Source organism: Pseudomonas frederiksbergensis, assembly GCF_000802155.2.
GTDB classification, from domain to species: Bacteria; Pseudomonadota; Gammaproteobacteria; order Pseudomonadales; family Pseudomonadaceae; genus Aquipseudomonas; species Aquipseudomonas frederiksbergensis_A.
The window spans coordinates 230,687-288,357 of the sequence record NZ_JQGJ02000006.1 but is presented as its reverse complement, the minus strand read 5'-3'; the positions used below and the strand labels follow the sequence as shown (position 1 = coordinate 288,357).

44 protein-coding genes and 2 pseudogenes (2 of these 46 running past the window's edge) are annotated in these 57,671 nt (G+C 60.6%); 23 read left to right on the top strand and 23 right to left on the bottom strand.

Going from position 1 to position 57,671, the window contains the following annotated elements; all coding sequences use genetic code 11:
* The 5 genes from JZ00_RS14600 to JZ00_RS14580 all read left to right on the top strand — a co-directional run.
* A protein-coding gene (locus tag JZ00_RS14600) for a sensor histidine kinase (RefSeq protein ID WP_039591422.1) crosses the window boundary here: on the top strand, positions 1-1,341 show its 3' portion. It extends 426 nt beyond the left edge of the window; the window shows 1,341 of its 1,767 coding nt (coding positions 427-1,767); its start codon lies off the left edge, out of view; it ends in the stop codon at positions 1,339-1,341.
* Positions 1,334-2,659 (top strand): sigma-54-dependent transcriptional regulator, encoded by a 1,326-nt coding sequence (locus JZ00_RS14595; protein ID WP_039591423.1) that lies wholly within the window; start codon positions 1,334-1,336, stop codon positions 2,657-2,659. The genes JZ00_RS14600 and JZ00_RS14595 overlap by 8 nt, the downstream gene beginning before the upstream one ends.
* 205 nt (positions 2,660-2,864) lie before the next feature.
* On the top strand, positions 2,865-4,184 hold the full coding sequence (locus JZ00_RS14590; RefSeq protein WP_039591424.1) for an MFS transporter: 1,320 nt from the start codon (positions 2,865-2,867) through the stop codon (positions 4,182-4,184).
* 301 nt (positions 4,185-4,485) lie between these two features.
* Positions 4,486-4,935: a hypothetical protein gene (locus tag JZ00_RS14585; protein WP_039591425.1), complete on the top strand. Its 450-nt coding sequence runs from the start codon at positions 4,486-4,488 to the stop codon at positions 4,933-4,935.
* A gap of 208 nt (positions 4,936-5,143) precedes the next feature.
* Complete coding sequence (locus JZ00_RS14580) at positions 5,144-5,764, top strand: flavin reductase family protein (protein ID WP_039591426.1); 621 nt, start codon at positions 5,144-5,146, stop codon at positions 5,762-5,764.
* Between the two features lie 130 nt (positions 5,765-5,894).
* On the opposite strand, the gene JZ00_RS14575 is transcribed toward JZ00_RS14580, so the two are convergent.
* Positions 5,895-6,128 carry a hypothetical protein gene (locus JZ00_RS14575; RefSeq protein ID WP_039591427.1) on the bottom strand — a complete coding sequence of 78 codons (234 nt, stop codon included), beginning with the start codon at positions 6,126-6,128 and terminating at the stop codon, positions 5,895-5,897.
* A gap of 40 nt (positions 6,129-6,168) precedes the next feature.
* Entirely contained in the window at positions 6,169-6,522 is a 354-nt protein-coding gene (locus JZ00_RS14570; RefSeq protein ID WP_039591428.1) for a putative quinol monooxygenase, read from the bottom strand.
* A 327-nt stretch (positions 6,523-6,849) separates the two neighbouring features.
* On the opposite strand from JZ00_RS14570, the gene JZ00_RS14565 reads away from it, so the two are divergent.
* On the top strand, positions 6,850-7,779 hold the full coding sequence (locus tag JZ00_RS14565; protein WP_039591429.1) for an AraC family transcriptional regulator: 930 nt from the start codon (positions 6,850-6,852) through the stop codon (positions 7,777-7,779).
* Between the two features lie 87 nt (positions 7,780-7,866).
* Here JZ00_RS14565 and JZ00_RS14560 read toward each other — a convergent pair.
* Positions 7,867-9,315: pseudogene (locus JZ00_RS14560) on the bottom strand (aldehyde dehydrogenase family protein).
* A complete protein-coding gene (locus JZ00_RS14555; protein ID WP_039591651.1) occupies positions 9,312-10,949 on the bottom strand; it encodes a 5-guanidino-2-oxopentanoate decarboxylase in 1,638 nt (545 codons plus the stop codon). The pseudogene JZ00_RS14560 and the gene JZ00_RS14555 overlap by 4 nt, the downstream one beginning before the upstream one ends.
* A gap of 160 nt (positions 10,950-11,109) precedes the next feature.
* Between JZ00_RS14555 and JZ00_RS14550 the strand changes: the two genes are divergently transcribed.
* Positions 11,110-11,991, top strand: a complete 882-nt coding sequence (locus tag JZ00_RS14550) for a LysR substrate-binding domain-containing protein (protein ID WP_039591430.1) — start codon at positions 11,110-11,112, stop codon at positions 11,989-11,991.
* 86 nt (positions 11,992-12,077) lie between these two features.
* Here JZ00_RS14550 and JZ00_RS14545 read toward each other — a convergent pair whose 3' ends face one another.
* The gene (locus JZ00_RS14545) at positions 12,078-13,097 is read right to left on the bottom strand and encodes an alpha/beta fold hydrolase (RefSeq protein WP_039591431.1); all 1,020 of its coding nucleotides are present in this window, start codon (positions 13,095-13,097) and stop codon (positions 12,078-12,080) included.
* 379 nt (positions 13,098-13,476) lie between these two features.
* Here JZ00_RS14545 and JZ00_RS14540 point away from each other — a divergent pair, with 379 nt between their 5' ends.
* Together JZ00_RS14540 and JZ00_RS14535 are read left to right on the top strand one after the other, a co-directional pair.
* The gene (locus JZ00_RS14540) at positions 13,477-14,256 is read left to right on the top strand and encodes a hypothetical protein (RefSeq protein ID WP_039591432.1); all 780 of its coding nucleotides are present in this window, start codon (positions 13,477-13,479) and stop codon (positions 14,254-14,256) included.
* Positions 14,253-17,459, top strand: coding sequence for a hypothetical protein (locus JZ00_RS14535; protein ID WP_039591433.1), 3,207 nt, complete (start codon positions 14,253-14,255; stop codon positions 17,457-17,459). The genes JZ00_RS14540 and JZ00_RS14535 overlap by 4 nt, the downstream gene beginning before the upstream one ends.
* Before the next feature lie 81 nt (positions 17,460-17,540).
* Here JZ00_RS14535 and metE read toward each other — a convergent pair whose 3' ends face one another.
* On the bottom strand, positions 17,541-19,853 hold the full coding sequence (gene metE, locus JZ00_RS14530) for a 5-methyltetrahydropteroyltriglutamate--homocysteine S-methyltransferase (RefSeq protein WP_039591434.1): 2,313 nt from the start codon (positions 19,851-19,853) through the stop codon (positions 17,541-17,543).
* Positions 19,854-19,962: 109 nt separating this feature from the next.
* Here metE and metR point away from each other — a divergent pair, with 109 nt between their 5' ends.
* Together metR and JZ00_RS14520 are read left to right on the top strand one after the other, a co-directional pair.
* Positions 19,963-20,880: a transcriptional regulator MetR gene (gene metR / locus JZ00_RS14525; protein ID WP_030138430.1), complete on the top strand. Its 918-nt coding sequence runs from the start codon at positions 19,963-19,965 to the stop codon at positions 20,878-20,880.
* A 149-nt stretch (positions 20,881-21,029) separates the two neighbouring features.
* A complete protein-coding gene (locus tag JZ00_RS14520; protein ID WP_039591435.1) occupies positions 21,030-22,286 on the top strand; it encodes a hypothetical protein in 1,257 nt (418 codons plus the stop codon).
* Between the two features lie 24 nt (positions 22,287-22,310).
* On the opposite strand, the gene JZ00_RS14515 is transcribed toward JZ00_RS14520, so the two are convergent.
* The 4 genes from JZ00_RS14515 to JZ00_RS14500 form a co-directional block, all read right to left on the bottom strand.
* On the bottom strand, positions 22,311-22,838 hold the full coding sequence (locus JZ00_RS14515; protein ID WP_039591436.1) for a GNAT family N-acetyltransferase: 528 nt from the start codon (positions 22,836-22,838) through the stop codon (positions 22,311-22,313).
* Positions 22,839-22,840: 2 nt separating this feature from the next.
* A complete protein-coding gene (locus tag JZ00_RS14510; protein ID WP_039591437.1) occupies positions 22,841-23,479 on the bottom strand; it encodes a LysE family translocator in 639 nt (212 codons plus the stop codon).
* 26 nt (positions 23,480-23,505) lie between these two features.
* A complete protein-coding gene (locus JZ00_RS14505) occupies positions 23,506-23,922 on the bottom strand; it encodes an NUDIX hydrolase (RefSeq protein ID WP_039591438.1) in 417 nt (138 codons plus the stop codon).
* Between the two features lie 238 nt (positions 23,923-24,160).
* The gene (locus JZ00_RS14500; RefSeq protein ID WP_039591439.1) at positions 24,161-25,528 is read right to left on the bottom strand and encodes an HD domain-containing phosphohydrolase; all 1,368 of its coding nucleotides are present in this window, start codon (positions 25,526-25,528) and stop codon (positions 24,161-24,163) included.
* 227 nt (positions 25,529-25,755) lie between these two features.
* On the opposite strand from JZ00_RS14500, the gene JZ00_RS14495 reads away from it, so the two are divergent.
* The 7 genes and pseudogenes from JZ00_RS14495 (at position 25,756) to JZ00_RS14470 (ending at position 35,968) form a co-directional block, all read left to right on the top strand.
* A complete protein-coding gene (locus JZ00_RS14495) occupies positions 25,756-28,047 on the top strand; it encodes a GGDEF/EAL domain-containing response regulator (RefSeq protein ID WP_039591440.1) in 2,292 nt (763 codons plus the stop codon).
* Positions 28,044-29,918 carry an EAL domain-containing protein gene (locus tag JZ00_RS14490; RefSeq protein ID WP_039591441.1) on the top strand — a complete coding sequence of 625 codons (1,875 nt, stop codon included), beginning with the start codon at positions 28,044-28,046 and terminating at the stop codon, positions 29,916-29,918. Before JZ00_RS14495 ends, JZ00_RS14490 begins: the two co-directional genes overlap by 4 nt.
* Positions 29,919-29,975: 57 nt before the next feature.
* Entirely contained in the window at positions 29,976-30,935 is a 960-nt protein-coding gene (locus tag JZ00_RS14485) for a cytochrome-c peroxidase (RefSeq protein ID WP_039591442.1), read from the top strand.
* Complete coding sequence (locus JZ00_RS14480) at positions 30,932-32,731, top strand: DAHL domain-containing protein (protein WP_039591443.1); 1,800 nt, start codon at positions 30,932-30,934, stop codon at positions 32,729-32,731. Before JZ00_RS14485 ends, JZ00_RS14480 begins: the two co-directional genes overlap by 4 nt.
* A gap of 590 nt (positions 32,732-33,321) precedes the next feature.
* Positions 33,322-33,408 (top strand): annotated as a pseudogene (locus JZ00_RS31970) (hypothetical protein); the annotation flags it as partial.
* A gap of 57 nt (positions 33,409-33,465) precedes the next feature.
* Positions 33,466-34,134 carry an ATP-binding protein gene (locus JZ00_RS31965; protein WP_412177674.1) on the top strand — a complete coding sequence of 223 codons (669 nt, stop codon included), beginning with the start codon at positions 33,466-33,468 and terminating at the stop codon, positions 34,132-34,134.
* Between the two features lie 214 nt (positions 34,135-34,348).
* Entirely contained in the window at positions 34,349-35,968 is a 1,620-nt protein-coding gene (locus JZ00_RS14470) for an FMN-binding glutamate synthase family protein (RefSeq protein WP_039591445.1), read from the top strand.
* A 116-nt stretch (positions 35,969-36,084) separates the two neighbouring features.
* Here the strand turns inward: JZ00_RS14470 and JZ00_RS14465 are convergent, their stop codons facing one another.
* From JZ00_RS14465 to JZ00_RS14445, 5 genes are all read right to left on the bottom strand, one after another.
* Positions 36,085-37,629, bottom strand: a complete 1,545-nt coding sequence (locus JZ00_RS14465) for a glycosyltransferase family 39 protein (RefSeq protein ID WP_039591446.1) — start codon at positions 37,627-37,629, stop codon at positions 36,085-36,087.
* Complete coding sequence (locus tag JZ00_RS14460; RefSeq protein WP_039591447.1) at positions 37,626-38,606, bottom strand: glycosyltransferase family 2 protein; 981 nt, start codon at positions 38,604-38,606, stop codon at positions 37,626-37,628. Before JZ00_RS14460 ends, JZ00_RS14465 begins: the two co-directional genes overlap by 4 nt.
* The gene (locus JZ00_RS14455) at positions 38,603-38,977 is read right to left on the bottom strand and encodes a GtrA family protein (RefSeq protein WP_039591448.1); all 375 of its coding nucleotides are present in this window, start codon (positions 38,975-38,977) and stop codon (positions 38,603-38,605) included. Before JZ00_RS14455 ends, JZ00_RS14460 begins: the two co-directional genes overlap by 4 nt.
* An 82-nt stretch (positions 38,978-39,059) precedes the next feature.
* Positions 39,060-39,389, bottom strand: coding sequence for a polysaccharide synthesis protein GtrA (locus JZ00_RS14450; RefSeq protein ID WP_235433087.1), 330 nt, complete (start codon positions 39,387-39,389; stop codon positions 39,060-39,062).
* A 194-nt stretch (positions 39,390-39,583) separates the two neighbouring features.
* Positions 39,584-41,005, bottom strand: coding sequence for an amino acid permease (locus JZ00_RS14445; RefSeq protein ID WP_039591450.1), 1,422 nt, complete (start codon positions 41,003-41,005; stop codon positions 39,584-39,586).
* Positions 41,006-41,518: 513 nt separating this feature from the next.
* On the opposite strand from JZ00_RS14445, the gene JZ00_RS14440 reads away from it, so the two are divergent.
* A complete protein-coding gene (locus JZ00_RS14440) occupies positions 41,519-44,632 on the top strand; it encodes a transglycosylase domain-containing protein (protein WP_039591451.1) in 3,114 nt (1,037 codons plus the stop codon).
* 49 nt (positions 44,633-44,681) lie between these two features.
* Here the strand turns inward: JZ00_RS14440 and JZ00_RS14435 are convergent, their stop codons facing one another.
* From JZ00_RS14435 to JZ00_RS14405, 7 genes are all read right to left on the bottom strand, one after another.
* A complete protein-coding gene (locus tag JZ00_RS14435; protein ID WP_039591452.1) occupies positions 44,682-45,185 on the bottom strand; it encodes a hypothetical protein in 504 nt (167 codons plus the stop codon).
* 38 nt (positions 45,186-45,223) lie between these two features.
* Positions 45,224-45,709 (bottom strand): CS1 type fimbrial major subunit, encoded by a 486-nt coding sequence (locus JZ00_RS14430; protein ID WP_039591453.1) that lies wholly within the window; start codon positions 45,707-45,709, stop codon positions 45,224-45,226.
* 43 nt (positions 45,710-45,752) lie between these two features.
* Positions 45,753-46,496, bottom strand: coding sequence for a pilus assembly protein (locus tag JZ00_RS14425; protein WP_039591454.1), 744 nt, complete (start codon positions 46,494-46,496; stop codon positions 45,753-45,755).
* 61 nt (positions 46,497-46,557) lie between these two features.
* The gene (locus JZ00_RS14420) at positions 46,558-47,802 is read right to left on the bottom strand and encodes a hypothetical protein (protein WP_039591455.1); all 1,245 of its coding nucleotides are present in this window, start codon (positions 47,800-47,802) and stop codon (positions 46,558-46,560) included.
* 46 nt (positions 47,803-47,848) lie between these two features.
* On the bottom strand, positions 47,849-49,117 hold the full coding sequence (locus JZ00_RS14415) for a hypothetical protein (protein WP_039591456.1): 1,269 nt from the start codon (positions 49,115-49,117) through the stop codon (positions 47,849-47,851).
* Between the two features lie 80 nt (positions 49,118-49,197).
* Entirely contained in the window at positions 49,198-51,732 is a 2,535-nt protein-coding gene (locus tag JZ00_RS14410; protein WP_039591457.1) for a TcfC E-set like domain-containing protein, read from the bottom strand.
* A gap of 121 nt (positions 51,733-51,853) precedes the next feature.
* Positions 51,854-52,345, bottom strand: coding sequence for a CS1 type fimbrial major subunit (locus JZ00_RS14405; RefSeq protein ID WP_039591458.1), 492 nt, complete (start codon positions 52,343-52,345; stop codon positions 51,854-51,856).
* 435 nt (positions 52,346-52,780) lie between these two features.
* Here JZ00_RS14405 and JZ00_RS14400 point away from each other — a divergent pair, with 435 nt between their 5' ends.
* The 4 genes from JZ00_RS14400 (at position 52,781) to purT (ending at position 56,003) form a co-directional block, all read left to right on the top strand.
* Positions 52,781-53,347, top strand: coding sequence for a PadR family transcriptional regulator (locus tag JZ00_RS14400; protein ID WP_039591459.1), 567 nt, complete (start codon positions 52,781-52,783; stop codon positions 53,345-53,347).
* Positions 53,344-54,129 carry a siderophore-interacting protein gene (locus JZ00_RS14395; protein ID WP_039591460.1) on the top strand — a complete coding sequence of 262 codons (786 nt, stop codon included), beginning with the start codon at positions 53,344-53,346 and terminating at the stop codon, positions 54,127-54,129. Before JZ00_RS14400 ends, JZ00_RS14395 begins: the two co-directional genes overlap by 4 nt.
* 135 nt (positions 54,130-54,264) lie before the next feature.
* Positions 54,265-54,732, top strand: a complete 468-nt coding sequence (locus JZ00_RS14390) for a VUT family protein (protein WP_039591461.1) — start codon at positions 54,265-54,267, stop codon at positions 54,730-54,732.
* Between the two features lie 89 nt (positions 54,733-54,821).
* A complete protein-coding gene (purT, locus tag JZ00_RS14385; RefSeq protein WP_039591462.1) occupies positions 54,822-56,003 on the top strand; it encodes a formate-dependent phosphoribosylglycinamide formyltransferase in 1,182 nt (393 codons plus the stop codon).
* Between the two features lie 129 nt (positions 56,004-56,132).
* On the opposite strand, the gene JZ00_RS14380 is transcribed toward purT, so the two are convergent.
* Positions 56,133-57,671, bottom strand: the 3' portion of a protein-coding gene (locus tag JZ00_RS14380; RefSeq protein ID WP_039591463.1) for a glucose/quinate/shikimate family membrane-bound PQQ-dependent dehydrogenase. 876 nt of this gene lie beyond the right edge of the window; only the last 1,539 of its 2,415 coding nucleotides appear in the window; its start codon lies beyond the right edge, outside the window — the gene reads right to left on this strand; the stop codon is at positions 56,133-56,135.

Below are 57,671 nucleotides of genomic sequence, written 5' to 3'. Positions count from 1 at the left end.
CGCACCCAGGGCACCGGGCGGTTTTATGCGGTGGGCGTAACCAGCGGCATCCCCGGCTATTTTTTGTCCAGTGCGGTGACCGACGACAATGGCCAGTTCCTTGGCGCCATGGTAGTTAAGCTGGAGTTCCCGGAGCTGGAGCGCGAATGGCGCCAGGGCAGCGACACGCTGTTGGTCAGCGATGCGCGGGGGATCATTTTCATCGCCAATCGGCCCGGCTGGCGCTACCGCCATCTACAGCCCTTGACCGACAACGATCGCGCCGAACTCCAGGCCACGCGCCAATACGACAAGCAACCGTTACAACCCTTGGCCTTCGATCCGCTGCGGCGCTTTGACGAAAACAGTCATCTGACCCGGGTCGAGGCACCCGATGGCCCGCAGGAATATCTCTGGGAGTCCCTGCCGTTGACGAGCGAAGGCTGGACGCTCCACTTGCTGCGCCGTCCACAGATCGCCTTCGAAGACCTGCGCAACGCCGGGCTCGCCGCCGCCGGGTTGTGGCTGGCCCTGGTGTTCCTGCTGTTGTTTCTCAACCAGCGCTGGCGCCTGGCAAAACTGCGCCAGCGCAGCCGCCAGGAACTCGAACGCTTGGTGGACGAACGCACCCGTGAACTGCGCACCGCCCAAGACGGCCTGGTGCAATCGGCCAAGCTGGCGGCGTTGGGGCAGATGTCGGCGGCGCTGGCCCATGAGATCAACCAGCCCTTGACCGCCCAGCGCATGCAACTGGCGACCCTGCGCCTGCTGCTCGATCACGGCCGGATCGACGATGCGTACAAAGCCCTCAAGCCGGTGGACGATATGCTGACGCGCATGGCCGCCCTCACCGGCCACCTGAAGACCTTCGCGCGCAAAAGCCCCAGCGGTCTGCGCGAACGCCTCGACCTCGCGGCGGTGGTGGACCAGGCGCTGCAACTGCTGGAGACGCGCCTGCGGGACGAAAACGTCAGCACCGTCTTGCACCTGACCCGTCCGGCATGGGTCCGCGGCGACGCCATCCGCCTCGAACAGGTGTTGATCAACCTCCTGCGCAACGCCCTCGACGCCATGCTCGAACAGCCGCTCAAGCGCCTTGAAGTGCGCCTGCAAGCCGATGAACAATTGTGGCGCCTGACCGTCAGCGACAGCGGCACCGGAATCGCCGAAGAACATCTGGCGCAAGTGTTCGACCCCTTCTTCACCACCAAGGCGGTGGGCGATGGCCTCGGCCTCGGCCTGGCGGTTTCCTTTGCAATCATCCATGAATCCGGCGGACGGCTGACGGCGGACAACCATGAAAACGGTGCGGTATTGTGCGTGACCTTGCCCATCGATCAGGAGGCGCAACTGCATGCTTGATTCGGTCATAGTCGTCGATGACGAGAACAGCATCCGCACGGCGGTCGAGCAATGGCTGAGCCTGTCCGGGTTCCGGGTGCAATTGTTCAGTCGCGCCGAGGATTGCCTGGCGAAGCTGCCGGAAAATTTTCCTGGCGTGATCCTCAGCGACGTGCGCATGCCTGGGCTGGGCGGCCTGGAGTTGCTGGCCGAAGTACGCAGGCGTGATCCGGACCTGCCGGTGATCTTGCTGACCGGTCACGGCGACGTGCCGATGGCCGTGGAGGCCATGCGCGACGGGGCCTATGATTTCCTCGAAAAGCCGTTCAGCCCTGAAGCGTTGCTGGGCGGCTTGCGCCGGGCACTGGACAAGCGTTTCCTGGTCCTGGAAAACCGCCGGCTGCACGAACAGGCCGATGCCCGGGCGAAGCTCGACGCCACCCTGCTCGGCGTCTCCCGTGCATTGCAGAACCTGCGACGTCAGGTGCTGGACCTGGCGACGCTGCCGGTCAACGTGTTGATCCGCGGTGAAACCGGCAGCGGCAAGGAATTGGTTGCCCGTTGCCTGCACGACTTCGGCCCGAGGACGAGCAAGCCCTTCGTGGCACTGAACTGCGCGGCCATCCCCGAACCGCTGTTCGAAGCCGAACTGTTCGGCCATGAAAGCGGCGCCTTCACCGGAGCCCAGGGCAAGCGCATCGGCAAGCTCGAATACGCCGACGGCGGCACGCTGTTCCTCGACGAAATCGAAAGCATGCCCTTGGCCCAGCAGGCCAAGCTGCTGCGCGTGCTGCAGGAAAAGAAACTCGAACGCCTGGGTTCCAACCAGAGCATCAACGTGGACCTGCGCATTATCGCCGCGACCAAGCCCGACTTGCTGGACGAAGCCCGGGCCGGGCGTTTTCGCGAAGACTTGGCCTATCGCCTGAACATCGCCGAGCTGCGCCTGCCACCCTTGCGCGAGCGCCGCGAGGATATTCCGCTGCTGTTCGAGCACTTCACCCACAGCGCCGCCGAACGCCTGGGCCGCCCCGCCGCGCCCTTGAACGGCCCGCAACTGAGCCATCTGCTCAGCCACGACTGGCCGGGCAACGTGCGTGAATTGGCCAACGTCGCCGAGCGCCAGGTGTTGGGCCTGGATCAACTGCCCGTCCTGGAGACGGAGCCGGGCCAGTCCCTCGCAGCCCAGCAGGAAGCCTTCGAAGCCCAATGCCTGCGCGCCGCCCTGACTCGGCACAAAGGCGATGTGAAAGCCGTGCTCGAGGAACTGCAACTGCCACGCCGCACCTTCAATGAAAAGATGCAGCGGCATGGGTTGAGTCGAGAGATGTTTTTGTAAGCATCGTTCCCAAGCTCCGCGTGGGAACGATCGACATGAGCGGATGCCCGCCCACACCGCCACCCGCAATAAGCGGATTTCCGCTCACCAAACGCGACAACCCCCTCTAGACCGGCCTTCCGCCACCTGGCACAGCTCCTGCTATAGCCCTGGCAGGCTGCGTCCACACGCGCTCCACAAAAACAATTAAACGAAGGATCCTTCAATGGATAACTCCAACGCCCTGCCCATCGGGTCGGCTGCCGTGCCCGCCCGTGAAAGAACCACCGCCAGCCGGATCAAATCGATCTTCAGCGGCTCGGTCGGCAACATGGTCGAGTGGTACGACTGGTACGTCTACGCCGCTTTCTCGTTGTACTTCGCCAAAGTCTTTTTCCCCAAGGGCGACACCACCGCCCAATTGCTCAATACCGCCGCGATCTTCGCCGTCGGCTTCCTGATGCGCCCGATCGGCGGCTGGTTGATGGGCCTGTACGCTGACCGCGCCGGTCGTAAACGTGCGTTGATGGCCTCGGTGTACCTGATGTGCTTCGGCTCGCTGATCATCGCCTTGAGCCCGAGCTACGAAACCATCGGCGTCGGCGCGCCGATCCTGCTGGTGTTCGCCCGCTTGCTCCAGGGCCTGTCGGTGGGTGGCGAGTACGGCACTTCGGCAACCTACCTGAGTGAAATGGCGACCAAGGAACGTCGTGGTTTCTTCTCCAGCTTCCAGTACGTGACGCTGATTTCCGGCCAGCTCATCGCCCTTGGCGTGCTGATCGTGTTGCAACAGTTCCTGACCACTGAACAACTGTATGCCTGGGGCTGGCGCATCCCGTTCGCCATCGGCGCGCTGTGTGCGGTCGTGGCGCTGTACCTGCGTCGCGGCATGGAAGAAACCGAGTCGTTTACCAAGAAGGAAAAAGCCAAGGAAAGCGCCATGCGCACCTTGATGCGCCATCCCAAGGAATTGTTGACCGTGGTCGGCCTGACCATGGGCGGCACGCTGGCGTTCTACACCTACACCACCTACATGCAGAAATACCTGGTGAACACAGTCGGCATGAGCATCTCCGACTCCACCACTATTTCCGCCGCCACGCTGTTCCTGTTCATGTGCCTGCAACCGGTCATCGGTGGGCTCTCGGACAAGATCGGTCGCAGGCCGATCCTGATTGCCTTCGGTATCCTGGGCACGCTGTTCACCGTGCCGATCCTCACCACGCTGCACACCATCGAGACCTGGTGGGGTGCGTTCTTCCTCATCATGGCCGCGCTGATCATCGTCAGCGGCTACACCTCGATCAACGCCGTGGTGAAGGCCGAATTGTTCCCCACCGAAATCCGCGCCCTGGGCGTCGGCCTGCCTTACGCACTGACGGTGTCGATCTTCGGCGGCACCGCTGAATACATCGCGCTGTGGTTCAAGAGCATCGGCATGGAAACCGGCTACTACTGGTACGTGACAGCCTGTATCGCCGTGTCGTTGTTGGTGTACATCACCATGAAAGACACCCGCAAGCATTCGCGGATCGTGACCGACTGATTTCCCAGTCGCACAAACATAAAGGGGCGAACCTGACAGGTTCGCCCCTTTTTTCGTTCTGCATGTCCAAGGATTTATCCGAGATTAATCTCTGGTTAATGCCTGGCCTGCATCCTCATCCTCAACAGAACGCACCTTCGATACGCCGGTGATGGCCTCATTGACCGTTCAGTGACAGCCGCCAATAAATCTATTTTATCGATTGTTTTTAGCGTTTTTTTGCGCTTTTTAATCAGTTTAACGAGCGTAATATGAATTCCACACCCAAGGCACTTAACGCCAAACATTCTGGAGCACGACCATGAAAACCAAACTGATCATCGCCCTGACCCTCTCCGTACTGGCCGCCAACACCTTCGCCGCCGACGGTTTCGACCGCACCAGCTCGGCCATCGCCGCCGATGGTTATGAGCGCACCGGCGCTGCCACCCTCGCCGCTGATGGTTTCGATCGCACTAACGGCGCTACCGTCGCTGAAGATGGCTTCGACCGCACCAACGGCAACACCGTCGCTGAAGATGGCTTCGACCGCACCAACGGCAACACCGTCGCTGAAGATGGCTTCGATCGTACCAACGGCAACACCGTCGCTGAAGATGGCTTCGACCGCACCAACGGCAACACCGTCGCTGAAGATGGCTTCGATCGCACCAACGGCAACACCGTCGCTGAAGATGGCTTCGATCGCACCAACGGCAACACCGTCGCTGAAGATGGCTTCGATCGTACCAACGGCGCCGCCATCAGCTAACAACCACGAAGGCACTCTCACAGCCCGGCTTCGGCCGGGCTTAGTTATTTATGGCGCATGTGAAACCAGCACAGCGATAACAGCGGAGCACGATTTGCCTGACTACTAAATCCACTGTGGGAGCGGGCTCCAGGGTGCTGACAAAAACGGCGGGGCCCTGCACTATCCTCGATTCCCTTGAAACCCCACCGCAGGACGTTCTCCAGCCATGCCCGACGACATCCATTTCTACGAACCCGCCAACGGCCACGGCCTGCCCCACGACCCGTTCAACGCCATCGTCGGCCCACGGCCAATAGGTTGGATTTCGTCCCAGGATGCCGAAGGCCGCCTGAACCTGGCGCCCTACAGTTTCTTCAACGCCTTCAACTACGTTCCGCCGATCATCGGTTTCTCCAGCGTCGGGCGCAAAGACAGCCTGAACAACATCGAACAGACCGGCGAGTTCGCCTGGAACCTGGCCACGCGCCCCTTGGCCGAGCAAATGAACCAGAGCTGCGCGATGGTCGCGCCAGAGGTCAATGAGTTCGAGTTGGCGGGTTTGACGACGGCGGCTTCGCGAGTGATCCAGGTACCACGCGTGGCCGAGAGCCCGGTGTCCTTCGAGTGCAAGGTCACCCAGATCATTCAGTTGCAGCGGGCGGACAAAGGGCTGGTGCCGAGCTGGCTGATCCTCGGCGAAGTGGTCGCCGTGCATATCGCCCAATGGCTGTTGAAAGACGGGGTCTACGATACCGCCGCCGCCGAACCGATCTTGCGCGGCGGCGGGCCGGCGGATTATTTCCAGTTGGGGCCGGAGGCGTTGTTCAGGATGCACCGCCCAAAGTAAGGATCAGCGCGATTCCTGTGGCGAGGGAGCTTGCTCCCGCCTGGGTGCGCAGCGCCCACCAAAAAGGGGGCGCTGCGCAGCCCAGCGGGGATAAATCCCCTCGCCACAAAAGCAATCCACGAAATGCTGATTACCAGACCAACCCGCCGTCCTCTTCGACGCCCTGCAGGTGAGTCAACTGAACGGCAGCCGCTTCATCGGCCTTGGCGGCGGTTTCGAATGTCTGCTCTTCGAGCACTTTATTGAAACGCGGCTTCTCGGCACTGCCAATGGCCTTGGTGGCGATGGCGGCGTAATAGCCGCCGCCTTCCTTGGGAACAACAGCGGAAACAGCTTCAAATGTTTCAAAGGCTTTGCGTGCCATAATGCACATCCTGGCGATGGGAATAAGGGGCATTAAACCTTCAACCGGCCAGTTTGTGTACCTTCGCCATGCACCCTTCGGTCGCCTGGAGGGCAGACACTTCTCTAAAGGTGTGAAAATCCAGGCTACTCACCACCAGGTCCTGTACAAGCTCGGCAAAGATCGCCATGGCCGGTGAGTTGAAATAAGCGTCCATCGCCTGCTGGTTGGCCCACAGCCCGGACACCAGCCACAGATCGGCGTCGCACTGCGATTGCTGCAAGGCAAAGTGCAGGCAACCGGGCGCCTGGCGCGAGGGCACTATCAGGGTGCTGAGGCGTGCCCCCAATGGCTTGGAGCAACCGGCGCGGGCCCGGACAAAAGCCATGTGGCTGACGGGGATCTGTGTAGTCATGTTCAACCTCCCAGGTAATCCGTTGTGCAGCCGGGGACAGGCTGCGACAGGATCAAAGGTTAAGCGTCCCGACGCCAGCTTCGTTAGTCGATTCCTGCCGACTCATTGCACAATTCTGCGCCCGGACATTTTCCGGTCTCCTCTTTATGGGTTGGATTCGCCGGTAGTTGAAACAAAAGGTTTCAAGCAAGTTTCGCCAGGGCAGCCCAGTCCGCTCTCCGACAGTTGTGCAGGATCAGGCAAGCTTTCAACAGAATGTGACTACCGCCATGCCTTGCACAAACATAAGCTTTGTCCTATCGCTTCCTTCTCCCTGAGGTCCCTGGCATGTCGCCACTCGATCACGCCCACGTCCCGCTGGACACGTACCTGGAACAACAGCGCGCCGAACTGGCGTCGATCATCGACCGCAACACCTGCGAGGACGGCAGCTACGCCACGGCCATCGGCTCGCTGCACCTGTCGCGCCACAGCCAGCCGCACAAATTCGCCCCAGTGCTGGCGCAACCCGCCCTGTGCATCATGGCCCAGGGCAGCAAGCAGGTGCGCCTGGCGGACGAATTGTTCAACTACGACCCGCTGCATTACCTGGTGGTCTCGGTCTCGATGCCATTGAGCGGTTGCATCGCCGACGTCTCGCCCGAGCAGCCGATCCTGGCGCTGCGCCTGGACATCGACCCGGCGGAAATCACCGCGCTGATCGCCGATGCCGGTCCCTTGGGCGTGCCGACCCGCCCCGCTGGGCGCGGGCTGTATGTCGAACGCCTGGACACACCCATGCTCGACGCTGTGCTGCGCCTGACGCGCCTGCTCGATGCGCCGAAAGACATCGCCATGCTCGCCCCCCTTGTGCGCCGGGAGATCCTTTACCGCCTGTTGCGCAGCCCGCAGGGCTACCGGCTATATGAAATCGCCATTGCCAACAGTCAGAGCCACCGCATCAGCCAGGCAATCAAATGGCTCAATGGCCATTTCGAACAGCCACTGCGCATCGATGACCTGGCCAGGGAAGTGAACCTCAGCGTCTCGACCTTGCACCATCGGTTCAAGGCCATGACCGCCATGAGCCCATTGCAATACCAGAAGCAACTGCGCCTGCAGGAAGCCCGCCGGCTGATGCTGGCCGAAGGGCTGGAAGCGTCGGCGGCGGGTTATCGGGTGGGTTATGAAAGCCCTTCGCAGTTCAGCCGCGAGTACAGCCGGTTGTTTGGTGCGCCGCCGCTGCGGGATCTGGCACGGTTGCGGATGACTGTTTGACCCGAGGGTTGCGTCGGGCCGGCCTCATCGCGAGCAGTGCGCGGCACATGCCTTTTATCCAGGCATGCGCGACCTGATCACGTGCCGTCAGACGGCCCGGACTACATGCTTGATTTCCTGGAATGCCGCCAGTCCCCAAGGTCCTAATTCACGGCCAAGACTGCTCTGCTTGTAGCCGCCCCAAGCGGTCTAAGGAAAAATCACCTGCGCAGCGTTGATCCACACCAGCCCGGCCTGCAAAGCATCGGCGACCTTCCCAGCCGCCTCGACATCGCGGCCGACCACGCTGGCCACCAACCCGAAACGGCTGTCGTTGGCCAAGGCAATCGCCTGCGCCTGGGAACTGAAACTGCGTACGCACAGCACCGGCCCGAAGATCTCTTCGCACCACAACGCGCTGTCCAGGGGCACGTGGGTGAAGATGGTCGGCTGTAAAAAAAAGCCCCGAGTCAGATGCGCGGGGCGCTGACCACCGCATACCAGCGTTGCCCCGGCGCTCAAGCCGCGGTCGATGTGCCCCAGCACCCGCTGGTATTGCGCCTGGTTGACCAGCGCGCCCATCTCCACGTCCGGGTCGAACGGATCGGCGACGCGGATCGCCTCGGCGCGCGCCTTGAGCCGTTGCAGGAATTCATCGGCCAGTTCATCGGCGACGAGCACGCGGCTGGTGGCTGAACACATCTGCCCGGCATTGAAGAAACCGCCGCCGCAGGCCAGCTCCACCGCCAGGTCCAGGTCGGCGTCGGCCAGCACCAGCAAGGACGATTTCCCACCCAGCTCCAGGCTCACGCCCTTCACCGTTTCCGCCGCCCGTTGCATCACTTGCACCCCAACCGCGTTGCTGCCGGTGAAAGAAATCTTCGCCACGCGCGGGTCTGATGCCAGCGGCGCGCCGACCGCCAGGCCCGTGCCGCAGACCAGATTGAACACGCCGTCGGGCAAGCCGCACCCGGCGATGATCGAGGCCAGTTCCAGCTCCGGCAACGGCGTGACTTCCGAAGGCTTGAGCACCACGCAGCAGCCGGCCGCCAGCGCCGGGGCAAGTTTCCAGGCGGTGGTGACCATTGGGAAATTCCACGGCACGATCAAGCCGACCACACCGCAGGGTTCGCGGCGAATGCGAGCGCTGAAATCGTCGCTGGGCAACGCCAATGGACTGTCCTGCCGAGCGTCCAGACCTTCGGCCAACTCGGCGTAATACTCGAAGGTCGCGGCCACATCGTCGACATCGATGGCCGCTTCGAACAGCGGTTTACCGTTGTTGCTCGATTGCAGGTGCATGAGCCGTCCACGAGCATCTCGCACGGCAACAGCGATACGGCGCAGCAACGCGCCGCGCTCGGCACCCGAGGTGCTTGACCATCGGCCGAACGCCTGGGTCGCGGCCTCCAAGGCTTGATCGACGGCCTGTTCATCGCCCCCATAAACAGTGGTGAGCAGCGCCTCGGTCGCCGGGTTGATCACCCGCAACGGTTGATCGCCCGCCCACCATTCGCCGTTGATGTACAGCCCGTCTTGCGTCGTCGGGAAATTCATTTCTCCACCTGCGACATCCAGGTTGCCTGGTCGATTTCGATCAGCGTCGGGCCCTGCCGGTCGCAAGCGGCGAGTAACGCGGCGTGCAATTGCGTCACGCCGTCGATGGCTTCGGCGGCGCAGCCCAAGGCCTTGGCGACACCGATGAAATCCGGGGTATAGATGTCCACGCCCACCGGTTCGATGGCGCGGTTAACCATGTATTTCTTGATCTCTTCATAGCCCTGGTTATTCCACAGCAGCACGATCACCGGCGTACGGGCTTCCACCGCGCTGGCCAGTTCCGGCAGGGTGAACTGCAACCCGCCATCGCCGATCAGGCACACCACGGGCGGGCGGCCAAGACCGTTGTCGTCGCCGCCAAGCCAGGCACCAATGGCCGCCGGCAACGCATAACCGAGGGTGCCGTAGCCGGTGGACGAATTGAACCAGCGCCGCGGGTGCTCCAGGTTGAAAGTCAGGTTGCCGGTGTACACCGGCTGCGTGGAATCGCCGACGAACACTGCATCCGGCAACACTTGCAACACGGTGTCGAGAAACAAGGTCTGGGCGCGGGTCACGGCGTCCCATTGCCGATCGAGTTCAGCCCGCAGCCGTCCGGCACGAACCGCGCCCCAGTTGTCGTCGCGCGCGCCGGGCACGCGACGGCTCAATGCATCGAGCAATGCCTGGGCGGCACTCTGGGCGTCGGCCACCAGCGCCAACTTCGGCGGGTAGTTGCGCACGGTCTGGTCGGGGTCGATGTCGATGCGCAACAACGCACCGGGAATCTCGAAGCCACCGGCGAAAGTGACGTCGTAATCGGTCTCGGCCAGCTCGGTGCCGATCGCCAATACCACATCGGCTTCGGCCACCAGGGCGCGGGTGGCGACCAGGCTCTGGGTGGAGCCGATCAACAACGGATGGCACGACGGCAGCAGGCCCTTGGCGTTGATGGTCAACGCCACGGGGGCGCCGAGGCGTTCGGCCAGTTCGGTCAATTCGGCCCCGGCGCCCAGCGCCCCGCCTCCGGCAAGAATCAACGGGCGCCGGGCCGTCGCCAGCAGGGCTGCCATTTGCTCCACGGCATTGGGCGCGGCCCCGGCGCGATTGATGTTCACTGGCGTGCTGGCGAGCAAGTCGTCGGCGTCCTCGACGAGCACATCCAACGGAATCTCGATGTGCACCGGCCGCGGCCGCCCGGCCTGGAACAACGCAAAGGCCCGGGCCAGCAAGCCAGGCAATTCGGCAGCTGACATCAGCGTGTGGGAAAACGCCGCCACGCCGCCCACCAGCGCGCTCTGGTTCGGCAGCTCGTGGAGCTTGCCGCGCCCGCCGCCCAACTGGCTGCGCGACTGCACGCTGGAAATCACCAGCATCGGGATCGAATCGGCATAGGCCTGGCCCATGGCGGTGGTGATGTTGGTCATGCCCGGGCCCGTAATGATGAAGCACACGCCCGGCTTGCCGCTGACACGGGCGTACCCGTCGGCCATGAAACCGGCGCCCTGCTCATGACGTGGCGTCACATGGCGGATGCTGGAGCGGGCCAGCCCGCGATACAGCTCGACGGTGTGCACACCGGGGATGCCGAACACCTGCTCGACGCCATAGCCTTCAAGTAACTTGACCAACACTTCGCCGCACGTCGCCATTGCCATTGCCTTTTTCTTGTCTGTAAAAGAGCCCCCGCACGTCACCTGGCGGGCCCCTTTGCTCTGAGGGAATGGCGTTATTGGAACGGTCAGGCCGTAGCGGCAACAATGGATAAAAAGTCATACTAGCCATGTCCTCACGTCATGGCTCGGAACCCAAATGAAACGACCTCCACCGCTGCCCACGCTACACACGTTTCTGATCACGGCCCAATGCTGCAACTTCACTCGGGCTGCCGAGCAACTGCACATCACCCAAGGCGCGGTGAGCCGGCAAATCGCCGGGCTTGAAGATCATTTGGGTTATGCACTGTTCCAACGCCAGGCACGCGGCTTGACCCTGACCGCCGAGGGCCAGGCCTGGTTGCCCCGGGTGCAGCAGGTATTCAGCCTGATCGGCGAAGCGGTCGAGCAGATCGGGGAGAAGCACCATACCCTTCAACTCAAGGCCCCGACCTGTGTGATGCGCTGGTTGCTGCCGCGCCTGTTGCAATGGCAGAGGGAGCGACCGGACGTGCCGGTTGAACTGACCACCACGGTCCGGCACGGCGTGGATTTCCAGCGTGAGGCGTTCGACGCGGCGGTGATCTACGGCCCGCCGCCCGATGCGTCATTGGCTTGCCTGCACCTGTTCGATGAACAGCTGACCCCCGTGTGCTCGCGCCCCTTGCTGGAAGGTCCGGTCCCGTTGGTTTCACCCATCGATCTGCAACAGCACCTGCTATTGCATCCGACCGCCGACGAGCGCGACTGGAAAGCCTGGCTGGCGGCGGCCGATGTTCACTTGAGCAATGTCAGCAGGGGCCAGCATTTCGAAACCCTGGACCTGGCGATGTCCATGGCTTCCCAGGGCACCGGCGTGGCGATTGGCGACTGGTCGCTGATCGGCGACGACCTCAGCGCCGGCCGGCTGGTGATGCCGTTTGAACTGAAGGTCAGGACAGGGTTGGGTTATCACCTGGTGTATCCGCGCAAATCCGAGGTGTCGGGGTCGTTGCAAGAGTTGATGGGGTGGTTGGTGGAGCAGGCTCGGGCCCGGTAGTTGCGTTGCTCTGATCCCCAGGGGAAAGGGGATTTATCTGTGGCGAGGGGTTTTATCCCCTCGCCACAAAAACGCCCTGGCGTCGGTTAGAGCAGATTCGGCGCCTGTGCCGGCTCGACCTGCGCCCAGTGCGAAGTGTCTTCGCGGTGCTGCTGCAGATACGGCAACACTGCCCCCAGCAACGGTTCCTTGAAGGCTTCTTGAAAGCGATGGGCCAGGCCCGGGATCAGCTTCAACTGGCTGCCGCGAATATGCGCCGCGAGATGCACGCCATGCATCACCGGCAACAACGGATCGGCGGTCCCATGGACCACCAGGGTCGGCACCTGCAACTGATTGAGCAGCGCTACCCGGCTGGGCTCGGCCATGATCGCCATGATCTGGCGCTTCACGCCCTCGGGGTTGAAGGCCCGGTCGTAGGCTACCGCAGCCTGGTGCAGCAAAGCCTGTCGATCGTCGATCACCATCGGGCTGCCGAGCGCGGCCAGCAGGTCTGCTTGTTGTTCAAGGGCCACTTCTCGATTCGGTGCACTGCGCCGCGACAACAACTGCACCAGCGTTTCACTGGGCGCCGGCAAGCCTTGCGCGCCGGAACTGGTCATCAGCAACGTCAGGCTCTCGACTCGCTGGGGCGCCATGGCGGCCATGTGCTGGGCGATCATCCCGCCCATGCTGACGCCTAATACATGGAAGTTTTGCACCTGCAACGCGTCCATCAAGCCCAGGCCGTCGGCGGCCATGTCCGTCAGCGAATAAGGCGCCGCCACGGGCAGGCCAAGCTTGTAGCGCAAGGCTTCGAATGTCAGGTTGGCGCTGCCAGGGGGCTGGCGCCAGGTGGACAGGCCCACGTCCCGGTTGTCGTAGCGGATCACCCGGAAACCCTGTTCACACAGCGCCACCACCACTTCGTCCGGCCAGTGGATCAACTGCCCGCCCAAGCCCATCACCAGCAGCAACGCCGGATCGGACGCACGCCCGATGCTCTGGTACGCCAGGCTTACCTGGTCCAGGTCGACCCGTTGGGTCGCGACATTGACATCACAACGAGACGCCGCCAACGACGGCAAGCCGCACAACAACGCGGCCAGGAAAATGAATACACGCATGAACAAATACCAAAACGCAGAACCCCAGTAGAGCGCGAGTCTGATGAAGTTTGTTCAAGCGCGCTGCCACAGTTGCGTGACAATTTGATGAAGATTGCCGAGTGGTCGTCGCATCCCCCAGGACAACCACGATTACCTTTCGTCGAAATCAGCCGCGACCTGTCAGGTTCGACAGTAGCCAGATCGCCTCTGCCCCCATTGAATGGTCGTCAGCGCCAACATCAAGCGCTTCATTCTGCCAGGACCATACCCATGGGCATCCACGCTATCGAACGCGACGTATCGAATCGACGGTCGACGCCAACCTGCCCTTCGCAAGTACGCATTGAGTGCCCCTCTGCAAGCCCCCCTCGACGCTTCGATGATCAGGAGTTTGACCATGAGCCAATTTGAACAGATCCATGGACGTTCACCGGTACGCGCGCGCGGTGCCATGAGCATTCCTGGCGCCATACCACTGGATAACGGCTTTGCCGGCGTCAATCGCAAATTGCTCAAGGAGGACGCATCAGGCTTGCCCATTCTCATTCCGTCCACCTTGCTCCTGGCCGGTGATCGCGTGGATGTGTGTATTCGCAGAATCGATACGCCCCTACTCTCTTTCGTGGTGCCTCAACCCCACGACATCAATTCACCGCTGTCACGCTTCATCGAAGCCGAACGGGTGCCGGAGGGCTTCGGCGAGCTGTTCTATCGGGTCAATGGGGCGGAATCGGCAGACCTGAAAATCCTGGTCAGGAAACATTCGCCGGGTGGCGTCGATCCTGCGCCCAAGCTCCCCGGCCACGGCTTGTTGAGGGCTCCCCGACTCGGTGCGAGCGAGGTGGACGACAGCCAGGATGTCACGGTTACCATTCTCCCGTGGAGGGGCATGCAACGCGGCCATAGGGTGAACCTGCAATTATCCGATCGATGCCTGCCGCATACCGTAACGTCCGATGAGGAAGGCGGACCGATTACTTTCACGATTGCCAAGGAAACGCTCGCCGAACTCGGCCATTGCGATACGCTGTTGTTCTACAAGCTCTGGGATGAGGTCGGCAACCCGGCGAGCGACCGCTCCCAGACCAGTGAGTTGCGTATTCGGCCGTCATCGACCGGGGCCATGGGTATGGTCCAGCAAGCGCCCGTTATCCTCGGCGTAATCAAGATAAGGTGATTGACCTGGCGGGACTCGATGGCAAGGACGTCACGGTAGAAGTCGACGTCGCGGCCAACGGCCTCGCCGTGGGCCAACAGGTAAAACTCCATTGGCGCGGCGAACCGGTGGACGGACCGTTGCAATTATTGACCTGGACCCAGCCGGTCGGTCAGGCGCCAAGCGTCGTTTTCACGATCAACTCCACTGAGTTGTCTGCCCTGGTGGGCAGTTGGATCAGTGCCGCGTGGACATTGGTGGGAGGAGACGAGTTCCAGGTGTCTCCAGCTGCCGAATGCCTGCTGCTGGACTCCTCGCAGACCATGGTCCTTGAAGAGGAGGATCCATCGCTCCTCAGTCTCTCGTGGCCAATTGTGCCGGGAGCGATACTATCGGTGGAAGGCTCGGAAGCGAGAATCGGCATTCCAAAACTGATATACGACGGTTTGACTGACGGCCTGAAAGTAATCATCAACCCTTGGAGGTTAATCGCCGCAAATGACACCTGTCGGCTGCGGCTCAATGGCGAAACGGCAACTGTCGATATAAAAATTGTGCTGCCGGGACAGGAACAAGACGATTTGATCCTATATGTTCCACCACAGCGGCTCCTCAATGGCATCAATACGCTGGTCTACAGCGCACAGCGCCCCAGCGAGAACGAAGCCTTCAGTGAGCCTATCACCATGCTCTACCATAAGGTCCGTCCCGGGAATAAGGATCTCGACCCCGGGACAGAAGGTCACTCCGAACTCAAACTGGAGTTCCCTATCGCGGAAAACGCTGGCATCGACATCGTCAAGGAAGGCCTGGATGGCAGGTTGCAACAACTGACCGTGCATTGCCGCTATCCCTACTGCCGCCCTTACGACCATATCGATATCGCTTTCGGCAGGTCTATCGTTCATTTCAGCGTTCCCTTCGATCAGGCCCCTCCCGTGGCATCCACCACCCCTACGACCGTAAGCGTGGTCATTACGGGCGCCGACCTGAACAGCATTCGAGATCGACGAGCCATGCCAGTCAGCTTTACTGTTACTGACGTCCTGGAAAATACCACGGACCCTTCTGCAATCTGGTCGGCAACCGTCTACATTGATGTCGATCGACAAAACAACCGTTTGCCCGCACCGATTTTTTGCGAAGACCTGAGTGACAACAACGATGCGCCTGAAATAATCGACCTGGATAAACTGGCCGGCGCCGATTTGTCGTTGATCATTCAGACCATTCATTCCTCATACCGGGCAGGGGACGAAGTCAGCGCAATCTTCAGAAGCCCTTCCGCGCCGGACTTTGCCGTTCCGGTCGGCATTGTCACAGAGGAAATCGGCCAGCCCAAACCGCTGGTGCTGCGAGTGCCCAATCGTCTGCTTGTCTCCGATACGACTGTCAGTTGCAGCTATGACACCAGGTTCAAGACGCTCAATCAGGAAGGCTATTCGAAAACCGCCTACGCCCAGGTCGTAGGCTTCGGTTCGCTGAAACTGCCCAACCTGCTCGAAGCCAGCGGCGAGGGCGCCGAGCAGCGATTGGCGCCCTTGGATGCAATCAATGGCGCCACTGTGCGAATAGCGTTCGCCGGTCTACTGGCCACCGACATGATCAAGCTGACATTGACAGGCGCTCCGGGCGCCGGTACGCCAAATATTGCTCCGGTGCCGGGAGAAGCCGACGGCAGTGTCGACATTCCAATCCCCGCTTCGGTGATCGCCGCCAATATCGGCAACGGCGTGAACAGCACCTTCACGCTCAGATACGAGGTGATTCGCGGCACCCAGACCACGCCATCGGGCACCGTCACCGTGACGGTCTCGCCACTTCCCTCCTCCAGCCTGGTTTCGCCCGTGTTCTTCATCAACAATGCCGAAACCCTGAACGTGCTGGACCTGAGCAGTTTTACTGGCGACGCGGTTATTCGCGCCAAGACTTGGTCATTCATCGCAGCCGAACAGCAGGTACGCATGACTCTGGAAGGTCGAACAGCGGACAACAAGCCCAGCGATCGGCCCGTTTGGAGTGGCGGACGCAGCAGGGTCAACCCTCAGTGGGTCACGGATGGGTTCTGGCCTGTCACGATACCTCGCTCTTACCTTGAGACCCTGGGAGACGACACTCAATTATTGATCAAATTCAGCGCATCCCTGGATGTGCGGGATAACCCCGCCACGGATATCGATTTCCCCGACCGTGTCTACCGAGTCGGAAAAGCGGGACAAGCGCCCACCATCACATCGGTAACGGCCAACGGCACCGAGATCCCCAACGGCGGCGAAACCTCCTTGAGCCTGATTACCGTGACCGGGACGATCACACCTGGCAGGCCGGTGGACCTATATGATGGCACTGTGCGGCTAGGCGCGGGCAGCGTAACGGGGACAACCTGGACCTTTGGCCCATTGGACTTCGCGGAGGGCGTCCATGCCCTGACCGCAAGAGCCCAGGACGGAACGGTGTCGTTTCCGCCAAGGATCTTCAAAATCGTAACCGATGCCCAGGTCCCCACCATCACTGCGGTGACGACCGACGAAGGCAACGTCCCTTACGGCAACACGACCTATTACCGCAAAGCAAGCGTCACGGGCACCGGCACAGCGGGACAATCCGTGGAGCTGCTCGACAATAACGTTTCCATCGGTCGTTACGTAGCCCACAACGGCGTGTGGAGCGTGCCGACTCGACTGTTCAGCGCAACCACCCATGTCCTTACCGTGCGTAGGGTCGATGGCAGTAATAAAAGCTCTACGTATGTTTTCGAAGTGAAGGAAGGGCTTGAAAAGGATGTGGTTCCATTTTCCCATGGAAAGGACGAAAGGTGGGCTTGGGGCGGGGCGGGGGCCGAGCACGACGTGGGATGGAAGTTCTATTCTCAGCCGGGTTATTACCATAGGTACATCAAAACGCATACCAACAGTTCCGCAGGGTTGGTTTTATTCAAGTCCTTCGCAGACCTTACACCCGGCGCAACCTACCTCTTGTCTGCGAGCGTTCTTCGAGATAACGGACCTTTCAGCGCACCGCGGCTACAGCTCACGACGAGCGCGGGTGATAAATCAGCGATTTACACTCTTGCCGTTCAATACGCACAGACAAGCTTATCGCTTGAATTCGTTGCCAGTTCACCCAATATGACGATGCAGGTCATGAATCATGAACCCTCCGGTGAGGGGAACGATTTTGCGATAGGACATATCCAGATCGAGAAAAAAAAACTTCCCTCGTGAGGAGACGCCCGCTAACGCCCTAAAAGAGCCCGCGATCCTCTCGCGGGCTACTTTACGACAGCACGAGCTACCGTTCGAAGCTCAAGCCAACTGACCACGCAACTGTCGCGCCGCCGCCACCAAATTCACCAATGCGGCTTCCGTCTCCGGCCACGCCCGGGTCTTCAAACCGCAATCGGGGTTGATCCACAGCCGCTCGGCGGGGATGCGCTGCACGGCTTTGCGCATCAGCGCCACCATTTCGGCGGTGTCCGGCACCCGTGGCGAGTGGATGTCATAGACCCCCGGGCCGATGTCGTTGGGGTAGTCGAACGCCTCGAACGCATCGAGCAATTCCATGTCCGAACGCGAAGTCTCGATGGTGATGACATCCGCGTCCATGTCAGCGATGGCCTTGATCACGTCGTTGAATTCGCTGTAGCACATGTGGGTGTGGATCTGGGTTTCGTCACGTACTCCCGATGCGCTCAGGCGGAACGCTTCTACCGCCCAGTCGAGGTATTGCTGCCATTGACCGCGACGCAACGGCAAGCCTTCACGGAATGCGGCCTCGTCGATCTGCACGATACCGACGCCTGCCTTTTCCAAGTCCAGCACTTCGTCGCGCAAGGCCAGGGCCAACTGTTGGGCCTGGACTTTGCGCGACACGTCTTCGCGCGGGAACGACCACATCAACATGGTCACCGGGCCGGTGAGCATGCCTTTCATGGGTTTGTCGGTGAGGCTTTGGGCGTAGCGAATCCAATCGACCGTCATCGCCTCGGGCCGGCTGATGTCGCCATAGATGATTGCCGGTTTCACACACCGCGAGCCATAACTCTGCACCCAGCCGAAACGGGTGAAGGCGTAGCCATCCAGTTGCTCGGCGAAGTATTCGACCATGTCGTTGCGCTCGGCCTCGCCATGCACCAGAACATCGAGGCCCAGGCGTTCCTGGATCTGCACGGCATGGCGGATCTCGGTGTGCATGGCATCCTGATAATCGTTGGCCGACAGCTTGCCTTGCTTGTAGGCCTGGCGTGCCAGGCGAATGGTCGGTGTCTGTGGGAAAGAGCCAATCGAAGTGGTGGGAAACGCCGGCAGTTTCAGCCGTGCGCGTTGCCGTTCGATGCGCTTGGCAAACGATGAGTGCCGTTGGCTGTCTTGTGGCCCGATCGCCGCCAGACGCTTTTGGACATCGGGTTTGTGAGTACGCGTCGAACGCGCGCGGCTGGCCTGTATTTCCCGGTCATGGACCAAGGCCTGCTGCACGTACGGCGCTTGCGGATCGTTCAATGCATCGCGCAACACCGCCACTTCACCGCACTTCTGCACGGCGAACGCCAGCCAGCTCTTGATCTCGGGGTCGAGCTTGTCTTCGCGCTCCAGGTCCACCGGGCTGTGCAGCAGCGAGCATGAAGTGCTGACCCAGAGGTTGTCGCCGAAACGCTCCTGGGCCGGGCGCAACTGCGCCAGCGCCAGCTCCAGCTCACAACGCCAGACGTTACGCCCGTTGACCAGGCCCACCGAGAGGATCTTGTAGGTAGGCAGGCGATCCAGCACCTGGCCCAGTTGCTCCGGGGCGCGCACCGCGTCGATATGCAGGCCGTCCACCGGCAGGCTCACCGCCAGGCCGAGGTTGTCTTCAAGGCCACTGAAGTAGGTCGCCACCAGTTTCTTCAGCGGCGAGTACTGGAGGATGTGGTAAGCGCGCTCGAAGGCGCTTTTCCAGGCCAACGGCAAATCGAGGGTAAGGATGGGCTCGTCGATCTGCACCCACTCCACGCCTTGGGCCTTGAGACGATTGAGAATTTCACCGTACACCGGCAGCAGGCGCTCCAGCAGGTCAAGCTTGTCGAAGTCGCCACCCTTGGCCTTGCCCAGCCACAAATAGGTCAACGGGCCGATGATCACCGGTTTGACCTGATGGCCGAGGGCATGGGCCTCGTCCACTTCATCGAACAACTGTTCCCAGCTCAGGGCGAAGGACTGGTCGGCGGAGAATTCCGGGACCAGGTAGTGGTAGTTGGTGTCGAACCACTTGGTCAGCTCTTGCGCGTATTGCGCCTGGCCGTGGTCGACACCGCAGCAACTGGCCGTGGCGCCGCGGGCCATGGCGAACAGGGTGTCGAGGGTCGGTCGGCCCTGGGCGTTCAAGGTGCCGTGGAAACGTGGCGGGACGGCACCGAAGGTCAAGGTGTGGCTGAGGACCTGGTCGTACCAGGCAAAATCGCCCACCGGTAACAGGTCGATGCCGGCATCCTTCTGCAATTGCCAATGCCGGGCCCGCAGCTCACGCCCCACCGCTTGCAGCGCCGTCGGGGCCAGGTCGCCCTTCCAATGGGCTTCGAGGGCTTTTTTCAGTTCGCGGTCGGCGCCGATACGGGGAAAACCGAGGGTGTGGGCCAGGGCCATGGTGCGTGTCCTTCTGTAAAAGATGGCGCCATTGTCGACAGCCAGCCCTGCATGAGACAAACTCAACCTTTTCGTGTTGATCACAAGTTTTACTCATGGAGCGATTACGGTGCTTGAACTCCGTCACCTCAAGACCCTGCATGCCCTGCGCGAAGCCGACAGCCTGGTAGAGGCCGCCGAACGCCTGCACCTGACCCAGTCCGCCCTCTCCCATCAGTTCAAGGAATTGGAAGAGCGCCTGGGCATGCAGTTGTTCGTACGCAAGACCAAGCCGGTCCGCTTCACCAGCGCCGGCCTGCGCCTGCTGCAACTGGCCGATGCCACCCTGCCGCTGCTGCGCAGTGCCGAACGGGACATCGCGCGACTGGCGGGCGGCACCGCCGGGCGCCTGCACATGGCGATCGAGTGCCATAGTTGCTTCCAGTGGCTGATGCCGACCATCGACCAATTCCGCGATGCCTGGCCCGAAGTCGAGCTGGACCTGGCTTCGGGCTTCGCCTTCGCCCCGCTACCGGCCCTGGCCCGTGGCGACCTGGACCTGGTGGTGACCTCCGACCCGCTGGAGCTGGCAGGTATCACCTACGTGCCTCTGTTCACCTACGAAGCGATGCTCGCGGTCGCCAACCAGCATCGATTGGCGGGCAAGCCCTACATCGTGCCCGAAGACTTGATCAGCGAAACCTTGATCACCTACCCGGTGGAACGCGATCGCCTGGACATCTTCACCCGCTTCCTCGAACCGGCCGACATCGAACCGGCCCAGGTCCGCACCTCCGAGCTGACGGTGATGATGATGCAACTGGTCGCCAGCGGCCGCGGCGTTTGCGGCATGCCGCATTGGGCACTGCATGAATACAGCTCACGGGGGTATGTGAAGGCCAAGCGGCTCGGGGAGAAGGGCCTGTTCGCCACGCTGTACGCAGCGGTGCGTACCGATATGCTCGATGCGCCGTATATGCGCGACTTTCTGCTGACGGCGAAGGACACGTCATTTTCTACATTGGATGGGGTCAGTGCCGTGCGCTGAAGCACAGCGTGATGACACTCGGCGTCCAAAAAACCCGTTCGTCTTAAAAGGCAGCTCACCTGTCAGCTCTGACAGGTGACGCTTTTCTCCTTTAGCGCTCTGATGACATCAGCTCTTGCCAGTTCAGAACCGTAGCCGAGGAGAAAAATATGGACACCCCCCGCACCGCAGCGCAGGACGACGCAGCACTTGTGCTACGCCCAATGGACATTAACGGCATGAAGAGGGACGTGCTGCCAACAGGGACCTACCACGGCGGCATTCCCTTGAGCATTCACTCGTCGTTGATCAAGTTGTACATGACAATCGATCCGAGCAGGACGCTCTCCAAACCACTGGGCGTCAATGACACCGTGGAGCTGTGGGTCAATGGAAAACCGACATCCGTGATCAAGATCATCAAGCCAGGCGAGGAGAACGCCACTTACAGCATGGAGTTGCCATGGGGATGGCTCAACGACGGCGCCAACACAATGTTCTATCGAATGACCCGACCCGGCAGCCACAATCATGAAGACTCGATCCCAGTGCTGAACCTGCTGTTCCATTATCCGGCTTCCACGATCACGGTCAGCCATCCGCCCAGCGTCGACCCAGCACAGCCAGGCACAGGCACATTCACCTTAACCCGCAGCTACCCGCGCGCATACGACGAAGTGACACTCACCGTGGGGACCTGGAGCAAAACGATTCCTTATGCCCATCCCGCCAATCCGATCACTTACACCCTGACGGCCGCCGACCTGCAGCAGATCGGCGACGGCACCCACCCGGTGAGCGTGCGGACAGTCGATCAGTTGGGCAACAGCAGCGTGTCGCCTCCGAGTTCCATTGTCATCGGCACGGCACCGGCAGAATGGGTAGACCACTACACATCACTGGCGGAGGCGTACAACGGCTGGATCCCCTATCACGCAGCGCGTTCAGGATCCATCCGACCGCACGTCATGGGCAATCAAACGGTAAACGCGTTTTTCAACTTTACCGACCAGGGCGAAACGGACGGCTTCGCCGGAGTGATCCTCTACCAGGACTTCCTTTTCATTCCCGGGCAATACCAGTTCACGTTCGAGGGTACTCACGTCGCCGACAGCAGCCACATCCCAAATCTGGAAAACCCGATCCTTTACCCGACCACCAGCATGCCGGAATTTCCTAGCATTCCCCGTGTCGTCCCCAAGGATGGTGTCTGGCACTTGTTTGCCATTGAATTCACCATCACCCAAAAAGGGTCGGTGCGCATGTATATAAATAATGATCAGGATAGTAGCAATGGCAACGATTTCGGCCTGCGAAATATCAGGATCGTGCGCGTGGAGAGTGGCGCAGGAAGCATGAGCGTGCCTGCCGAGCAATCCAAGCTGCGCGTTTATACCGGTCCGCGACCAGCGATCACATACCCTTGAGCCGGTTATCGGGACAGGGGCGGATCAAGCTTCTGTGGCGTTTTCCCCGGGGACCGTGATCTGGCGCCACATGTGGATTTTATCGAAGTAATCCTCACCCACCCGCACCGCCAGAGGTTCAAGGCCGAACTGGACAAAACCGCAGCGCTGGTACAGCTTGAATGCGGCTTCGTTGCCGGCGGTGACGGTAAGCTGGATGAGTTTCAGTGCAGGGTGGCTTTGCGCTTCGGCCAGTGCAGCTTGCATCAGCTCATAACCTAAACCGTGCCGGCGAAAAACGGCCGACACATACATGCCAAACAGCGTTGCCTTGTGACGAGCCTTTTCTCGCGGTTCGAAAGCAAGGCCCACGATGCCCACCAGGCTTCCAGCTTCGAACGCACCCAGCACCACATCGAGCTTGCTGGTCAACCGGCCTTCCCACCAACTCAACGGCATTGCCGCCCGCTCCCGCACACTGGACGTGAACGCCTGCGGATGAAGGTCGTAGGCTTCAAGCATCAGCTCGCGATAGGCCAGGGCGTGGCTGGCATCCAACCGTTCGATCCACATGCTCACGCCGTCCGGCGTTGCTCAAGCATCAGTCGCAGGGCGAGCGTACCGAGTACGAAGCCCAGGAAATAACGCTGCGCTGCCAGCCAGGTCGGATTATGGACAAACCATGAGGCGATGCCGGCGGCGAACAGCGCGATCAGCAGGTTGACACTGAAACTGACGCTGATCTGGGTCAACCCGAGGATGATGCTCTGGGTGAACAGCGAACCGTGTTCCGGGCTGATGAATTGCGGGAACACCGACAAGTAGAACACCGCGATCTTCGGGTTCAAGGCGCTGGTAAGAAAGCCCATGGTGATCAGCTTGCGGGTCGAATCCGCTGGCAATTGCTGGGCCTGGAACGGCGAACGCGCGCCGGGTTTCACCGCTTGCCAGGCCAGCCACAACAGGTACAACGCACCGGCCCACTTGAGGATTTCATAGGCCATGGGCACTGCAAGGAACACTGCCGTCAACCCCGCCGCCGCCGCGAACATGTGCACGAAGAAGCCCGCGACCACCCCGAGCAAAGAAGTGACACCAGCCTTGCGGCCCTGGCAGATCGAACGGGAGATCAGGTAGATCATGTTCGGGCCGGGCGTGAGCACCATCAACAACGCGGCGGCGGCGAAAATCAGCAGGTCCGGCAATGGGATCATGGGCGTCATTCCTTGGGGTGCGAGATTCAGCAGGTCGCCAGGCAAGTGGCCCGATAAAACGGCAGGATCACCTCGCCTGTCAACGGTGCCAGCAAAAGATCGCTGTCGCCGGCCGGGTCGATCCAACACACCTCTTCGATTTCGGCCGCTGGCGAAACCGGAGCGTCAATGCTCAGCAAAAACACTTCGGCCTGCACGGTAAACCCCGGTTCGTTGGCCGCCGGGGCGCTGAACACGCCCAAGTGACGGGCCTGGGCCGGGTCGATCCGCAACCCAAGCTCTTCTTCCAGTTCACGGGCCAGCGCCTGCACCGGTTGTTCATGAGCCTCGATCTTGCCGCCCGGCTGCATGAAGGCGCGGGTGCCGCGTTTGCGCACCAGCAGGGTTCGGCCGTCCGGGCCGAGCAACAGGGCGGCGGCAATGCGGATGAGGGAGGTGGTCATGGGGGATAGAAGCCTTGGCCGGGGAAATAGCGGGGAGATTACAGTGCGTAGGGGTGGGAGCAAAGTCTGGTGCTGGACTAAAAATCAGCGACGTTCCTCTGTGGGAGGCTGATGCTGTTCACTTAGGTGTGTATATCCGTTTCTTCGGTAACGGCCACTTAGGGTTTCGCCCTTACGGCGACCCTAAGCAGCCGTTACCGCAGCAACGGATATGTACCCAATCCAATCCAGAACCCAGTCACCCCAACATCGGCTTCGGTGCCGAAGGATCGGCCTCCTCCTCGGGAATCTTGACGAATACGCTGTACCGCGCGCCTTCCATCGCTTCGAAGGCGATGAGCTTTTCGATCAGCGGGCCGCTCATGACCTTGCCGGCATTGAGCAGCAGCATGCCGTTGTCGGCGTTGAGGTTGCGGGCCAGGACCATGCCGGCCGCCAGCTCGCGGGTGGTCACGACTTGTACCGTCGGGTCGGACAAGGTCACGTCTTCGAGGTATTCGGCGCAGGCCTTGATGAAGTCCTCGACCATGTCCGGGTCGTATAGCTTGCCGGTGTATTTGCGGATGTAGACCAGCGCTTCGTCGCTGTTCATTTGCCGTTCCAGGATCAATCCGCGCTGCAGCTCGATGAAATCCACCGCCAGCTTCAGCAGCCGCGAGCCGAACGGAATGGCCTCGCCGCGCAAGTGATCAGGGAAGCCACTGCCGTCCCAACGCTCCTGGTGATGCAGAATGATCCGCGCCGCATCCTTCATCGGGTCCAGGGTCATCAACAGCGATTCGCTCTGCTTCGGATAGGCGCGGTACAGCTCCAGTTCGCTGTGGTGCAACATGTCCGCCGGCGTGACCATCATGTTGTCGGTCCAGCTCAGCTTGCCGATGTTGTAGAGCGCCGCAGCCATGGTCAGGTCGCGGTCGGTGGATTCGTCGAGGGAGTTGAGGCGGCTGTAGACCCGGATCAGCTCGATGATTTGCCGGTTGGTCTGCTTGGCCTTGGGCAGGCGCAGGTTGGCGATCAGCGAGAATACTTCGGTGCCGGTCACATAACTGCGCTTGAGCTCTTCATAGGCCAGGTCGAGCATGTCAGCGGTCTGCTGCAGCTCGGCGGTGCGCGACGCCACGCGTTTCTCCAGCGTAGCGTTGAGAGTCTTGAGTTGCTGGTTCTGCTCGCGGTTCAGGGCTTCGAGGCGCTGGCGCTCGCTTTCCGAATGCTGGTGGGCAAGGGCCTGGCGCAAGGCCTGCACCAGTTCCTCGTCGTTCCAGGGCTTGCTGAGGTAGCGATAGAGCTGCCCCTCGTTGATGGCCTTGGTCATCATGTCCACGTCGGCATAACCGGTGAGCAGGATGCGCAACGTCGAGGGATATAGCTTGCGGATTTGCGCCAGCAGCGTGGCACCGTCCATGTTGGGCATGCGCGCGTCGGTCATCACCAGGTCGACCGGCCGCTCCTTGAGGATTTCCAGGGCCTTGGCGCCACTGTCGGCCAGCAGGATTTCGTACGGCTGGCTACGCAACAACCGACGCAGGCTGTTGAGAATCGACTCTTCGTCATCGACCAGCAACACCGTCGGCTTTGTTACCGGAACGTCCGGCGATTGATCTTCCATTTGGAACCCCCTCCTGTCATCGACAACCGTTCTACCCTAGCCCCGAATGACAGACTAGTAGATTGCGAAAATTTAGACACAATTCGCCGTCACTCACCGCGCGCCTCCGATGAGCCGACTATGCTGTAGCCCATGAAGGGCCAAGTACAGGCCGAATACTCATGCTAGCGAAAGGGATATCCGATGTTCCCACGGTTCCGTAGTCAGCATCTCGACGGTGCACGGCCATGAGCCTGCCGATGGAAAGATCCAATCGGCGGATACTGATCGTGGACGATACGCCAACGATCCATGAGGATTTTCGAAAGATTCTCAGCCCCCACGCAGTTCCGGAAGACAGCCTCAGCAGCGCCGAGGAAGCCTTGTTCGGCGCGCCGGTGGCGGTTTCCATCCAGAGCTTCGAGCTCGAATCGGCGTTCCAGGGCATGGAAGCCTTGAACAAGGTCGAAACGGCCCTTGCCCAAGGCAATCCCTTCGCCATGGCGTTCATCGACATGCGCATGCCGCCGGGCTGGGACGGCCTTGAAACCATCGAGCGGCTGTGGCGCGTCGACCCCAAGTTGCAAGTGGCCCTGTGCACCGCCTATTCGGACTATTCCTGGGAAGACATCGCTGATCGCCTCGAATTGGGCGACCGGCTGCTGATCCTGAAAAAACCCTTCGATGCCATCGAAATCCGCCAAATGGCCAGCACCCTGACCGTCAAGTGGCAGATGACCGAAGACGCGGCGTTGAAAATGGACATGCTCGAACGAGCGGTCGAGGAACGCACCCGGGAGTTGGCCGACGCCAATATCATCGTGCAGAACAGCCCGACCATCCTCTATCGCCTGCGCGGCGAGCCGCCGTTCCCGTTGATGTATATCTCCCACAACATCACCAAGTTCGGCCATGTTGCGGCGCAATTGATCAATTCGTCGGATTGGGCGCAAACGCTGATCCATCCCGATGACCAGGCCAAGGTCGACGAAGCCATGGTCCGCGTGCTGGACCGCGACACGGCGGGCGCCTCCATTGAATTTCGCATGCGCACCGGCGACGGCGCGTTCCGCTGGGTGGAGAACCGCTATATCCCGGTGCGCAACGAGCAAGGCCTGCTGCTGGAAGTCGAAGGCATCATCCTCGACATCACCGAGCGCAAGCTGGCCGAAGATAAAATCGCCCTGCTGGCCCGCACCGACGGGCTGACCGGGCTCGCCAACCGCGCCACCATGATCGAACGCCTGCATCAGGCCTTCGCTGCCGCACGCCGGGGCGCCGCGCCGTTTGCGATGTTCTACCTGGACCTGGACCATTTCAAACGGATCAACGACACCCTCGGCCACCCCATCGGCGATCTGCTGTTGCAGGAGGTTGCGGCGCGGCTCAAGGCCTGTACCCGGGAAAACGACGTGGTCGCGCGCTTGGGCGGCGACGAATTCGCCATCCTGCAACTGGACGTCCATGAGGCGACCCACTGTGCCGCGCTGGCGGCGAAGATCCGCGACACCCTCGTGGCGCCCTACTCCCTGGACGGCAACGACGTACGCATTTCCGTCAGTATCGGCATCAGCCTGTACACCCCGCAGAGCCCAAGCGCCGACAGCCTGATGGCCCAATCCGACATGGCCCTGTACCGTTCCAAGGAAAAGGGCCGCAACCAGTACCACTTCCATAACGAGGAAATTAACCAGGAGGTGACGGACCGGGTCGCCCTGGCCAACGATCTGCGCAACGCCATCGAGAACGACGAGTTGCGATTGCATTACCTGCCCGAAGTCGACCTCGGCACCGGCCGGATCCTTGGCATGGGCGTGCAGGTGCGCTGGAACCATCCTCAGCGCGGCTGGCTGGAACCGGCGGCGTTCATGCCGGCCGCCGAGAAAACCGGGATCATCATCGGGCTCGGTCATTGGGTGCTGGACCAGGCCTGCCAACAGATGCGCCAATGGCGTGACCAAGGCATGGCGCCCCCCGTCATCGCCATCGACCTGTCCCTGACCCAACTCAAGACCGGACCGGAACTGATCTACGATGTGTTGCGCACCACCGCCCGGTGGGAGCTGGCGCCCTGGGACCTGCGTTTCGACGTCACCGAAGCGACCCTGGCCCAGACCAAATGGACCCACAACGACGTGCTGCCGCGCCTGTGCGAGCTGGGCGTGCAGGTGGCCATCGATGATTTCGGCACCGAATATTCCTCCTTCGATTACCTCAAGACCTACCGCGTCAACCACCTCAAGCTTGCCCAGCGATTCCTCGACAGCGCCAATGACGATCCGGAGAACGCCACGACCCTGCGGGCGATCATCAACTTCGCCCGGGACGTGGGCATCGGCATCATCGCCGAAGGGGTCGAGACCCAGGAACAACGCACCACCCTGATGTCCAGCGGTGGGCCGATGCAGGCCCAGGGGCATTATTTCAGCACCGTGGTGGACAGCGACCAGGCTGCCGCCCTGCTCAAGGCCGGCACCATCGTCCCGGTGGCCGATCACTGGACCCGGCCGGCAAGCCAGCTATCGGAGAGCAACCCATGAACCCCATGTCCGTACCGGCGAACAGGCGAATCCTCGTGGTGGACGACACGCCCGCCATCCACCAGGACTTTCGCAAGATCCTCAGCCCCAGCGCCGGCAACGACGATTCGCTGGACGACACCGAGAGCCTGTTGTTCGGCACGCCCCAGGTCAACCGGCTGCAGTTCCAGATCGACTCGGCCTACCAGGGCGAAGAAGCATTGGAACTGGTCAAGCGCGCCCAGGCCGAAGGCCAGCCTTATGCGCTGGTGTTCGCCGACATGCGCATGCCGCCGGGTTGGGACGGCCTGCAAACCATCGAACAATTGTGGAAAGCCGACCCGCGCTTGCAGATCGCGCTGTGCACCGCGTTTTCCGACTACTCGTGGGAGACCATGTCCGAACGCATCGAGTTCGACGATCAGTTGCTGATCCTCAAGAAGCCGTTCGACACCCTGGAAATCCGCCAGATGGCCAGCGCCATGACCTGGAAATGGCAACTGGCCCAGGACGCCGCGCGGAAAATGCGCAGCCTGGAACGCACCATCGAAGAGCGGGTCCAGGAACTGCTCAAGGTCTCCCACCTGCTGCAATACGACGTGCTCACCGAACTGCCCAACAGCATGCTGCTCGGTGATCGCCTGACCCAGGCCCTGGCCCAATGCCGCCGCCATGACCGGCAACTGGCGGTGATGTTCATCGGCCTGGACCGCTTCAAGCGTATCAATAACGCCCTGGGCCATCCGGTGGGCGACGAAATGCTCAAGCGCGTGGCGCGCACGCTGGCTGCCGTGGTGCGCGAATCCGACTCGGTGTTTCGTTACGGCTCCGATGAATTCGTGGTCATCCTCGGCGACATCACCGACTCGCAACTGATCAAGGGCGTGGCGGAAAAACTGCTCGCCTCCATCAATTCCCCACACCCCATCGACGGCCACGATCTGACGGTCACGGCGAGCCTGGGCATCAGCGTGTATCCGGCCGACGGCTTCGACGCGGTGGCGCTGATCAAGAAAGCCGAGACGGCGATGCGCAACGTCAAGGAACACGGCCCCAACGACTACCGTTTTTTCACCGAGGACATGAACCGCCGGGCCCGCCAGCAGCAAACCATCGAGTCCGGGCTGCGGCTGGCCCTGCAACGCAAGGAATTCGTGTTGCACTACCAGCCCAAGCTCGACCTGACGAGCGGCGAAGTGGTCGGTGTAGAGGCACTGGTGCGCTGGAACCGCCCGGACCATGGGCTCGTCTACCCGTCGGATTTCATTCCGGTGGCCGAGGACAGCGGGCTGATCGTGCCGCTGAGCCAATGGGTGCTCCAGGAAGCCTGCCAGCAGGCGCGTCGCTGGCAAGCCGAGGGCATGCGGCCGCTGTACCTGTCGGTCAACGTCTCGGCGATCGATTTTCGCCAGCGCGGTTTCGTCGATGGCATCGCGCGCACCCTCAAGGAAACCGGCCTGGATCCGACACAGTTAGAACTGGAGATCACTGAAAGCGTGCTCATGCAGAACATCGACACCACCGTCGCCACGCTCAATGCCATCAAGCACCTGGGCATACGGCTGGCCATCGATGACTTCGGCACCGGCTATTCGAGCCTGAGCTACCTGCAGAAATTTCCGGTGGATGTGTTGAAGATCGACCAGTCGTTCGTCGGCGACCTGAGCATCGACAGCAACGACGCGAAACTGGTGAGCACCATCATCAGCCTGGGCAAGAGCTTGAACCTGCACATCATTGCCGAAGGCGTGGAAACCCGGGAGCAGCTGGAATTCCTCAAGATCCACCACTGCGAGGAAGCCCAGGGCTATTACTTCAGCAAGGCCGTGGAACCGCAAGCCTTCAGCCAATGGATGGCTGAATGGGAACAACGCCCGAACCCGTTTTCGTGAGCGCCAGCGTTATAACCCCCCTGTTTCAAGGGAAAGCATTTCAAAGGAAAGCACCCCATGGCGTCACACGGACTGATTCTGGCTCTCGGCCTGCTGGCGGGACTGAGCGTGACCGCTCACGCCGAGCCATTGGACGAACCGCTCAAGCCGCTTCCTCCCTTTCCAGCCCTGGACCCCAAGCGGGTCCAGTTGGGCCAGCGGTTGTTCAACGACCCACGACTCTCGGTCAATAACACGCTGTCCTGCGCCAGTTGCCATCGCCTGGACAAGGGCGGCGCCGACGACAAGCAGTTCTCCCTGGGTTTCGACGGCAAGCCGGTGGACGTCAATACACCCACGGTGTTCAACGCCAGCCTCAACTTTCATCAGTTCTGGGACGGGCGTGTCGACACCCTCGAAGAGCAGGTGCACATCGTGGTCACCAGTCCCGGGGAAATGGGCAATTCCTGGGAAACAGTGGTCAAGCGCATCGCCGACGATCCGGGCTATGCCAAGGACTTTTCCGCCGCCTATCCCGACGGCGTGACCCAACCCAACATCAAGGGGGCGCTTGCCGATTACGAGCGCACCCTGCTGACCCCCAACTCGCGCTTCGATCAATACCTGCTGGGCGATACCGACATCCTCACGCCCCGGGAAAAATTCGGCTACCAGCGCTTCAAGGAATACGGCTGCATCGCCTGTCACCAGGGCGTGAACATCGGCGGCAACATGTTCCAGAAATTCGGCGTCATGGGCGACTATATCCAGGACCGGGGCAATGCCACCCGGGCCGACGAAGGGCGCTTCAACATCACCGATGACGAAGCCGACCGCCAGGTGTTCAAGGTGCCGAGCCTGCGCAACGTGGCCGTCACCTCGCCGTATTTCCATGACGGATCCGCGCCAACGCTGGAGAAGGCAGTGGAGGTGATGTTCAAGTATCAGTTGGGCCGCGAGCCCCAGAAGAACGATACCGAACTGATCGTCGAATTCCTCAAGACCCTCACCGGTGAATGGGAGGGCAAGCCGCTATGACTCTTTCCCGTCGCCTCGGCCTGGCGTTCATCGGCGTACTGCTCGCCTCGATCCTGTTGTTCATATACATCCAGTCGGGTGCCCAGCAAGCCGCCTCGCATATCGAATCCCGCGACCTGATCCGCCAGCTCAAGCAGCAGGACGGCATCTGGGACAACGAAGTGCTCAAATCCAGGATCACTTTGAGCCACAATTACGACCCGTTGGTCTCGCCGTTGTACGAAATGGCGCGCCTGTGGCAGCGCCTCGACGCCATCGAGTCGGAACCCGGCCGCCATGCGCCTACGCTCTGGGCGACCCAGCGCGACGAATACCTCAAGGCAATCAAGGAAAAAACCCGCCTGGTGGAGCAGTTCAAGTCCCACAACGCGGTGCTGCGCAATTCCCTGGCATTCCTGCCCACCGCCGAAGACGACATCCAGCGTCAGTTCGCACAACTGTCCGACAGCGAAAAACTGGAGTTGCAGAGTGTCGCCATAGACACCTATGACCTGCTGCTCAGCACCCTGGAGTTTGCCCAGATCACCACCCGCGAGCAGGCCGCCGAAGTCTTGCTGGGCCTCAATCTGCTGGACGTCAACAAGGATCGCCTGCCGACGGGGCTCGTCGGCTCCGTCGATATCTTGCGCAGGCACATCGCGCTGATCCTGCGTGAGCAGCCCTTGGTCAACCAGTTGCTGCGTGACTTCGAAGCGGTCCCCCTGGCTGACCGACTGGACACCATCACCGGCCTCTTGGAGAGGGACCAGGAAAAAGCCGCTGCCGATCATCAGCGCAACCATATCCTGTTGCTGGTGTTCGCCAGCTTCCTGGTGCTGATATTGATCTGGCTGGCGGTTCGCCTGGTGCGCAGTTTCGGCGAGATCAAGCGGGTCAACAGCGCCCTGCAAACCGCCAATGACGAGCTCGAACAACGGGTCGAGGAACGCACCCGCCAGCTCAAGGATACCCAGAGCGAACTGATGGACACCGCCCGCCAGGCCGGCATGGCGGAAATCGCCACCAACGTGCTGCACAACGTCGGCAACGTGCTCAACAGCGTGAATATCTCTGCCGATCTGGTCAGCCGCAAATTGCGCAGCAGCAAGGCCCTGGGGCTGGGCAAGGCGATGAACCTGATCAACGAACACAGCCACGACCTGGGGCACTTCCTCACCGAGGACGAAAAAGGCAAGCTGCTGCCCGGTTACCTCAACCAATTGGTCGAAGCCATCGCGACGGAGCAACAAGGCCTGACCGACGAACTGGCGCAACTGAGCAAGAGCGTCGATCACATCAAGGACATCGTGTCCACGCAGCAATCCTATGCCGGCGCCAATAGCCTGATGGAGCCGCTGGTGGTCAGCGAACTGCTCGAGGACGCCCTGCGCATGAACTCCGGCGCCCTGACCCGTCACCATGTGACGGTGATCAAGGAGTACGGCGAGGTGCCGCGGATCATGGGCGACAAGCATCGCCTGCTGCTGATCCTGATCAACCTGATCAGCAACGCCAAATACGCCATGGCGGGGGTTTCCAACCATGCGCGGAACATGACACTCAGGGCCATGGTCGTGGGCGAGTCGCTGCAAATCAGCGTGAAGGATGAAGGCGAAGGGATCCCAGAGGAAAACATGACGCGCATCTTCGCCCATGGCTTCACCACCCGTAAGGAGGGCCACGGGTTCGGCCTGCACAGTTGCGCACTGGCGGCGATTGAGATGAACGGCCACCTCACCGCACACAGCGAGGGGCCTGGGACCGGGGCAACGTTTGTATTGCAACTGCCCTTGAAACTCGCAGAAGGTGAGCAATGAACAACATGAGCAACCGGCGCATCCTCTTGATCGACGATACGCCCGCCATCCATGAAGACTTCCGCAAGATCCTGACACCGGAGGATGAGAGCGACAGCGACTTGCAGGATATGGAAAGCGCACTGTTCGGCGAGGCCCCGAAACCCGCCGCCACCGTGTTTGAACTCGACTCGGCCTACGGTGGCCAGGAAGGCCTGGCCAAATTGCAACAGGCATTGGCCAAGGACCTCCCCTATGCCCTGGCGTTCGTCGACATGCGCATGCCCGAAGGCTGGGACGGTGCCAAGACCATCGAAGAGCTGTGGAAGGTCGACGCGCAACTGCAAGTAGTGGTCTGCACCGCTTATTCGGATTATTCCTGGGACGAGCTGCTCGACCGTCTCAACGGCCATGACCGCCTGTTGATCCTGAAAAAGCCCTTCGACAACATCGAAGTCCAGCAGATGGCGAACACCCTGACCACCAAATGGGAAATGACCTCCCGCGCCCGTTTGAAGATGAACAAGCTCGAAGACCTCGTGGAGCAACGCACCCTGGCGTTCAAGCAGGCCAGCGAGCTGCTGCAGATGGAAATCGACGAACGCAAGATGCTCGAGAGCCAACTGGTGCAGTCGGAGAAACTCGCCTCCCTGGGTCAATTGGCAGCCGGCGTCGCCCATGAGATCAACAACCCGATCGGCTTCATTTCCTCCAACCTTGGCGCCTTGGGTGGTTATTTCAGCAAGCTCGAGGAAATGCTCCAGGCCTATGGCAGCGCCGAGCAGGCCATTGCCTCGCCGGAGCTGGTGATGAACTTGAAGAGCCTGCGCCAGGAGGTGGAACTGGATTTCCTGGTGGAGGACATTCCCATCCTGATCAAGGAGTCCAAGGACGGCATCGCCCGCGTCGGCCAGATCGTCAAGGACCTGAAGGATTTCTCCCGCGTCGACTCCAGCCAGGAATGGCAAATGGCCAATTTGCAACAGGGCATGGATTCGACCTTGAACATCGTCGCCAACGAGATCAAGTACAAGGCCGACGTGGTCAAGGAGTACACGCCACTGCCAGAGGTGGAGTGCCTGCCGTCGCAGATCAACCAGGTGATCATGAACCTGATCGTCAACGCCGCCCAGGCCATCGGCCCGGAACGTGGCACCATCACCCTGCGCAACGGCGTCGAAGGCGACACCGTCTGGATCGAAGTCGCCGACACCGGCTCAGGCATGCCGCCGGAAACCCTGCAGAAAATCTTCGACCCGTTCTTCACCACCAAACCCATCGGCCAAGGCACGGGGCTTGGGTTATCGCTGTCCTACGGCATCGTGAAAAAACACAACGGTGAGATCACGGTGAGCAGTGAAGTGGGCGTGGGGACGACGTTCCGAGTGGAGCTGCCGGTGCGGCAGATGAAGTTGGCGGGGTAAACGGCTGCACTTTCCAATTTCAGCGAGAGGGCTCTTGTGGCGAGGGGATTTATCCCCGCTGGGCTGCGGCCCCAACAGCGGGCCCCGATACAGCAGTAAGACCGCGCCAGCCGGTTTTCGACTGCTGCGCAGCCGAGCGGGAGCAAGCTCCCTCGCCACAGGGTTGCATTCCACGCTAATGTCTCGCCAACCGCCCTCCCCCCAAGGAACCCGCATGAGCCTATCGTTGCTGAGCCGCTACGCCTTCTTCGCCGGCTGCGTGATCTTCACCCTCGCCAGCCTGCCGTTCCTGCAACACGACTGGCTCTGGCCGATTGCGCTGGTGACGGGACTGCTGAGCCTGCTGGGGCTGTTCGACCTGCTGCAAACCCGCCACGCCGTGCGGCGCAACTACCCGATCCTGGGCAACATTCGCTACCTGGTCGAAGGCATCCGGCCGGAGATCCGCCAGTACCTGCTCGAATCCGACAGTGATGCCCTGCCCTTCTCCCGCGCCCAGCGCTCGCTGGTGTATTCCCGGGCCAAGAACGAAAGCGCCGACAAACCCTTCGGCACCTTGATCGACGTCTACCAGACCGGCTTCGAATTCATCGGCCACTCCATGCGCCCGGCCCCGCTGAGCGACCCCAGCGGCTTCCGTGTGATGGTCGGTGGCCCGCAATGCACCCAACCCTATTCGGCCTCGGTGTTCAACATCTCGGCCATGAGCTTCGGCTCCCTGAGTGCCAATGCCATACGTGCGTTGAACCAGGGCGCCAAGCTCGGTAACTTCGCCCACGATACCGGCGAAGGCAGCATCAGCCCCTACCACCGCGAACACGGCGGCGACCTGACCTGGGAACTGGGCAGCGGCTATTTCGGTTGTCGCACCAGCGACGGGCGCTTCGACCCGGAGCGCTTCGCCGCCCAGGCCCGCAACCCGCAGGTACGGATGATCGAAATCAAGATGAGCCAGGGCGCCAAGCCCGGTCATGGCGGGATCCTGCCCAAGCACAAGGTCACGCGGGAAATCGCCGAGACCCGCGGCATCCTCATGGGCGAGGATTGCGTCTCGCCGTCCCGACACAGCGCTTTTTCCACGCCTCTGGAACTGATGCAGTTCGTCCAACAACTGCGCGAACTGTCTGGCGGCAAACCGGTGGGCTTCAAGTTCTGCCTGGGCCATCCGTGGGAGTTCATGGGCATCGCCAAAGCCATGCTGGAAACCGGGATCCTGCCCGACTTCATCGTCGTCGATGGCAAGGAAGGCGGCACCGGCGCCGCGCCAGTGGAGTTCACCGACCACATCGGCGTGCCGCTGCGCGAGGGCCTGCTGTTCGTGCACAACACCCTGGTGGGCCTGAACCTTCGGGACAAGATCAAGCTTGGCGCCAGCGGCAAGATCGTCAGCGCCTTCGACATCGCCAGCGTCCTGGCCATCGGCGCCGACTGGGCCAACGCCGCGCGCGGCTTCATGTTTGCCATCGGCTGCATCCAGTCCCAAAGCTGCCACACCAACAAATGCCCCACCGGCGTCGCCACCCAGGACACCCTGCGCCAACGCGCCCTGGTCGTCCCGGACAAGGCCCAGCGGGTCTACAACTTCCACCGCAACACCCTCAAGGCCCTCGCCGAAATGCTCGCCGCTGCCGGGCTTGACCATCCTTCGCAATTGCAGCCCAAGCATTTGGTGCGGCGCATGTCGGCCACCGAGATCAAGCTGTTCTCGCAGCTGCACGTGTTCTTGAAACCGGGGGAATTGCTGACTGGTGAAGTGAACGGACAGTTCTATTCGCGGATGTGGCAACTGGCGCGGGCGGACAGTTTTGAGCCGCAGGAAATCGTGGCCGCATAAATTCGCACTCGCTCCCGTGGCGAGGGCATCGTTCTTCGAGATGCACCGCACTCACGCCCTACCGCCCACGCCGCGCTCATCGAACGGTACATCGACCCGCTAAGAAAATTTCACAGCTACTTCAATGGCGAGGCAGAAATCGTTCTCCGGGTGAACAGATATGCAACGACATCGCCGTCAACAAGCGTAAGGCTCCGTTCCCAATATTTATCTGATAGAGGCGGTGTGGCGTTAACCCTGAACGTGATCCACCAAACTCTATGTCCAAAACTATTCAAGCGTTTGAGATCAGCGTAATACCCCCCCTTGGGGCGCTCGTTCAACAAGGCATAGCCGTTACGGTTAGAGAAACCTGAAGCAATATTGAAAGAGGCGTCGGTATAAATCCTCGGTTGTATACCGGTCCGATTGTAGTAACTAAATGGCAGATACAACAATAAAAACTCAACCACGATTTCATCGTTTGATCGAGCAGCTTGCTTGATCTGTACTGCCAGCCCATCAAGTCTTAAACTGCTACGAAAATTGGTTCCATTCAATGTATCTGCCTGCTGATATACCGCGTACACCCCCAATATCTCTGATGTCAGCACAACCATCAGGGCCGGAAGCAAAAGAACTATTCGGCGCCCGACAATATCCAGCGTTGTAGCAATAATAAGAGGCACACCGACTGCAGCGAATACCAGATAGCGAGTGCTGAATACCGGAACGACCAACGCCACCAGAATAAGAATGAAAGCGGGGATCAAGAAATAGCCGATCAATAAACCGTTAAAACAATATTGACCATGGTCTTTCCATATCATCACCGCTGCACATGCAAGGACCACCACCAGGGGAACTGCATGCAGCAATCGCAATTGTTCCTCCACTGCATTCATTATCGTGAATTGCCAAACAAGGCTCAGCACTGAGTGCGCCGTAACGGGGGGTATCCATTTAAGCCCATTCATTGACAGCTGCTCTATGAAATGAGGCATCCAAGGCAAAAACAGCATCACGATAACACCATTGACCAAAATCCAGGCACGGGCAGGGAGAACCGGTCGAAAAAAACGTGCTCCCCACCACCAATAAAACCAATGAGCAAGCACACTCAGAGCAGCAAAGTAATGCGTATAGAAAGCCGCAGTCATCAGCATGACGTAGATGGCTGCGAACCGCTTTTTCTCCGGAGCTTTAACCCAACACACCAATGCAACCGTCGCCCCCATCAACCAGAACCCTAGCAGGGTGTACATCCGTGCTTCTTGGCTGTAGCGGACCGAGATCGGCAGCAACGCTAATAGCAATGCGGCCATCCAAGTGGCTCTTCGCGTGGCAACCAGACTCATCAGTTTTATGCTAAGCAAGACTGTTCCGACGTCTGCGACAACGCCGAGCGATCTCACAGCCAATGCTTCGTCTCCAAACAACACCATCCAGTAGTGCAGCATAAAATAATAAAGGGGGGGATGAACGTCCTTCGCCGTAATGGACCAGATTTGCCAAGGCTCGTGGCTGGCAAGCAATATGCTAAATGCTTCGTCGTACCAGATCGCAGGCGTTGTGATTCCATAAAAACGTACAGCCAGTGCAAGGACCACCGCTGCGGCCAAGGCTGGACCGTTGACGAACCAGCTGAAAGGCTTACCTGGATAAGCATGAGGTCCAGTCATAAGCGAATACCAACCCGCTCATGAATGTTCTCGTCGGCTCCTCGCATGTATGGCCCACGCCGAACTATTTCCCTAATGACATACCTCGGTCGATGCTTTGTCTCCAGATAGATCCGTCCGATGCATTCACCCAACACACCGATACCAATCAATTGCACCCCACCCAAAAACAAAATTGCCGTCATCAACGATGGATAACCGGGCAAATCATTCCCAAATAACAGCTTGTCCAGCACCATGTACGCTGCATACGCCAACGACAAAAACGAGATGCAATCGCCGAGGTAAGACCACAACCGCAACGGCACGGTGCTAAACGACGTGATGCCTTCGAGCGCCAAATTCCATAACTTCCAGCTGTTGAATTTGCTGCTGCCAGCGGCGCGACCGACGCGGTCGTATTCGACAATGACAGTCGTAAAACCGGCCCACGACAGCACACCTTTCATGAACAACTGATATTCGGGAAGGGTCTTGATCACCTCCACCACCTTGCGGTCCATCAGCCGAAAATCCCCTACATTCCGCTCGATATGAGGAGTCGAAATCCGATCCAGGAGCCGATAAAACAGCGCAGCGCATCCACGCTTCAGGTAGCTGTCGGAGGAACGATCACGACGCTTGGCGAGGACTACTTCGGCGCCTTTTTCCCATTTAGCAACAAGCTTGGGAATAACCTCGATGGGGTCTTGCAGGTCGACGTCCATCGGAATAACCACATCACCGCTGGCATGCTCGATTCCGGCAAATAAAGCGGGTTCCTTGCCGAAGTTTCGAGAGAAATTGATCAACACGACCAGGTTGTCGACCAGCGCGATGTCGCGGGCAAGCGCATCCGTTTGGTCAGCGCTGCCATCGTTGACGAAGACGATCTCGACGCTGTAACCGGCCAGCGCCGGATGCTCCCGAATACTCTTGTAGAACAATCCCAAGGTCTGTTCCTCGTTGAACACCGGAACGACCAATGAGATTTTCATGGGCGGTGCCCCCTAAACACCACGTACAGGGAGAGCAGGAAACCAAGCACCAGGCTCAACAACGAAAATGCCGCCACGGTCAGTAGTCCATGTATCTGCCAGCGATCTCCCAAATAACCCACTACATAGCTGAGCGCCCCCATGAGGCATAGAAAAACCAAATACCCCATCGCTGAGAGTTTGGCATCGAAGGTATAGATCGCATTGAGGTAGTAGGAGAATGAAGCCGCTACGCAAAAGGCTGCGAGATTGCTGGTCGACTGATCGAGACCGACCGCGACACGGAGCACGAAAAACATCTGCCAATGGAGCAACGTGTTGGCCAGCCCGACCAGTGCGTAAGTGGAAAAGCCGCTCCATATCGCTTTCATGCTCGCTCCCGAACCTATGTCCGCGACAGGGGAATTGGTTGGCGACAACGCCCACTAGAAGCGCCCATCCAAGGCGTCCGCACTACAACTTAAACCGAATGAACCCATACCCAATCACCAGGTTCAGCGTGAAATACAAAGACAAAGCGACCGCTATCCACCCAGGCAATTCCAGCGCATCGCCGATCGCGCCGAAGCCATAACTCAGCGCGCCCATCGCGCCATTACCCAATAGATAACCGCGCCACGACTCCCCGGGTCGGAAGATGTAGAGCCCACTCACATAAAACGAAAACACCGCAGCCACGCAGAACGCAGCAAAGTTGCTGCTCGCCTGAACCAGCCCAACGGCGTCGTGCAAGAGAAAAAAAACCTGGCCATGGATCAGTCCATTGACCAGTGCGATAGCCATCAACGCAGAAATCCCATTCATCCTGATACCTAGCCGTTCCCCTATTGGCGGGTTTTCAAGCTAGGCGACAGCCCTGTCGCGGTCTACTGTCAGATCTTACAGGTCGGGCCACGAGTCCGACGGACGGTCGCGCTAATAGCTACAAAAAAGCCCCAGTCATCTGACCGGGGCTTTGTTTTACATCGCGCTTGACCTTACGAAACCGATCGCATCGAACCCTGTGCCTCGGCGGTCGGCTGCAACTTGAAGGTGTAGAACAACACCGTCAGCAGCACCAGGAACGCCGGGCCGATATACAGCGCCACGCGCGTGTCGGGGAAGTACGCCATCAGGCCCACCACCAGTACCAGGAACGCCAGCGCCAGATAAGAGCTGACCGGGTACAGCCACATGCGGTATTTCAGCGCGGCACGCTCGGAAGCGCTCAGGCCTTTGCGGAATCTGAGTTGGGCCAGCAGGATCATGACCCAGGTCCAGATCGCGCCAAAGGTGGCGATGGACGTCACCCAGACGAAGACTTTTTCCGGCACCAGGTAGTTGAGCAGCACGCCCAGCAGCAGGGCCGCAATGGACAGCAGCAGTGCGCGGCGTGGCACGCCGTTGGCGGAGGTCTTGGCGAAGCCGGCCGGGGCCTGGCCGTTTTGCGCCAGGCTGTAGAGCATGCGGCCGGTGCTGAAGATTCCGCCGTTGCAGGATGACAGCGCGGCGGTGATCACCACGAAGTTGATGATGCCGGCGGCGGTCTTGATGCCCAGGCGCTCGAAGGTCATCACGAACGGGCTGCCTTGGGTGCCGATTTCGTTCCATGGGTAGATCGACAGGATCACGAACAACGCCCCGACGTAGAACAGCAGAATCCGCCAGAACACCGAGCCGATGGCGTTGGGGATGGTTTTCTGCGGGTTGCGCGCTTCACCGGCGGTCAGGCCGATCATCTCCACGCCCAGGTAGGCGAACATCACCATTTGCAGGGACATCAACACGCCCGTCACGCCGTTGGGCATGAAACCGCCATGGGTCCACAGGTTGGAGATACCCAGGGCGACGCCGTCGTTACCAAAGCCAAAGGCAATGATGCCGACGCCGCCAATGACCATGGCAATGATGGTGACGATCTTGATCAGGGCGAACCAGAACTCGAATTCACCGAAGGCCTTGACCGCGATCAGGTTGATCGAGCCCATGCTCACCAGTGCGGCCAGGGCCCAGATCCAGCGGGGGACATCGGGGAACCAGACGCCCATGTATACCGCCACCGCGGTGATCTCGGCCACGCAAGTGACCAACCACAGGAACCAGTAATTCCAACCGGTCAGGAAGCCTGCCAGCGGGCCGAGGTAATCCTGGGCGTAGCGGCTGAACGAACCGGCCACCGGATTGTGCACGGCCATTTCGCCGAGGGCGCGCATGATCACCAGGATCGCCAGGCCACCGATGATGTAGGACAGCATGATCGCCGGTCCCGCCATCTCGATAGCCTTGGCCGAACCGAGGAACAGCCCGACACCGATGCAGGCGCCAAGCGCCATCAAGCGGATATGCCGCTCGCCGAGCTCACGTTTGAGCGGACCACCCTGCGCGGTCTCGCCATGGGGCAGATGTTTGCCGACTGGCATAGGGATACAACCTCGTCTTGTTATTGGATTGACCACCGAGTCTCCAAAGCCGCGGGCGGGTGGCCTGCGAGCATTGCCGAAACCGGGCCTGCCTTGTGGGCAGACCGTCCTGTAGGAAAAATCCTCAAGATCAGCGGGCCGTGCAGTATAAAAAGCCAGGGATAGAGAGTTTCACTGTAAAAGCAGGTTAATTCAGGTAATACCCGAGACGACAATGGCTTTATCAGGTGGGATTGTCTGAACTAACCGCCTTTTTGAAGCGGCGCCGAGTATTGCACAGTGATGGTGCAGCGTCATGTGTTGGCATGGGTTGATGGCTCTAACTCAAGGCTCTGGCCTGAAGTTATGGGGATCTGAAAAAGAAACCTGTGGCGAGGGGATTTATCCCCTCGCCACAAAAGTCTCCACGCTTCCCCTGCCCGACCAGGCCTCCACAATTTCCCTCCCCCCATGCCAAGCACCGTCTAAGCTTCAAGCAAGTCCGATCAATCTGCGTGAATGGATCAGTCGACTATGGGCGCTTTGTGGCAAACCGATTCGAACAAACCTGTGGTCCCGACTGAACGTATGGAAGAAGCGCCTTTACCCAAAAAAACTCGCCGCGCTCGGCATGGCTGGCGGGCGTTCTGGTTGTTGTTGCTGATTATCGCGGTGGTGGTCGGCCTGGCCGTGGCCAAGGAAATGCGCACGTCGCGGTTCCAGGCCCGGGAAATCAGCCAGTACGCCGAGTCCCTGACCTATTCGGTGCAACCGGGGCCCAGCGACGCCATCGTTTATCCCGGTGCCGGCCCGTTCGATCAGCGACTGGGCTACAGCTCGCTGGGGGAATTCCTGCCGCGCCTGCTCAAGCGTGACTATGTGGTGGAGGCCCAGGCGCGCTTTTCGCCGGCCCTGATGGACTACGTCAACAAGGGCTTGTTCGTGCCCTATGCGGAGAAGATCCAGGCCGGGCTGACCATCACCGATTGCCGCGCCGCGCCGGTCTATCAATTCAAATATCCACAACAGCTGTACGCCAGTTTCGACGCCATTCCGCCGGTGGTCGTGCAGAGCCTTTTGTTCATCGAGAACCGCTTCCTCCTCGACCCCAAGCAGCCCCTGGCCAACCCGGCGGTGGACTGGCCGCGCTTCGGCATGGCGGCCTGGTCGCAGGTGGCCAAGCTGTTGAGCCTGCCGGGGCAATCCGCCGGGGGCAGCACATTGGCAACGCAACTGGAGAAGTACCGTCATTCCCCCGAGGGCTTGACCGTGTCGGGCGCGGAAAAAATCCGCCAGATGATTTCCGCCAGCGTCCGCGCTTACCAGGCCGGCCCGAAAACCCTTGAAGCCCGCCAGCGAATCATCCGCGACTACCTCAACAGCGTGCCGCTCTCCGCCGTGCCCGGGCATGGCGAAGTCCATGGCATGGCCGAAGGGCTGAGGGTCTGGTATGGCGCGGATTTCAAGCGGGCCAATGAACGCTTGTTCAGCACCGCCACCGATCCCAAGAGCCTCGCGGAGAAAGGCCTGGCCCTGCGGGAAATGCTGTCGTTGATGATCGCCCAGCGCCGGCCGTCGCATTATCTTTCGAAGGGCCACGAGGAGCTTGCGCGCCTGACCGACAGCCACATCCGGCTACTGGCCCAGAACGGCGTGATCGATGCCGCGCTGGCCGAGGCCGCTCTCGCCAGCCAGGTCAGCTATCGCGACTGGGTCCAGGACCCGACCGTCCAACCCATCGAAACCAACAAAGGCATCAGTGCCGCCCGCAGTCGCATCGCCGCCCTGCTCAACCGTCCGCTGTACGACCTCGATCGCCTGGACCTTTCCGCCACCAGCACCTTGCAAAGCGATTTGCAGGCCCAGGCCACCGAATACCTCAAGCGATTGGCCGACCCGGCCTTCGCGGCCGAGATCGGCCTGATGGGAGAACGCCTGCTGACCCCCACCAGCACCACCCAGGTGCGCTACAGCTTCACGCTGCTGGAACTGACCCCCGACGGATCGCGCGTGCGGGTGCAGACCGACAGCACCGACCAGCCCTTCGACATCAACGAAGGCAGCAAGCTGGAACTGGGCTCCACCGCCAAGCTGCGCGTGCTTACCACCTACCTGCAGATCATCGCCGAACTGCACGAACGTTATGCCCAACAGACCCCGGCGGCACTGAAGAAAACCGAGATCGCCGAGCAGGATCGCCTGTCCCGCTGGGCGGTGGACTACTTGATCGAAAACAGCGACCGCAGCCTGCCGACGATGCTCGAAGCCGCGCTGGACCGAAAGTACTCAGCCAGCCCCGGCGAGGCCTTCTTCACCGGTGGCGGGCTGCACACCTTCCACAACTTCCGCAAGGAAGACGACGGTCGCCTGCCCACGTTACGTGATTCGTTGCGCGAATCCATCAACCTGCCGTTCATTCGCTTGATGCGCGACCTGGTGCGCTACGCCACCTACGCCGGTCCCAATAACAGCTCCGAACTGCTCAAGGACGACAAGGACCCGCGCCGCCAGGAATACCTGGCCCAGTTCGCCGACCGCGAGGGCACCTCGTTCCTGCTCAAGTTCTGGAAGAAGTATCAGAAAAAGGACACCGGCCAGCGCCTCGAAACCTTCCTCGACGGCATGCGCCCTACCGCGATTCGCCTGGCCGCCGTGCACCGCTATTTCTTTCCCAACGAAAGCCAGGAGAATTTCAACCGCTTCGTACGTGCGCATTTGAAGTCGGCCAAGAGCGCGGAAAAACTCACTGACGAACGCCTCGAACGGCTCTACCAGAGCTACGGACCAGGCGCCTACGACCTGCCGGACCAGGGTTTCATCGCCAAGGTCCACCCATTGGACTTGTGGTTGATGGGGTATCTGCTGAACAACCCAGACGCCAAGTTCAGCCAGATCGTCAAGGCCAGCCGGTTCGAACGCCAGGAGGTGTACGGCTGGTTGTTCAAGAGCCGCCACAAGAGCGCGCGCGACAGTCGCATCCGCACCATGCTGGAAATCGAAGCCTTCCTGGATATCCATCAACGTTGGCAGCAAGTCGGCTATCCGTTCGACCACCTCGTGCCTTCACTCGCCACCGCGATCGGCAGTTCCGGGGATCGTCCCGCCGCGCTGGCCGAACTGGTGGGCACCATTCTCAACGACGGTATGCGGCGCCCGGCATTGCGCGTCGACAGTCTGCAATTCGCGGCCGGTACGCCTTATGAAACGCGTGTGGTCAGCGACCCGGACAGCGGCAAGCGGGTGATGCCCGTGGAAGTGGCCCGCGCCTTGCGCGGCGCATTGTCCCAAGTGGTGGACGCCGGCACCGCGAAACGGGTAGCCGGCAGCTTCAAGCTGGCCGACGGAACGCCATTGGCCATGGGCGGCAAGACCGGCACGGGCGACAACCGCATCGAAGCCATCGGTTCCGGCGGACGGGTCATCAGCTCCAAATCGATCAACCGCACCGCCACCTTCGTGTTCTACATCGGCGACAGCCATTTCGGCACCCTCACTGCCTATGTGCCGGGAGCGTCGGCGCAGAATTTCAAGTTCACCTCGGCCTTGCCGGTGCAGGTGCTCAAGGGCATGGCGCCGTTTCTTTCACCTTACTTGCAGCCGGGGACTCATACCCAGTGCAAGCCGTTGGTGGCACGCAACGCGTCATAGCAGGCAGCCAGGTAAATGTGGCGAGGGGATTCATCCCCTCGCGACAAAATCAGAGCATGACACGGGGCACCGCATCGAAGATCACCGTGAAGTCGGCGTTGTACAGGCCAGGAGAAAGCGGGCGAGGTGGCATCGCAACAACGATCCGCATTTCCGCCTGGGTACCCGGTGTGGACGTGGCGTCGTCCACGACTTCCTTCGGCAGGTTATCCAGGGGCACCTCGTTGAAGATGACCCTCAAGCCCACATAGTCCACCCCGTTGGTCAAAGGGATCGACCCCGAGCTCGCACCGTTTTCGATATAGGCGTGAACCGAACCGTCGGTATTCTTCACGTCAAAGGTGTGGCGCAAGGGCGTCAATTGGTAGGTCAGCGGGTTGTAATGCATCACCTCGTCCTTGCCGAAATCCGGATTTCGCGGCTGCACATGAAACTGCTTGTTCGGTATGTTCGCCGTGATGTGGATGGTTGAACGTGCGTCATCAGCCGCCCCCGCCTGTAACGGGCTCAGGATGGCAGCACCCAGCACAACAGCGGTCATTAATTCATGCATCGTCGTTACCTTTTTGCGTCGTAAAAAAAGACCAAGCCCTACGGCGCCACGGCATCGAACACCATGTGCACGGTGCCGTAGTAATCGCCGGGCACATAGTTTTCGCCTGCGGGCCTGACGGCAGCGATTTCCAAAGGCACTTGCCGTCCGGGCCGGGCTTCGCTGGCCGACACCACCGGGGTCGAGTCGAGGGTCAATGGGACGTTGTTGAACCTCACCTGCAGATCGATGCGTTCACGACCGTTGGACAAGTACGCTTCCTCCGCCAGGCGCGCGTCGATGGAGCCGTTGGAGTTCTTCACCTCGTAGATCGCCCGCAACGGGCTCAGCTCGCCGGTGATGGTGCTGAACGGCAAGCGTTGTTCGCGCTGGACCAATTGCGGGTCGAGGGGCAGCACGAAAAAATCGGCCGATGGAATGGTCACGTAGACCTCGAAGGTTTCCCGCTCGACCGCTGCCCAGGCCGAAGCCCAGGGCAGAATCAGCACGGTCAATGCGAGGGGGCGTAGCGGTGTCTTGGACATGGTGATTACCTGTGCGTTGGCAACGGTTCGGCGACGGCGACCGTCAACCCTTGATCTCGATGGCCTTGCTCTGGCTGCCCTCGATCAACGTGAAGCGGTACTCGCGCCCCGCCTCCTTTTCGAAGGAAAAGGTGCGGCCGGCCATGACGTGGTGCTTGGTGGTCGGGCGGCAGTCGTTTTCCTTTTTTGCCGCGCAGTCCTTGAATTCATCGATCACCAGGACACTGTTGCCGTTGTTGCGCATCAGGTATTTATCGGCATCGTCCTCGATAACGGTCTGGAACCGAGTGTCCTTGGGCCGCACGAAGAACACCGTGCCGTAGCCCGCCAGGACCTTGACTCCAGCCGCCACACGCTCCTTCTTGTATTGCTCGCGCTCTTCCTTGCTGATGGCGAACTCGTCTTCGGCTTCCGGCACCACCGGTACGAAACGCACCCGGAAATAACGCTCCTTGTCGCGATTGCCCATGAACAGCAGGCGCGTACCCTGCACACCGTTTGCCGGCACGATCAGCCGCGCCGGGCTGGCCATCAAGCCATCCTTGGCCAAGCCCCCTTCCTGGCTTTGCACCGGCTCCTCTCGGTAGCTGCCGTCCTCGTTGTAGTGGATTTCCAGAACGTTGACCTTGACGAACGCGGTGGACGTGCCGCCGTTGAACACCCGTTTCATGTAGGTACTCTTGTCCGCGTCCAGATAGTCATAGACGACCCCCACGCCGATCTGCGGCCCGGCCTGGGCCACGCCACAAAACAGATAAAAACCCATCCACGCCAATACATGCTTCATCACTGCTTGAACCTCGTGTGTTGTTCAAATTTCATTGAATACTGTCGGCTCTTGGAGCCGTTCAAACTTCCGAATCCCAAATCACCGTGACGTTACCGACATAGGTCCTGGCGTCGCCGACCAGCATTTCTTCGATGCTGTCGCGGGTCACTTCAAAGTGCAGGCTGGCGGGCTTTCGATCGATATAGACATTGGGCTGGACCCGCTCGGTGCCACTGCCGTCGCGCAGCAGGCGACGCCGGTTGATGGGCAGGCCGCCGCCATCGGTCAAGCCATCGGGCAGGGTGACCCTGACGTCCACCGGTACGGTATGGCCGGTGCCGGTTTCGGCGATCGCGCAGGTGTTGCCGCTGATGTGCTGGCATTCGAGCGCCATCTTGAAACGCGAGGAGGTCGAGATATGGAAACGCTGGTCCCGAAACAACCGGGTCGGTTTGCTTCCATTGTTCAACCAGGCCTGCCAGCCTTGTTCGGGCACCAGCTCCACCCGGTTTCCACCGGGTGGGACTTCCACCTTGAAGGCATGCTCGACGTCGAGCCTGAAATTGAGCGTGATTGCCGAGTCGCTGGGTAACATCACGTCGCCCATGTCCACTTCCCGACCTGGCCCGACACTGATCGTCAGGTCCCCGGTGTACTGGCCGGCCGTCATTCTCAGGGGGTTGGGCATGCGCAGTTCATAGGCAAAGTCCACGTACGGGTAGGCCATGCTGGGAATCAGGTACTGGGCTCTTTTAGCGCAGACGATCTCCATTGGCGTGCGCCAGAAGAACTCGTAGAAAGTCTCCCCCATACGACCGAAACCGCTGGAATGACAAGATGCCGGTGGGTAATCCCAGTTCTGGCCCCACAATTTGGTATGCGCTGTACCGGGGTCCACCCCACCGCCCACCAGGTCGACCACGCTGCCAGGAAACTGGTATCGAGAACCAATGCCGACCCACCGCACCTGGACGATCTCGGTTTCGCCCGTTCCAGAATGGACGATTTGCGCCGTACGCCAGTTGGCCGGCACTTGGAACATCGCCCCTTGCCGAGCATCGGCATGTTCGGCCTGGATCGCCCTGATGGAATTGACCGACAGCGGCAGCCGCAGGCTGGCCATGTTCCACGCCTGGCATTGGGAAGAGAATTCGGCGCAATAGCCACTCGCCGGCGTGGTGTTGCGAAATGCAGCCTCCTGAGGCTTCGACGGATCGGGTCTGAATACGGCGCTGATGTCTTGGGTCAAGGCATCGGCCACCGGCGTGCTTGCAAGCAGATACATCGCAAGCGTGCCCTTTACTGCTACAGGTAATCGTCCCATCGAAAAACTCCATGTCCCTACGTTGGCTCGAATAGAGCAAGTCCTTTTAAACTTCCGAATCCCAGATCACCGTGACGTTGCCCGTATAAGCCTTGGCGCCGCTGTCGAGCATGTCCTCGACGCTGCTGCGGTCCACTTCGAAATGCAGCATTCCCGACTTGCGATCCAGGTAGAACGACGGCTGGAACAATTCGGTGCCGCTGCCATCGAGCAGCAAGGGCCGGCGATCGACTGGTTGGTTGGCCCCATCGGTCAGGCCCTGGGGCAGCGTCACGCTGACGTTCACCGGCACTTGGTGACCGCTGCTGGTTTCGGAAATCGCGCAGGTGTTGCCGCTGACGTATTGGCATTCAAGGCCCATCTTGAAACGTGATGAGGCCGAGATGTGAAAGCGCTGGTCGCGAAACAACCGTGTCGGCTTGCGCCCGCTGTTGAGCCAGGATTGCCAGCCTTCCTGGGGGACGAGCTCCACACGGTTGCCGCCTGGAGGAACTTCGACTTTGAGGGTGTGTTGGACTTCGAGATTGAAATTGAGGGTCAGAATCGAATCGTCCGGCAGCATGACATCACCCATGTCGAAGTCCTGACCCGGCCCGACCGTATAGGTGAGCGTTCCCGTGTAATGACCCGACGACATCTTCAACGGGTTGGGGGTGCGCAATTGGTATCCATAGCTCATTTCGTGATACAGAAACGCCGGGATCAGATATTTTGCTTGTTTCGTACACGCAGCATCTTGTAGCGGGGTTCGCCAGAAAAATTCAAAGGCGTTGCCACCATAATAAAATTCCTCTGTTGAGCCCTCACTGCATGGTGAAGGCGCTCTATTCCAGACCCCGCCGGCCCAAAGCATCATATGCGCCTGTCTGACGCTCACTCCCCCACCCACCAGCTCCTGTGCACCAGGGGTGAGGCGATACGTCGCGCCAATCGCGGAAATCCGCACCGAAACCTCATGGCTTTCACCCGTGCCCGAATGAGTCACCTGCAGCGCTCGCCAATCGCCTGGCACCTTGAGCATCGCGCCTTGCCGACTATCTGAATGATTGGCCTCGATGGCTTTGGTTGACTGGAAAGTAATGGGCAGCGCAAGGCTGAAGATACCTAGAGCAGCACATCGCGTCGGCCATGATCTGCAGAACCCCGAGGGTGGCGTGGTATTGATGAACTCGTTTTCCGAGGGTTTCGCGGGGTCTGGCCGGAAAACCGCGCTGATGTCACCGGTAGCCGCGGTAGCCGTCAGCGGCCCGGCCAATATCAAGGAAAGCAACGACACAGAAGCCACCTTGCGTCCTGCCACCAATAAATAGTTCATCAATACAACCTCGTGTATCAGTGGGAATCGCCGCGAATGCGCAGTGTCGGGCCCGTCGAATAATCGTCGCCCCAGATATCTCATGAGCGCTGCTTCTCACCGTGAGCCTCGGCGAGTGCCGTATCGGCCAACGTATCCGGCGTACAGCGCAAATCACCGATCATCAGCACGTCCCCTTCCCTCTGGGCGCTGTCCGGATCAAGGCGGAACCGGCAGAACAACTCGCTGCCATAACGCACCTCCAGAGTGGGCGAGCCGGCATTCATTTCCATGGAGAAGAACCCATCCGCCTCGCTGACACCGCGGCTGGCGTGGTTGATGACGTGGTGGCCCTTGAGCGGTTGTCCTTGGTCGTCCAACAGGCGACCGAGCACGGTCACGGTTCTCAACACACTGATCTTGCGGTAGTCCACGCCGCCCTTGTTCAAGTGATAACGAGTGCGCGAGGGCTCGATGCTCGCCGCCGGAGGGTGCACGCCTTCGAAGTCGAAGGTGACCATGCTGTTTTTATAGGCAGTGATGGGGACGAAGTTACGACCTGGATGCAAGGTGGTGCTGCCGCCGGTCAAGTCGTCGGCGCGCAGGATCACGTCATCCACGTCGGCTTCCACATCGACGATCATCCCCGCGCCGCGCCCATGGGGTATGGCGGTAAAGGCTGCCTTGCTGCCGCCCACGGCCACCGTGCTGCTCAGGTTGAGGCCGCCGGTGAGGTTGTCGTTGTAGGACGAACGCTGGACGAAGCCATCGCCATACAGCGAGTCGGTCTGGAAGCTGGCGATGCCGGACAGGCCCACGCCATAAGTGTCAGCCAGTGCAGTGGCAGAGACGCTTTGCAGGACATGGTCCTGCAGGTCGCGGCGGTATGACAGCGAGGCGTTGTTGTCCCGTGCGCCATCGCGGGAGGTGCGCGTGCCGACGCTACCCGACCAGTACTCGCCCGGCCCACCCAGGGCGACACTGACGCTCAAGTCCAGGCCGCGATTGCGCTTGTCGGCCGTGCTGGAAGTACCGGGGCGATCGAACACCGACAATCGCCAGTTGGCATCGCTGCCGCGTAATTTGCCCCGCTGGGTCCAACCCAGGTCCAGGCCGGTGCCCTGCACGTTGCCTTCGCTGTAGGCCAGCCGCCCATTGATGGACGTCTTGTTGCTCAAGCGATGATTGACCGACAGCGACGAGTTGCTGGTATGGCCGACGTACACGTCACGTTGGCGGATGCGGGTACCGTCCGGCAGGGTTTCGTAAGTGTTGCGGGTGTCCAGCCAACTGCGGTTGTGGCTGGCGACGATGCTGCCCTGGCCATAGCTGTACAGCCCTTGCAGGTCCATGCCGTTGCCGTAGTCCTGGGTTTTATAGACGTTGGCGTACAGGCTGGTGCTGGTGCCCAGGGTCCAGTCCACCGAGGTGCCGACTTGCATCTTGTCCTGCACCTTGCGGGTGGAGGCGCCCAGGATCACCCGGGGATGCAACAGGTAATTGAGGCCGACCCCAGCCGTCATGAACCCTGACGGCTGGTCTTCCCAGTTGCTCCAGAGCCGGGTCTCGCGGCCGGCGAACAGGTTGTAGCGCCAGCGGTCTTCGGAGTTGCTCCAATTGTTGGGCTTGTAGACCAGCTCCTGGCTGGTGGCAGTGATTTGCCCATCCTCGACCAGCCGCACTTCCACTTCGTAGATCCCGCCAGGCAAGGGGCGGGTGTCCAGGCTTTGCAGCCCGGCGCTGACGGCCTGGGTATTGATCAGCAGGCCATTGCGATAGATTTCCACCGAAGCCTGGCGGCTCGCGGTGACATAAATGGGGTAGACGCTGGGTTTCGGATTGTCGATCGCCAGGCTGTCGGAACTGCCGTACATCACGCCCAATGCGGTGTCCGGGTTGGCACCGAATGAACGAATCTGCCGGTTCAAGCCATCGGAACCGGGCGTGAAGTAGCCCAGGCGAAAGAAGGAGCCTTCCATTTCCCGCTGGGTATGGAGCTCATGGACGGCGTGGTACAGCTTGTCGTCCGGGCCGCCAAGACGCGAGAGTTGCAAGTCCAGCGACTGGCTCCAGTTGCCGAGACTGGAACTGGCATTGAGGCCGTAACGCCCGCCAGTGTCCTGTTCCTGGCCACCATTGATATTGAGTTGGTTGTTGAAGATCAGGCCCAGGCTGCCTTCTTCCGGCTGATCGTAGTAACGCTTGGCTTGCGTCAAGCGCTCCACGTCCCGGGTCAGGATCGAAACCAATGAATTTTCGAGGCTGTAGTGCACGGCGAGCAGCCCGGACGGGCACCCAGCTTCGCAGGCGCCCAACGGCTGCCCCTGCTTGAGGTGTTGCTCCCATTGCTGGCGCTCGACGTGATTGATCGAACTGTCCTGGGTATCGGTGAATTCGAGCAATGTGATGCGGTCGTCCCGGCTCAATACCACCATGGCTTCGCCGAGGAACTGTTGATTGAGTTCAACACGAACCGCCAAGGGCACATCGAAGAAATGGGATTCAAATTCCGCCGGCAAGCCTTTGGCCTGGGACAACAAGCTTTTCGGTGTCGTACCAGGGGCAGTCGGCGCGGCCAATGCGTTCGCGCACAACAGCAGCGCGAGCGCACCCGCGATGGGTGTCATCGGAAACATCAACGGACTCTCTAATCAGCGAGCTATCTGGGCGTTTCAGGGACAGGCCGACCGGCTGGGGAAGACCGGCCGGCCTGCAGCAATGCCCGAAGAGGAGAACCTCAGCGGGCATTGAATGGCATCACGGAGTAGCGCGAGGCACGGCGTCGAAGATGACGGTCATGTCGGCGGTGTACAGGCCGTTCTGGGTATCGAGCGGCCTGGCGGCGACGATGGTCATGTCAGCCTGGGTACCCGGTGTGGAGGTCGCATCGTCCACCACTTCCTGAGGCGTGGCGGTCAGGGTGACGCCGTTGAAAGCCGTGGTCAGCGCGATGGAGTTGCTGCCGTTGTACAGCGCCGCCGGACCGCCCTCGATGTAGGCGTGGACCGAGCCCTCGGTGTTCTTCACGTCATAGGTAGCGCGCAACGACGACAAGGTGCCGCTGACCGTGTTGTAGCTCATGGTCTCATCCTTACCGAAGTCCGGGTTGCGCGGCTGCACATGGAACTGTTGGGTCGGGATGTTCGCGCTGATATGGATGGACGAGCGCGCATCATCGGCGGCGAATGCCAGCGAGGAACTCAGGGCAGCGGCTGCCAGCGAAGCACCGGTCATGAATTGTTTGAGCATGTTGTTAATACCTGTTCATAGCCATAAAGAGAAGGGCTGAAGTTGCAGCTCGCCTAATAGTTCGAGAGCTGCAACTTCAACGCTGGGCATGATCGGTTCTTAACAACTAAAAAAAGCAGGCAAATTCCCAAGCACTTGTAGTAATTCCACCATACAAAAGAGAGAAAAATACCTTAATTCATTTAAAACGCCAATTTGGATGTAAGAAACTGCCCACAAAACCATGCACCAAGCGGCCTCTATAAAAGTCAATAAAAATCATAAAAAAAGGCGCCCTCCTCTCAAGCCCGACTCATTCAGGTAAGGTCTTGGGCAACTCATACAACATCAACTCAACTAGATATATCTCAACTTCAAGATATATCAAGCGCAAAGATGTATCTCAAATAAAGAACCAGCACTTCGCATTAACTTATGCAGCATGGAGAGCAGTACATGGCAGCCCCTTATTCCGATCCCAACGCCCACGATGGTTTCGAGCGACACCCGACCGGTCGTGACCGTAACCGACGCAACGCTCGTGTATTCGCCGCCGGGGACCTCAAGTTACTGTCGTTGGCCCTGATCGCTGAACAGCCCTGCCATGGCTATGACCTGATCCGCAGGATCGAAAAGATGTTCGAAGGGGCCTATAGCCCCAGCCCTGGGGTGATCTACCCGGCCCTGGCCTTCCTGGAAAAAAACGCGATGGTCACCTGCTGCGTTGAAACAGAAAAAAAATGCTACAGCGTGACCGATGCTGGACGTCTATCACTTGAGAAGCAGGCCCAGACGCTGGAAGAGGTGCGCACACGCATTGAAGACAGCAAGCGCACGCTGCACGGCCATGATCGCCCCCCGCAGGTCCAGGAAGCGGTGTATAACCTGCGCCATGCGCTGCAAAATCACTCTGGCCGCTGGAGTCCTGAAGAAACCCGGCGGGTGTGCGACTTGCTCAACGCCACCGCCAAAGCCATCGTCGACGGTTGCGACCGTCCACCTGTCTCGGAGTCAAGCCAATGACCGAAATCGATCCAAACACCATTCACCGCGTCAGCCACGAGATCAAACGCCGCCGCCTGCAAGTGCTGCGGGTCGAAGACCTGACCCCGCGCATGCGCCGCATCACGGTCGGCGGGCCGGAGCTGGCCGGGTTCGTCAGCCTGGGCACGGACGATCACGTAAAGCTGCTGTTCCCACAAAATGCGGAGGAGCACGCCGCCCTGGAAGATTTCAACCCCACTGCCGGCAAAGCCCAGGGCCCGATGCCTGAAATGCGCGACTACACCCCGCGCCGCTATGACCTGGACACCCTCGAACTGGACATCGACTTCGTGCTCCACGGTGACGGCCCTGCCTCGACCTGGGCCGCGCAGGCAGCACCGGGGCACCACCTGTATATCGCCGGCCCCCGGGGCTCGATGGTCGTACCGGACATCTTCGACAGCTACCTGTTGATCGGCGACGAAACCGCCCTGCCCGCCATCGCCCGTCGCCTCGAGGGCCTCGCCCCCAATCGGCGTGCGCTGGTGGTGGTGGAAGTGGAAAATGGCGCCGAACAGCAAGTGCTCCACAGCCCGGCGCAGGTGCATGTGATCTGGGTGTTGCGCGAGGGTCGCCAGGACAGCCTGCTGCGCACCGTGCAGCAGCTGGAGATGCCCGGCGGCAAGCTGTACGCCTGGGTCGCGACCGAAAGCAAAGTGTCGCGGCAGATTCGCAGGGTGCTGCTGGAAGAGAAAGGGCTGGACCAGGATTTCGTGAAGGCGGTGGGGTATTGGAAACTGGATAACAGTGAGGAAGATTGAGGGCGTGGCGGTGGCTGAAGTACTCTTCACCCATTGAAACCGCCATCCACCTGTGGCGAGGGAGCTTGTTCCCTCGCCACAGGTGCTATCGCTGTCCTTTAATACCTTATCCGGCAATACCAGGTGCCCCGCCCCATGCTTTTCCTGATCGCCTACATCGGCAGCGTCGTGCTGATCAACTTCGCTTTCTCCGCCGCGCCGCACCTGGACGTCATCTGGTCGGCCTGGGGCGGGCTGGTGTTCGTGTTGCGCGACATGGTGCAGACCCGTTTCGGCCACGGCGCCATCGTGGCGATGCTGGCGGCGCTGGTGTTGTCCTACGTCACTTGCGACCCGACCATCGCCCTGGCCAGCGCCACCGCGTTCGCCGTATCGGAGTGCATCGACTGGCTGGTGTTCACCGTCACCAAGCGTCCGCTGCATGACCGTCTGTGGATCAGTTCGGCCTTGAGCATCCCCCTCGACACCTTCATTTTCTTCGGCCTGATCGACGCCCTGACCCCCGCAGTGGTGACGACCGCCCTGCTCTCGAAATTCGCCGGGGTCACGGCCGTCTGGCTGATAATGGCCTGGCGCCTGCGCAAACAGGCCATCGCCGGCTGACGCGGTTCATGTAAAATGCCGCGCTTTCTCCCATGGGAAGCTCGCCCGGCGCGCGCCCCAATGACCCGCTCCTGTTTGAGGACCTTCAGATGACCCGTATCGGAACTCCATTGTCGCCCACCGCGACCCGCGTTTTGTTGTGTGGCAGCGGTGAGCTGGGCAAGGAAGTGGTAATCGAGCTGCAGCGCCTGGGCGTCGAGGTGATTGCTGTGGATCGCTATGCCAATGCACCGGCCATGCAAGTGGCCCACCGCAGCCACGTGATCAACATGCTCGACGGCGCCGCCCTGCGCGCGGTGATCGAGGCCGAGAAGCCGCACTACATCGTGCCGGAAATCGAAGCCATCGCCACTGCGACCCTGGTGGAACTGGAAGCCGAAGGTTTCACGGTGATCCCTACCGCTCGCGCCGCGCAACTGACCATGAACCGCGAAGGTATTCGTCGCCTGGCCGCCGAAGAGCTGGGCCTGCCGACCTCGCCGTACTTTTTCGCCGACACTGTCGAAGACTACCGCAAGGCTGTGCAAACCCTGGGCTTCCCGTGCGTGGTCAAGCCGGTGATGAGTTCCTCGGGCAAGGGCCAGAGCCTGCTGCGCAGCGCCGATGACGTGCAGAAAGCCTGGGACTACGCCCAGGAAGGCGGCCGTGCCGGCAAGGGTCGGGTGATCATCGAAGGCTTCATCGACTTCGACTACGAAATCACCTTGCTCACCGTGCGTCACGTGGGCGGCACGACGTTCTGCGCACCCGTCGGCCACCGCCAGGAAAAAGGCGACTATCAGGAATCCTGGCAGCCCCAGGCCATGAGCCCGGTGGCCTTGGCCGAATCCGAGCGCGTCGCCAAGGCAGTGACCGAGGCCCTGGGTGGTCGCGGCCTGTTTGGTGTCGAGCTGTTCATCAAGGGCGACCAGGTGTGGTTCAGCGAAGTCTCGCCGCGCCCGCACGACACCGGCCTGGTGACGCTGATTTCCCAGGACCTGTCGCAGTTCGCCTTGCACGCCCGCGCCATTCTCGGTTTGCCAATCCCGTTGATCCGCCAGTTCGGCCCTTCGGCTTCGGCGGTGATCCTGGTGGAAGGCCAGTCGACCCAGACCGCGTTCGCCAATCTCGGCGCCGCCCTGAGCGAGCCGGACACGGCGCTGCGTCTGTTCGGCAAACCGGAAGTCAACGGCCAGCGCCGCCTGGGCGTGGCCCTGGCCCGCGACGAATCCATCGAAGCCGCCCGCGCCAAGGCGACCCGGGCTTCCCAGGCGGTCAAGATCGAACTGTAAAAGCCCAAGGCTGAGCACGATCCCCTGTGGCGAGGGAGCTCAAAGGCCTGCGTTCACACAGGCTCAGTGCAGAAACAAAAAAGGCGACACCCGCAAGGGTGTCGCCTTTTTCATGAGCGCAGCTCGGGTTTAATCCGGCAGTTTGTAGGCAATCACATAGTCGCCCTGCTTGGTGCCCAGGGAACCGTGGCCACCGGCCACGACCAGCACGTATTGCTTGCCGTCCTTGCCGGTATAGGTCATCGGCGTGGTCTGGGCGCCGGCAGGCAGGCGGCCTTCCCACAACTGCTTGCCATTCTTCACGTCGTAGGCGCGCAAGTACTGGTCAAGCGTGCCGCTGAGGAACGCCAGGCCACTGGCGGTGGTGAAGGTGCCACCCAGGCTTGGGACACCCATGCTCAGCGGGATCGGGACCGGCGAGCTGTCACGCACGGTGCCGTTCTTGTGCTTCCACAGGGTCTTGTTATTGGTCAGGTCCACCGCCGCGACATAACCCCAGGCAGGCGCCTGGCAAGGCAGGCCCATGGGTGAAAGCAGCGCTTCGAGGATCACGCCATACGGCGCGCCCTTGTTCGGCTGCACGCCTTCGGTTTCGCTCTTGCGACCCGGGCCACCGGCCACTTCCGCCGCTGGCACCAGTTTCGACTTGAACGCCATGTAGCTCGGGTTGACGAAAGCGATCTGGCGCACCGGATCGACCGAAATGCCGCCCCAGTCGAACACGCCGAAGTTGCCTGGGTAGACGATCGAGCCTTGCAGCGACGGCGGCGTGAACATGCCCTCATAGCGCAGCGACTTGAAGTCGATCCGGCACAACATCTGGTCGAACGGGGTGACGCCCCACATGTCGCGTTCCTGGAGGACCGGCGGCACGAAGTTCAGGTCGGACATCGGTTGGGTCGGCGAAGTGAAGTCGCCTTCCACCGCGCCTTGCGGCACCGGGATTTCCTTGATCGGCACGATCGGCTGGCCATTGCTGCGGTCCAGCACGTAGATGCTGCCCTGCTTGGTCGACGCCAGGACGGCCGGTTTCACGCCATCGGCGGTCTTCAGGTCCATCAGGGTCGGCTGACCGCCGACGTCCATGTCCCAGAGATCGTGGTGGGTGAACTGGAAGTACCAGCGCACCTTGCCGGTGGCGATGTCCAGGGCGGTCAGGCCGGCGGCGTATTTTTCCGACTCCGGTGTGCGGAATCCACCGAACTGGTCAGGCGTCTGGTTGCCCATCGGCAGGTAGAGCATGCCGAGTTTTTCATCGACACTGAACATGGACCACATGTTCGGGGAGTTGCGGGTGTAGGTCTTGCCCTCGGCAATCGGCGTGGTGTCGTCCGGGTTGCCGCTGTCCCAGTTCCACACCAGCTTGCCGGTGTGTACGTCGTAGGCGCGAATGACGCCGCTTGGCTCATCGGTGGAAACGTTATCGGTGACGTGGCCGCCGATCACCACCAGGTTCTGGGTGACTGCCGGTGGCGAGGTGGAGTAGTAACCACCCGCGGTGAAGCCGCCGATGTTGGCGGTCAGGTCGACCTGGCCCTTGTCGCCGAAGTCTTCGCACATCTTGCCGGTGTCGGCGTTGAGGGCGATCAGGCGGGTGTCGGCGGTCGGCAGGAAGATCCGCCGCGGGCACACGGTGCTGGCCGGCGTGGTACTGGCGGTGCCGGTCGG

What these genes read in the sequence shown, in the direction of transcription:
- JZ00_RS14545 (WP_039591431.1), bottom strand. Translation starts at nt 13,097, where the DNA reads ATGCGTGTATTCATTTTCCTGGCCGCGTTGTTGTGCGGCTTGCCGTCG.
- JZ00_RS14570 (WP_039591428.1), bottom strand. Translation starts at nt 6,522, where the DNA reads ATGACTACACAGATCCCCGTCAGCCACATGGCTTTTGTCCGGGCCCGC.
- JZ00_RS14550 (WP_039591430.1), top strand. Translation starts at nt 11,110, where the DNA reads ATGAAACGACCTCCACCGCTGCCCACGCTACACACGTTTCTGATCACG.
- JZ00_RS14425 (WP_039591454.1), bottom strand. Translation starts at nt 46,496, where the DNA reads ATGAAGCATGTATTGGCGTGGATGGGTTTTTATCTGTTTTGTGGCGTG.
- JZ00_RS14580 (WP_039591426.1), top strand. Translation starts at nt 5,144, where the DNA reads ATGCCCGACGACATCCATTTCTACGAACCCGCCAACGGCCACGGCCTG.
- JZ00_RS14585 (WP_039591425.1), top strand. Translation starts at nt 4,486, where the DNA reads ATGAAAACCAAACTGATCATCGCCCTGACCCTCTCCGTACTGGCCGCC.
- JZ00_RS14495 (WP_039591440.1), top strand. Translation starts at nt 25,756, where the DNA reads ATGAGCCTGCCGATGGAAAGATCCAATCGGCGGATACTGATCGTGGAC.
- JZ00_RS14390 (WP_039591461.1), top strand. Translation starts at nt 54,265, where the DNA reads ATGCTTTTCCTGATCGCCTACATCGGCAGCGTCGTGCTGATCAACTTC.
- JZ00_RS14480 (WP_039591443.1), top strand. Translation starts at nt 30,932, where the DNA reads ATGACTCTTTCCCGTCGCCTCGGCCTGGCGTTCATCGGCGTACTGCTC.
- JZ00_RS14485 (WP_039591442.1), top strand. Translation starts at nt 29,976, where the DNA reads ATGGCGTCACACGGACTGATTCTGGCTCTCGGCCTGCTGGCGGGACTG.
- JZ00_RS14400 (WP_039591459.1), top strand. Translation starts at nt 52,781, where the DNA reads ATGGCAGCCCCTTATTCCGATCCCAACGCCCACGATGGTTTCGAGCGA.
- metE (WP_039591434.1), bottom strand. Translation starts at nt 19,853, where the DNA reads ATGGCCCTGGCCCACACCCTCGGTTTTCCCCGTATCGGCGCCGACCGC.
- JZ00_RS14505 (WP_039591438.1), bottom strand. Translation starts at nt 23,922, where the DNA reads ATGACCACCTCCCTCATCCGCATTGCCGCCGCCCTGTTGCTCGGCCCG.
- JZ00_RS14460 (WP_039591447.1), bottom strand. Translation starts at nt 38,606, where the DNA reads ATGAAAATCTCATTGGTCGTTCCGGTGTTCAACGAGGAACAGACCTTG.
- JZ00_RS14590 (WP_039591424.1), top strand. Translation starts at nt 2,865, where the DNA reads ATGGATAACTCCAACGCCCTGCCCATCGGGTCGGCTGCCGTGCCCGCC.
- JZ00_RS14430 (WP_039591453.1), bottom strand. Translation starts at nt 45,709, where the DNA reads ATGTCCAAGACACCGCTACGCCCCCTCGCATTGACCGTGCTGATTCTG.
- JZ00_RS14415 (WP_039591456.1), bottom strand. Translation starts at nt 49,117, where the DNA reads ATGAACTATTTATTGGTGGCAGGACGCAAGGTGGCTTCTGTGTCGTTG.
- JZ00_RS14565 (WP_039591429.1), top strand. Translation starts at nt 6,850, where the DNA reads ATGTCGCCACTCGATCACGCCCACGTCCCGCTGGACACGTACCTGGAA.
- JZ00_RS14470 (WP_039591445.1), top strand. Translation starts at nt 34,349, where the DNA reads ATGAGCCTATCGTTGCTGAGCCGCTACGCCTTCTTCGCCGGCTGCGTG.
- JZ00_RS14575 (WP_039591427.1), bottom strand. Translation starts at nt 6,128, where the DNA reads ATGGCACGCAAAGCCTTTGAAACATTTGAAGCTGTTTCCGCTGTTGTT.
- JZ00_RS14445 (WP_039591450.1), bottom strand. Translation starts at nt 41,005, where the DNA reads ATGCCAGTCGGCAAACATCTGCCCCATGGCGAGACCGCGCAGGGTGGT.
- purT (WP_039591462.1), top strand. Translation starts at nt 54,822, where the DNA reads ATGACCCGTATCGGAACTCCATTGTCGCCCACCGCGACCCGCGTTTTG.
- JZ00_RS14405 (WP_039591458.1), bottom strand. Translation starts at nt 52,345, where the DNA reads ATGCTCAAACAATTCATGACCGGTGCTTCGCTGGCAGCCGCTGCCCTG.
- JZ00_RS31965 (WP_412177674.1), top strand. Translation starts at nt 33,466, where the DNA reads ATGCTCCAGGCCTATGGCAGCGCCGAGCAGGCCATTGCCTCGCCGGAG.
- JZ00_RS14555 (WP_039591651.1), bottom strand. Translation starts at nt 10,949, where the DNA reads ATGGCGACGTGCGGCGAAGTGTTGGTCAAGTTACTTGAAGGCTATGGC.
- JZ00_RS14410 (WP_039591457.1), bottom strand. Translation starts at nt 51,732, where the DNA reads ATGTTTCCGATGACACCCATCGCGGGTGCGCTCGCGCTGCTGTTGTGC.
- JZ00_RS14540 (WP_039591432.1), top strand. Translation starts at nt 13,477, where the DNA reads ATGAGCCAATTTGAACAGATCCATGGACGTTCACCGGTACGCGCGCGC.
- JZ00_RS14465 (WP_039591446.1), bottom strand. Translation starts at nt 37,629, where the DNA reads ATGACTGGACCTCATGCTTATCCAGGTAAGCCTTTCAGCTGGTTCGTC.
- JZ00_RS14395 (WP_039591460.1), top strand. Translation starts at nt 53,344, where the DNA reads ATGACCGAAATCGATCCAAACACCATTCACCGCGTCAGCCACGAGATC.
- JZ00_RS14435 (WP_039591452.1), bottom strand. Translation starts at nt 45,185, where the DNA reads ATGCATGAATTAATGACCGCTGTTGTGCTGGGTGCTGCCATCCTGAGC.
- JZ00_RS14440 (WP_039591451.1), top strand. Translation starts at nt 41,519, where the DNA reads ATGGGCGCTTTGTGGCAAACCGATTCGAACAAACCTGTGGTCCCGACT.
- JZ00_RS14595 (WP_039591423.1), top strand. Translation starts at nt 1,334, where the DNA reads ATGCTTGATTCGGTCATAGTCGTCGATGACGAGAACAGCATCCGCACG.
- JZ00_RS14515 (WP_039591436.1), bottom strand. Translation starts at nt 22,838, where the DNA reads ATGTGGATCGAACGGTTGGATGCCAGCCACGCCCTGGCCTATCGCGAG.
- JZ00_RS14420 (WP_039591455.1), bottom strand. Translation starts at nt 47,802, where the DNA reads ATGGGACGATTACCTGTAGCAGTAAAGGGCACGCTTGCGATGTATCTG.
- JZ00_RS14490 (WP_039591441.1), top strand. Translation starts at nt 28,044, where the DNA reads ATGAACCCCATGTCCGTACCGGCGAACAGGCGAATCCTCGTGGTGGAC.
- JZ00_RS14500 (WP_039591439.1), bottom strand. Translation starts at nt 25,528, where the DNA reads ATGGAAGATCAATCGCCGGACGTTCCGGTAACAAAGCCGACGGTGTTG.
- JZ00_RS14510 (WP_039591437.1), bottom strand. Translation starts at nt 23,479, where the DNA reads ATGATCCCATTGCCGGACCTGCTGATTTTCGCCGCCGCCGCGTTGTTG.
- JZ00_RS14455 (WP_039591448.1), bottom strand. Translation starts at nt 38,977, where the DNA reads ATGAAAGCGATATGGAGCGGCTTTTCCACTTACGCACTGGTCGGGCTG.
- JZ00_RS14520 (WP_039591435.1), top strand. Translation starts at nt 21,030, where the DNA reads ATGGACACCCCCCGCACCGCAGCGCAGGACGACGCAGCACTTGTGCTA.
- JZ00_RS14450 (WP_235433087.1), bottom strand. Translation starts at nt 39,389, where the DNA reads ATGGCTATCGCACTGGTCAATGGACTGATCCATGGCCAGGTTTTTTTT.